Annotated in this window: 39 protein-coding genes and 1 tRNA gene; 25 read left to right on the top strand and 15 right to left on the bottom strand. The window is 64.3% G+C overall.

The features are described 5' to 3' along the window. Window positions 1-82 precede the first annotated feature (82 nt). Window positions 83-2,191 (bottom strand): hybrid sensor histidine kinase/response regulator, encoded by a 2,109-nt coding sequence (locus FJW06_RS27680; RefSeq protein WP_181178625.1) that lies wholly within the window; start codon window positions 2,189-2,191, stop codon window positions 83-85. A 134-nt stretch (window positions 2,192-2,325) separates the two neighbouring features. Continuing rightward, window positions 2,326-3,054, bottom strand: a complete 729-nt coding sequence (locus tag FJW06_RS27675; protein ID WP_181178623.1) for a response regulator transcription factor — start codon at window positions 3,052-3,054, stop codon at window positions 2,326-2,328. 93 nt (window positions 3,055-3,147) lie between these two features. Here FJW06_RS27675 and FJW06_RS27670 point away from each other — a divergent pair, with 93 nt between their 5' ends. Further along, the gene (locus tag FJW06_RS27670; protein ID WP_140756510.1) at window positions 3,148-3,849 is read left to right on the top strand and encodes a response regulator transcription factor; all 702 of its coding nucleotides are present in this window, start codon (window positions 3,148-3,150) and stop codon (window positions 3,847-3,849) included. An 86-nt stretch (window positions 3,850-3,935) separates the two neighbouring features. On the opposite strand, the gene FJW06_RS30320 is transcribed toward FJW06_RS27670, so the two are convergent. After that, window positions 3,936-4,100 (bottom strand): hypothetical protein, encoded by a 165-nt coding sequence (locus FJW06_RS30320; protein WP_181178622.1) that lies wholly within the window; start codon window positions 4,098-4,100, stop codon window positions 3,936-3,938. Window positions 4,101-4,320: 220 nt separating this feature from the next. Between FJW06_RS30320 and FJW06_RS30315 the strand changes: the two genes are divergently transcribed. Continuing rightward, entirely contained in the window at window positions 4,321-4,758 is a 438-nt protein-coding gene (locus FJW06_RS30315; protein ID WP_210239000.1) for a hypothetical protein, read from the top strand. Window positions 4,759-4,810: 52 nt separating this feature from the next. Then, on the top strand, window positions 4,811-5,266 hold the full coding sequence (locus tag FJW06_RS27660; RefSeq protein WP_140756508.1) for a L,D-transpeptidase: 456 nt from the start codon (window positions 4,811-4,813) through the stop codon (window positions 5,264-5,266). A 176-nt stretch (window positions 5,267-5,442) separates the two neighbouring features. Here FJW06_RS27660 and FJW06_RS27655 read toward each other — a convergent pair whose 3' ends face one another. Next, window positions 5,443-8,526 carry an efflux RND transporter permease subunit gene (locus tag FJW06_RS27655; protein ID WP_140756506.1) on the bottom strand — a complete coding sequence of 1,028 codons (3,084 nt, stop codon included), beginning with the start codon at window positions 8,524-8,526 and terminating at the stop codon, window positions 5,443-5,445. Continuing rightward, on the bottom strand, window positions 8,523-9,833 hold the full coding sequence (locus tag FJW06_RS27650) for an efflux RND transporter periplasmic adaptor subunit (protein WP_246674882.1): 1,311 nt from the start codon (window positions 9,831-9,833) through the stop codon (window positions 8,523-8,525). Before FJW06_RS27650 ends, FJW06_RS27655 begins: the two co-directional genes overlap by 4 nt. A gap of 146 nt (window positions 9,834-9,979) precedes the next feature. Here FJW06_RS27650 and FJW06_RS27645 point away from each other — a divergent pair, with 146 nt between their 5' ends. Then, window positions 9,980-10,513, top strand: coding sequence for a TetR family transcriptional regulator (locus FJW06_RS27645; RefSeq protein ID WP_140756504.1), 534 nt, complete (start codon window positions 9,980-9,982; stop codon window positions 10,511-10,513). A gap of 127 nt (window positions 10,514-10,640) precedes the next feature. Beyond that, complete coding sequence (locus FJW06_RS27640; RefSeq protein WP_140756502.1) at window positions 10,641-12,251, top strand: inorganic phosphate transporter; 1,611 nt, start codon at window positions 10,641-10,643, stop codon at window positions 12,249-12,251. Window positions 12,252-12,298: 47 nt separating this feature from the next. Here the strand turns inward: FJW06_RS27640 and FJW06_RS27635 are convergent, their stop codons facing one another. The 3 genes from FJW06_RS27635 to FJW06_RS27625 form a co-directional block, all read right to left on the bottom strand. After that, the gene (locus tag FJW06_RS27635) at window positions 12,299-13,141 is read right to left on the bottom strand and encodes an MFS transporter (RefSeq protein ID WP_140756501.1); all 843 of its coding nucleotides are present in this window, start codon (window positions 13,139-13,141) and stop codon (window positions 12,299-12,301) included. Window positions 13,142-13,311: 170 nt separating this feature from the next. Then, window positions 13,312-14,472 carry a patatin-like phospholipase family protein gene (locus tag FJW06_RS27630; RefSeq protein ID WP_140756500.1) on the bottom strand — a complete coding sequence of 387 codons (1,161 nt, stop codon included), beginning with the start codon at window positions 14,470-14,472 and terminating at the stop codon, window positions 13,312-13,314. Further along, window positions 14,465-15,253 (bottom strand): acetoacetate decarboxylase, encoded by a 789-nt coding sequence (locus tag FJW06_RS27625; protein WP_140756499.1) that lies wholly within the window; start codon window positions 15,251-15,253, stop codon window positions 14,465-14,467. Before FJW06_RS27625 ends, FJW06_RS27630 begins: the two co-directional genes overlap by 8 nt. Before the next feature lie 252 nt (window positions 15,254-15,505). Between FJW06_RS27625 and FJW06_RS27620 the strand changes: the two genes are divergently transcribed. After that, window positions 15,506-16,294 carry a 3-hydroxybutyrate dehydrogenase gene (locus FJW06_RS27620; protein WP_140756497.1) on the top strand — a complete coding sequence of 263 codons (789 nt, stop codon included), beginning with the start codon at window positions 15,506-15,508 and terminating at the stop codon, window positions 16,292-16,294. A gap of 21 nt (window positions 16,295-16,315) precedes the next feature. On the opposite strand, the gene FJW06_RS27615 is transcribed toward FJW06_RS27620, so the two are convergent. Next, window positions 16,316-17,512 (bottom strand): ROK family transcriptional regulator, encoded by a 1,197-nt coding sequence (locus FJW06_RS27615; protein WP_140756495.1) that lies wholly within the window; start codon window positions 17,510-17,512, stop codon window positions 16,316-16,318. A gap of 134 nt (window positions 17,513-17,646) precedes the next feature. Between FJW06_RS27615 and FJW06_RS27610 the strand changes: the two genes are divergently transcribed. From FJW06_RS27610 to msuE, 16 genes are all read left to right on the top strand, one after another. Further along, window positions 17,647-18,912 (top strand): ABC transporter substrate-binding protein, encoded by a 1,266-nt coding sequence (locus tag FJW06_RS27610; protein WP_140756493.1) that lies wholly within the window; start codon window positions 17,647-17,649, stop codon window positions 18,910-18,912. 57 nt (window positions 18,913-18,969) lie between these two features. After that, a complete protein-coding gene (locus FJW06_RS27605) occupies window positions 18,970-19,905 on the top strand; it encodes a sugar ABC transporter permease (RefSeq protein WP_140756491.1) in 936 nt (311 codons plus the stop codon). Beyond that, window positions 19,898-20,794 (top strand): carbohydrate ABC transporter permease, encoded by an 897-nt coding sequence (locus FJW06_RS27600; protein ID WP_140756489.1) that lies wholly within the window; start codon window positions 19,898-19,900, stop codon window positions 20,792-20,794. Before FJW06_RS27605 ends, FJW06_RS27600 begins: the two co-directional genes overlap by 8 nt. Further along, window positions 20,791-21,912 (top strand): ABC transporter ATP-binding protein, encoded by a 1,122-nt coding sequence (locus FJW06_RS27595; RefSeq protein ID WP_140756487.1) that lies wholly within the window; start codon window positions 20,791-20,793, stop codon window positions 21,910-21,912. Before FJW06_RS27600 ends, FJW06_RS27595 begins: the two co-directional genes overlap by 4 nt. 27 nt (window positions 21,913-21,939) lie before the next feature. After that, entirely contained in the window at window positions 21,940-22,707 is a 768-nt protein-coding gene (locus FJW06_RS27590; protein WP_140756485.1) for an SDR family NAD(P)-dependent oxidoreductase, read from the top strand. A gap of 40 nt (window positions 22,708-22,747) precedes the next feature. Continuing rightward, window positions 22,748-23,749, top strand: a complete 1,002-nt coding sequence (locus tag FJW06_RS27585) for a sugar phosphate isomerase/epimerase family protein (RefSeq protein ID WP_140756483.1) — start codon at window positions 22,748-22,750, stop codon at window positions 23,747-23,749. Continuing rightward, a complete protein-coding gene (locus tag FJW06_RS27580) occupies window positions 23,746-24,558 on the top strand; it encodes an SDR family oxidoreductase (RefSeq protein WP_140756481.1) in 813 nt (270 codons plus the stop codon). The genes FJW06_RS27585 and FJW06_RS27580 overlap by 4 nt, the downstream gene beginning before the upstream one ends. Window positions 24,559-24,569: 11 nt before the next feature. Further along, a complete protein-coding gene (locus tag FJW06_RS27575; protein WP_140756514.1) occupies window positions 24,570-25,346 on the top strand; it encodes an SDR family oxidoreductase in 777 nt (258 codons plus the stop codon). Window positions 25,347-25,485: 139 nt separating this feature from the next. Continuing rightward, window positions 25,486-26,304, top strand: a complete 819-nt coding sequence (locus FJW06_RS27570; RefSeq protein ID WP_140756479.1) for a sulfurtransferase/chromate resistance protein — start codon at window positions 25,486-25,488, stop codon at window positions 26,302-26,304. Then, a complete protein-coding gene (chrA, locus tag FJW06_RS27565) occupies window positions 26,301-27,686 on the top strand; it encodes a chromate efflux transporter (RefSeq protein WP_140756477.1) in 1,386 nt (461 codons plus the stop codon). The genes FJW06_RS27570 and chrA overlap by 4 nt, the downstream gene beginning before the upstream one ends. 247 nt (window positions 27,687-27,933) lie before the next feature. Continuing rightward, a complete protein-coding gene (locus FJW06_RS27560; RefSeq protein ID WP_140756475.1) occupies window positions 27,934-28,143 on the top strand; it encodes a hypothetical protein in 210 nt (69 codons plus the stop codon). Window positions 28,144-28,159: 16 nt separating this feature from the next. Continuing rightward, window positions 28,160-28,732 carry a sigma-70 family RNA polymerase sigma factor gene (locus tag FJW06_RS27555; RefSeq protein WP_140756473.1) on the top strand — a complete coding sequence of 191 codons (573 nt, stop codon included), beginning with the start codon at window positions 28,160-28,162 and terminating at the stop codon, window positions 28,730-28,732. 52 nt (window positions 28,733-28,784) lie between these two features. Continuing rightward, complete coding sequence (locus FJW06_RS27550; protein ID WP_246674881.1) at window positions 28,785-29,633, top strand: anti-sigma factor; 849 nt, start codon at window positions 28,785-28,787, stop codon at window positions 29,631-29,633. Between the two features lie 182 nt (window positions 29,634-29,815). Continuing rightward, the gene (locus FJW06_RS27545) at window positions 29,816-30,706 is read left to right on the top strand and encodes an adenylate/guanylate cyclase domain-containing protein (RefSeq protein WP_210238999.1); all 891 of its coding nucleotides are present in this window, start codon (window positions 29,816-29,818) and stop codon (window positions 30,704-30,706) included. A gap of 93 nt (window positions 30,707-30,799) precedes the next feature. Continuing rightward, window positions 30,800-31,207: a hypothetical protein gene (locus FJW06_RS30745; protein WP_246674880.1), complete on the top strand. Its 408-nt coding sequence runs from the start codon at window positions 30,800-30,802 to the stop codon at window positions 31,205-31,207. Window positions 31,208-31,320: 113 nt separating this feature from the next. After that, window positions 31,321-31,884, top strand: coding sequence for an FMN reductase (gene msuE / locus FJW06_RS27535; protein ID WP_140756467.1), 564 nt, complete (start codon window positions 31,321-31,323; stop codon window positions 31,882-31,884). Between the two features lie 24 nt (window positions 31,885-31,908). On the opposite strand, the gene FJW06_RS30740 is transcribed toward msuE, so the two are convergent. Next, entirely contained in the window at window positions 31,909-32,247 is a 339-nt protein-coding gene (locus tag FJW06_RS30740) for an aldehyde dehydrogenase family protein (protein ID WP_246674879.1), read from the bottom strand. Between FJW06_RS30740 and FJW06_RS27525 the strand changes: the two genes are divergently transcribed. After that, on the top strand, window positions 32,234-33,640 hold the full coding sequence (locus tag FJW06_RS27525) for an NAD(P)-dependent oxidoreductase (protein ID WP_140756465.1): 1,407 nt from the start codon (window positions 32,234-32,236) through the stop codon (window positions 33,638-33,640). The genes FJW06_RS30740 and FJW06_RS27525 overlap by 14 nt on opposite strands. Window positions 33,641-33,680: 40 nt before the next feature. Here the strand turns inward: FJW06_RS27525 and FJW06_RS27520 are convergent. Together FJW06_RS27520 and FJW06_RS27515 are read right to left on the bottom strand one after the other, a co-directional pair. After that, window positions 33,681-33,757 (bottom strand) — tRNA-Arg (locus FJW06_RS27520). Window positions 33,758-33,997: 240 nt separating this feature from the next. Further along, window positions 33,998-35,161, bottom strand: a complete 1,164-nt coding sequence (locus FJW06_RS27515; RefSeq protein ID WP_140756463.1) for a M20 aminoacylase family protein — start codon at window positions 35,159-35,161, stop codon at window positions 33,998-34,000. A gap of 231 nt (window positions 35,162-35,392) precedes the next feature. Between FJW06_RS27515 and FJW06_RS27510 the strand changes: the two genes are divergently transcribed. Then, on the top strand, window positions 35,393-36,556 hold the full coding sequence (locus FJW06_RS27510) for a D-alanyl-D-alanine carboxypeptidase family protein (protein ID WP_140756461.1): 1,164 nt from the start codon (window positions 35,393-35,395) through the stop codon (window positions 36,554-36,556). Window positions 36,557-36,564: 8 nt separating this feature from the next. Then, window positions 36,565-37,683 carry a GTP-binding protein gene (locus FJW06_RS27505; RefSeq protein WP_140756459.1) on the top strand — a complete coding sequence of 373 codons (1,119 nt, stop codon included), beginning with the start codon at window positions 36,565-36,567 and terminating at the stop codon, window positions 37,681-37,683. A gap of 18 nt (window positions 37,684-37,701) precedes the next feature. On the opposite strand, the gene FJW06_RS27500 is transcribed toward FJW06_RS27505, so the two are convergent. The 3 genes from FJW06_RS27500 to FJW06_RS27490 form a co-directional block, all read right to left on the bottom strand. Next, window positions 37,702-37,953 carry a sulfurtransferase TusA family protein gene (locus FJW06_RS27500; RefSeq protein ID WP_140756456.1) on the bottom strand — a complete coding sequence of 84 codons (252 nt, stop codon included), beginning with the start codon at window positions 37,951-37,953 and terminating at the stop codon, window positions 37,702-37,704. A gap of 18 nt (window positions 37,954-37,971) precedes the next feature. Beyond that, the gene (locus FJW06_RS27495) at window positions 37,972-39,261 is read right to left on the bottom strand and encodes a murein L,D-transpeptidase family protein (RefSeq protein ID WP_140756512.1); all 1,290 of its coding nucleotides are present in this window, start codon (window positions 39,259-39,261) and stop codon (window positions 37,972-37,974) included. 210 nt (window positions 39,262-39,471) lie between these two features. Next, the gene (locus FJW06_RS27490) at window positions 39,472-40,422 is read right to left on the bottom strand and encodes an acetyl-CoA carboxylase carboxyltransferase subunit alpha (protein WP_140756454.1); all 951 of its coding nucleotides are present in this window, start codon (window positions 40,420-40,422) and stop codon (window positions 39,472-39,474) included. Between the last annotated feature and the right edge of the window lie 178 nt (window positions 40,423-40,600).

Genomic DNA, 40,600 nt, shown 5'->3' with positions numbered 1-40,600 from the left:
CGAGCCGTCCACTTCCTCGGCTTCCTACAACTCGCCGCAGCTTTGCTCTGGATGCGTTGAATGTCGATTCAGCCTAGTCTGATCAGATGTGAGCGCCGTTGTCGGCTGTGGCGGCGGCTTCGTCGGCGATGGCCGAGAGGATGCTGCGGACGTCGAGCGTCGAGAAAGGTTTTTCCAGTATATGCGGGCGCTGCTGCGGCGGCAGTGCTTCGATCTCGGCTTTGGCGCCGATCATGTCGCCGGTCACCAGCACGAAGCGCTTGGCGAGCGGCGGCTGTTGCGCGAGCAACTCGCGGTAGATCGCAATGCCGCTGATGCCCGGCATGCGCAGATCGGAAAAGACGATGTCCGGCGGCATGTGACCGTTCAACACGTCGGCCGCCGATGTCCAGCTTGCCACGACGCGCGACTTCACGCCCATCAGCTCGAGTATGTCGGACAAGGAGGCGGCGACGTCCGGCTCGTCGTCGATCACCAGCGCACGGCGCAGCCCGCTCGAACGCGTGGGGCCTTCGCCGGGCTTGGCGCCGCCGACCGCGATCGCCGGCAATTGCACGACGAAGCGCGCGCCATTCGGTTGCACTTCCTCGAACCGGATGCTGCCGTGATGGCGCTCGACGATCGATTTCGAGATCGACAGGCCGATGCCGGTGCCGACACCGACCGGCTTGGTGGTGAAATAGGACTCGAAGATGCGCGCGCGGATTGCTTCCGGAATGCCCGGGCCGTTGTCCTCGACGGAGAAGCCAGGGTTGCCGTGCTCGTTGCGGAAGGTCCGCACCTTGATGCGCCGCTCGCCGGCGACGCCGGCCAGCGCATGCTGGCTGTTGATGAGGAAGTTGGCCACCACCTGCGTGATATGGTCGGCGTCGGCCATCGCAAGCAGCGGCCCGTCGGCAAAGTCGGTGTCGATGATGATGCCGCTGGAGCGTGCGCCATAGGCGGTGACTTCGAGCGCCGAGCGCATCACCTGGTTGAGATCCGTCTCGGCCTGTTCGGTCGGGTGCAGCCGCACCATCGACAGGAAGCTCTTGACGATGCGGCCGCATCGCTCGGCGGCGGCGCGCACCTTCTCGGCGCGCACCTTGGTCTGCGGGTCTCCGGCGAACTCATGCAGCAACGTCGACTGCGCCACCACCACCGCCAGCGGGTTGTTGAGCTCATGCGAGACGCCGGCAAGCAGCGAGCCCATCGCCGCCATCTTCTCGTTCTGGTGCAGCTTCTCGCGCTGTCGGTTGATCTCCTCCTCGGCCTGCAGCTTTTCTCGCAGGTCGCGGATCGAGCCGAAGATCAGGCTGCGGTCGGCGACGCGCATCTCGGTCGCGGTCAGCTCGATCGGGAAAATCTCGCCCGCGGCGTTCTGGGTGACCGTCTCCAGCCGCTGGCCGACCATCGGCGCGCCGCGACCGGCCATGTATTCGGCGCCCGAGGCATAGCCCTTGCGGTAGTACACCGGAACGATGGTATCGAGCAGGTCCTTGCCGAGGATGGCGCTGCGCTCGAAGCCGAACATCTTCTCGGCGGCGGGATTGAACTCGATGATCGAACCCGTCTCGTCGATGACGATGATGGCGTCCAGCGAGGCCTGCAGCATGGTGCGGCGGATCACCTCGCTGGCGTGCGCCTCGGATGGCGAGCGCTCGATGGCGTCGCCGATGGCCAAGGCGATAATGTGCAGCGCCGCCTCTTCCTCATCCGTCCATTCGCGCTCGGCGACGCAGTCGTTGACGGCCAGCGTGCCCCAAAGGTGGCCATGCGCGAAAACAGAGACGGACAGGAACGACTTGATGCTCTGCTTCTCGAAGTCGGCCCGCAGGAAGCCCTCGAGGTCGCGCGTGTGGCCGGAGAAGATCTTGCCTTGCCGCTCATCTTCCTGCAGCCGCTCCAGCAAGGAATCCGAGTTGATGATCGACTGCACGATCACGGTGGGCGAGGCCAGCTCGCCGCCGAAGTCGGGGTCAATCCAATAGGCGGCGACGGACTGGGCAAAGCCTTGGCCCGGCAATTCACGCAGGCGGAAGAGGATGCCGCGCTGACAATCCATCTTGCGGCACACCGTCCCCAATATGTCGTCCATCTCGCGCTGCCAGTCGCCTGCCTCGCGCAGGCGGCGCACGACATGGACAGCGGCCATGGCGGCGCCGCCGGGACGCGAGCCATGCATATCGGTGCGTGCTGCATCAGCAGTCATGGTCATTCCTGGCGGGGACCGGTCGTTCAGAGCGTCCCTCCGTTTCACGGGAACCGCTCTATCCTTTTGTTTTGACGCAATTCCGGACGGAAGGCTACGGCCAAGGCGCCGAGCCTGGCCGTTTCACGCCATTTCTAATTGGCGTCGCCACTCGGCAGCGAGAAGATGTAGCCTTCGCCGCGCACCGTGCGCAGGAATTTCGGATTTGCGGGGTCGGCCTCGATCTTCTTTCGCAACCGCATGATGCGGATGTCGACCGCGCGCGAGGATTCCGGGTCCTCGACGAAGCCGATCGCTTCCGAGATCGCTGCTCGCGTCAGAAGCCGGTTGGCGCGGGTGAGGAAAACCTCGAGCACGTCGAACTCGCTCTTGGCCATCTCGATCACCGCGCCGTTGGCGGCGGTGACCAGGCGGCCGTCGAAATCGGCCTGGAAACCGCCGAAATTCATGAAACGGCGATTGCCGGTTTCGGCCTTCTGCGCCTGCAGCTCGGCCGGTTGTGGCACGCGCCGCAAAACGCTGCGTACCCGCGCCAGCACCTCGCGCAATTCGTAGGGCTTGACGATGTAATCGTCGGCGCCGAGCTCCAGCCCGACGATGCGGTCGAGCGCGGTGCCGGCAGCGGTGGCGTAGATGATGCCGATCTGGGTCTTGGAGCGCAGCCAACGGCCGAGCGACAGCCCGTCCTCGCCGGGCATGGCGATGTCTAGGATGGCCAGGTGAAAGGGCTGCGCTTCGAACAGCGCGCGTGCCGCAACGGCATTCTCTGCCGTCACGACGTCGTAGCCGCTGGCGCCGAGATACTCGGCCACGGCCTCCCTCAGATCCGGTTCGTCCTCGACGACGATGATGCGTGCCTTCACGACGCGCTCGCTCCCGCTTTCAGCGGAAAGTAGATTGGGTATAAACGTGATGTCCAGCACTCATCTCGAGTTGTCTGTGGCGGGGTGGAGAAAATGGTCGCACGATCCGTCATTGCGCTTGTGTCCGTCGCCGAGGTGGTGGCCGGCGATCTCGCCGACCATCTCAAGCGGCGCGGGCACGACGTGCGCCAGGCGCGTCAGCCCTGGGAGGCTGAGACGCTGCTTTCGGCCGGCGGCATTGATGTCGTGGTGGTCGGCGACGAGGTCACCCAGGCCGAGGGGCGCGAACTGCTCAGGCGTTACAGCAGCCAGGGCGGGGGCGGCGAAGGCGGCCCCGATTTCATCCTGATCTGCCGGCCACGCGACCTTGTCGACAAGGTGCTGGCGCTCGAGCTCGGTGCTGCCGACGTCATCGAAAGCCCACTCAACGTGCGCGAGCTTGCCGCGCGCATCGGCGGCCTGCTGATGAGACGCGGCCGGGCGGCAGGGGAACTGATCGTGCTGGAAAACGCCACCGTCGATCTGCGGTCGGCCATGGTGATGCATCGCTCGGGCACCGAGGAGCTGCTTTCTCCCGGCCAGGTGGCGCTGCTCAAGCTGTTCCTGGCCAGCCCGCGCAAGGTGCTGACGCGCGACGACATCATTGCCGCGGCACCCGCCGAGAATGCCGACGCTTTCGACCGTTCGATCGATTCGCGGATCGTGCGGCTGCGCCGCAAGCTCGACACCGAGACCATCACCACCATCCGCGGCGCCGGCTATCGTTTCGATCCGCCGCTCTCGCGCAACGAGTGAGTTCAGGTCGGCGGGGCCGTCGAGCATCGGATTCCCGAAAGCGGTGATCATTTGGGCGATGGTTATTATGGTCCAATGTCCGGCGCTCAGCGCACCACGACGATCGAGGGTCCGGTTGGAACGTTGGCGCTGACGGTCATCTCCACCGGGGTGCGCTCCTTCAGCAACACCGTCGCCAGCGCGGCGAAGCCGAGCAGGCCCTGCGCGTAGAGAAGCGCGGAAAGCACCGAGGCGGCAAGGTTCGTCTTCATATCCTATCCCTAATCTCGATCGTCAGTGCTTCAGGAAACTCCCGAAGCGCCCGCGCCGCTGACGGAGCCCCCCGCTGCGGCGCGGGCCTTCGGTCCTCTCGGCAGCAAGTAGCCGGAGGGGCCGCGCGTCCTCATCAGCCGACGGCCGACCCGCCAGAGGGCCTTCAGCCGGTGGACGCGCAGTCTGGAAACAATCCAGACCGTGGCGATGAACAGAATCATGTGCAGCGTCGAACCCTCGCCGGTATTCATCGCCGAGAGCGTCCCCGCCGGGTTGCCGGCTGCCGAGCCGGGGCCGCCGAGCACGATCGCCGCGACGCTGATCCCGAGGCCAGGAGCGGAGTTTCGATTTGCCTGCCCGTTTTCGTTTGCAGATGTCTGTTCCCGTTGCGTCAAATCTGCCGCCGGCCTGTATCCAGATCATGCCGCCGTGGCTGCACTTTGTTGCAGATTGGTTTCGAAACCGGCTTTTCTTCTTTCATATATGGGCGAAATGAACTTTCGTTTCCGGCCCAAGCTCATTGTACGGCATCTGGCCGCTTTATCCCGAAAAGAGCGCGTGACGCTGTTCAGCCGGCTTTATCGTCGATTTATGGAAACAAATTCGAAACATAAACGAACATCAAGCGAAATAAGTCTGAAACGGACAAACCGATAAGAGCCCATCGAATTGAAGCCGGCGCGACCGGCAAAAAAACAGAGGGATCGTCATGCACACCGCTATTTCCGCCAAGCTCATCAATATCACCGCCGCCGCGCTCACCGGCGCGGCGCTGCTGTTCGGCGCCGGCACCGCCGCCCATGCCAACCAGATCGTCGCCAAGGTTTCGCTGTCGCAGCAGATCATGGAGGTCACGGTCGATGGCCGCCCGACCTACACATGGAAGGTGTCGACCGGGGCCAGGGGACACATCACCCCGACCGGCTCGTTCAAGCCGACTCGCATGCATGAGATGTGGTATTCGAAAAAATACGACAACGCGCCGATGCCGCATTCGGTGTTCTTCAGCGGCGGCTACGCCGTCCACGCCACCTACGCCATCAGCCGTCTCGGCCGTCCCGCCTCGCATGGTTGCGTACGGCTGCATCCGGATGCGGCGGCCGATTTCTATCAGTTGGTCGAGGCGTTCGGCCCCGGCAACACCAGCATCCTCATCGTGAAGTGACACGCCGGGATAAAGTAGCTGGCCGGTTGCCGCCTTCCGCGTGGTTGTGAGACGCAATTCCTGACGGAAACCGTTATTAACTTTTCCTGGAATTGCTCAGCGCCGAAGCCGCGAGGCAACCGCCAAAAAAGAGGCCGGAAATTTCCGGCCTCTTTTGCTTTCGGTTCGTCGCCTTCTCAGCTCGGCAGCGCCGGCATCAGCTTCGGATCAGGCTTCTCGGCGAGATGCGGCAGGTCCTTGCTGGCGATGAAGGTGTAGAACATCGGCACGACGAAGAGCGTGAACATCGTGCCGACCAGGATGCCGGTGAAGATGACCAGGCCCATCGAATAGCGCGCGGCCGCGCCCGCGCCGCTCGAGACGATCAGCGGCACGACGCCGAGCGCCATGGCCGCCGTGGTCATCAGGATGGGCCGCAGGCGCACCTTGGCCGAAGCGATGATGGCGTCGCGGCGGCGCATGCCGTGGATCTCCCGCTGCTGGTTGGCGAATTCCACCAGCAGAATACCGTGCTTGGTGATCAGCCCGATCAGCGTGATCAGGCCGACCTGAGTGTAGATGTTGAGCGTCCCCAGCCCGATGTTGAGCGGCACGATCGCGCCGAAGATCGACAGCGGCACCGCCATCATGATGATCAGCGGGTCGCGGAAGCTCTCGAACTGGGCCGCCAGCACCAGGTAGATGACGACGACGGCCGCGGCGAAGGCGATCAGGATGGTGTTGCCCTGCTCCTTCTCCTGCCGCGACTGGCCGGAATAGTCGACGAAGAAGGTGTCGGGAAGGGTCTCCCTGGCGAGATCCTCCAGCACCTTCAGGCCGTCCCCGGTGGTCACGCCGGGCAGCGGCAAGGCCGAGATCGTCGAGGAGTTCAGCTGGTTGAACTGCTCGATGGCCGCCGGCGAGGCGTTGGTCGAAATCTTCACGACCGCCGACAGCGGCACCATCTTGCCGTCGACGCTGCGAACGAAATACTCGCCGAGCTTCTCGGGATTGTCGCGGAACTCCTGCGGCACCTGCGGGATGATGTCGTAGCTGTTGGAATCTCGATCGAACTGCGCCACCTCGGCGCCGCCGACCAGCAGCGTCAACGTGTTGCCGATATCGGCAATCGGCAGGTTCAACGCCGCCGCGCGCTCACGGTCGATGGTGACGGTTACTTGCGGCGCATCGTAGGCCATCGAGTTCTGCACGACGATGAAGCGGCCCGAGGCCTGCGCCTTGTTCTTGATCTTCTCCGCCTGTTCGAAGACTTCCGAGGGGTCGCCGGTGGAGCGAACGACCATGGAAATCGGCAGGCCGCCGCCGGAACCGGGCAGCGTCGGCGGCGCGAAGACGAAGGCCTGAACGCCGGCGACCTTGGCGAGCCGTGCGGTGATGTCGGCCTGCAGTTCCTTCGAATTGCGCTTGCGGTCCGCCCAATCCTTGAAGGCGAAACCGACGAAGGCGCTGTTGGTGGCGCCGCCGAAGGCAACGGCAGAGAACTGCGCCCGGGTCTCCGGGATGTCCTTCACGAGCCCCAGGATCTGGTTGACGTAGGTCTCGGTGTAATCCGACGTCGCATAGCGCGGCGCGGTCACCAGCGACAGCAGGAAGCCCTGATCTTCCTCGGGCGCCAGCTCGGTCGAGGTCTTGGTGAACATGAAGCCGGTAAGGGCGACCAGCGCGATGACGATGATCAGCGTCACCGGCCGGTTCCTAAGCGAGGCGGTGACCGCTCGCTCATAGACATGCTCGACGCGGGTGAACGTGCCGTCGACGATACGCTGGAAGCGGCCGTGCTGGCCCGGCTTCAGCAACCGCGCCGACATCATCGGCGTGATGGTAATGGCGATAAGGCCCGACAGCACGACGGAACCCGCCAGGGTGACTGCGAATTCGCGGAACAGCGCGCCGGTCAGGCCGCCGGTGAAGGCGAGCGGCGCGAAAACGGCGGCCAGCGTCAGGGTCATGGCGACGATGGCGGTCGCGATCTCGCGCATGCCGTTGAAGGCCGCCTGCATCGGCGACATGCCGTCTTCCTCCATATGCCGATGGATGTTCTCCACCACCACGATGGCGTCGTCGACGACAAGGCCGATTGCCAGCACCATGGCCAGCAGCGACAGAAGGTTGATCGAGTAGCCGACCGCAAACAAAAGGAAGCAGACGCCGATCAGCGACAGCGGGATGGTGACGATCGGCATCATCACCGAGCGGAACGAGCCGAGGAAGAGAAGGATCACCACGATGACGATGGCGACCGCTTCGCCGATGGTCTTGAACACCTCCTCGATCGAGGCGCTGATCTGGCCGGTGGCGTCGTAGACGATCGCGATCGTCATGCCTTTCGGCAGCGTGTCCTGGATCTGCGGGACAAGCTTGGTCAGCGCCGCCGCCGTCGTCAGCGGGTTCGCCGCCGGGGTCGGGAAAATGGCGAGGAAGGTGCCGGGCTTGCCGTTGAAGCTCACCCTGGTGTCGGTGTTCTTCGCGCCGAGCTCGACACGCGCGACATCGCGCAGCCGAACAACCTCGCCGTTCGTCGAGCGGATCGGGAGCTGGGCGAAGGCCTCGGGCGTCTGCAGGGTCGAATGCACCGTGATCGAGGAGACCACGTATTCGTTCTCGGTGTTGCCAGGCGCCGACAGGAAATTGGAGTTGTTGATCGCGGTCAGCACATCTACCGCCGTGGCGCCGCGCGCGGCAAGCCGGATCGGGTCGATCCAGATGCGCATGGAATATTCCTGGGCGCCGAAGATCTGGACGTCGGCGACACCTTCCACGGTCGAGATGCGAGGCCGGATGACGCGCTCGATATATTCGGTGAGCTGCTCCTTCGACATGTTCGGGTTCTGCATCGAGATGTACATCATCGCGAACTGCTGCCCGGTGCCCTTGACGATCACCGGGTCCTTGGTGGCTTGCGGCAGGGTGCCGCGCACGCCCTGGACCTTGGACAACACTTCGGCGAGCGCGACGTCCGGATTGGAGCCGAGCTTCATCTGCACCGTCACCGTGCTCGAGGACGGACGGCTGGACGAGGTGACGTAGTCGATGTTTTCGGTCGAGGCGACGGCGCGCGCGATCGGCGCCGATATGAAGCCCTGGATCAGGTCGGCGCTGGCGCCCGGATAGGCCGTGGTGATGGTGATCGCCGTCTCGTCAACCTTCGGATACTGGCGGATCGACAGACCGAAAATGCCCTGGAAGCCCAGAAGCAGGATCATGCATGCCAGCACCGTCGAGAGCACCGGCCGACGGATGAAGAGGTCGGAAAAGCTCATTGCTGAACCTGCTTGTTCGCCGATTTGCTGGGGTCGATAGTGTTGTCGACGGCAACCGACATGCCGTTGAAAAGCCGGTTCTGGCCGGCGGTGACGACCTGGTCGCCATCCTTCAGGCCCTCGACGATCTCGACCATGCCGTCGTTGCGGCGGCCGAGCTTCACGAAGACCTGCGAGATGGTGAGCGGCTGCTGCGCGCCCTCCGTCGGCTTGGCGGCGTCGCCAGCCGCCGCCTTGTCGGCAGGCTTCGCGTCAGCCGGTTTTGCCGCATTGTCGGCGGCAGGCCTGGAAGCGTCGGCCTGCGGCTTGGCGGCATCGCCGGCCGCCTTGTCGGCGCCGGCCTTCTGCTCATCCGGTTTTGCCGGCGCGGCGACGGCACCCTGGGCGGGCTTTGCCGGCTGGACGACGAAGACATAGTCGCCATAGAGGCTGGTCGTCACCGCCGTCTGCGGCACGGAGATGACGTTGTTCTCCTGCGGCAGCTCGACACGGATCTGGACGAACTGGCCGGGCGTCAGCTTGCCTTCCGGATTGGCGACCTCGCCGCGGACCGAGACCAGTCGGCTGGCGGGGTCGATCTTGGGATCGATGCCGCGAATGGAGCCGGCAAAGGACATGTCGGCGAGACTGCCGCCAAGCTTGATGGTCTGGCCGATCTTGAGCAGCGGCAGTTGCTGTTCGGGAACCGTGAAGTCGACCCGCATCGTGTCGAGGTCCTGGATCGTCACGACGGAGTTGCCGGGGGCCAGATACTGGCCGATATCGATCTTCGGAATACCGACCGTGCCGCCGAAGGGCGCGGACAATTGCTTCTGGTCGAGCACCGCCTGCAGCTTGTTGACCTGCGCGGCCGAGGCATCCGCCGCGGCGCGCGCGGCGTCGAGCGTCGCGTCGGTGCCGACGCCGCGCCGCTGCAGTTCGATCGCGCGGGTCAGTGCCGCCTGGTCCGAGGCGGCTTGCGCTTTCTGCGCCACCAGATCAGCCTTCTCGACCGCGTCGTCCAGTTGCAGGAGCACCGCGTCGGCGGCTACTTTCTGGTTGGCGTGGAAGAGGATGTCCTTGACGATGCCGCTGGTTTCGACAGTAAGGTCGACACCGCGCACGGCATTGACGGTACCGATCGCCTCGATGCCGGGCGTCCAATCAGCCGGTTTGACGGTCACTGTCGAAACCGTTGCGGCCGGCGGCTTCATGGTGGCGAAATACTGCTTGATGCCGGCGTCGCGCATGAAGTTGAAGCCAACGATGCCGACGCACACCAAGGCGAGCAGCAGCAAGAATCCGGCGATGATGAAAAAGCGCTTCACGGATGGGTCCCCTCAGCCGGCAACCGGCAAATCAATCGATGCCGGGACACATATCGACGACGGGTCCCGATTTCAAATGGCGCGCTTTACTGTACCGGCTGGACGGTCTTGTCAATTCCGCCTAGGCTAATGTAGGGGGACGCGCGATGAGAGTACCCAGGGCGAACTCACGCGAAAAGATACTTGCCGCCGCCGCCGACGTTGCGCGCGAGGCAGGTCCGGGAAGCCTGTCGCTCGAGGCGGTCGCCAGCCGCGCCGGCGTGTCGAAAGGCGGGCTGCTCTACAATTTCCCGACCAAGGCCAAGCTTATGCAGGGGCTGGTCGAAAACTATCTCAGCGATTTCCGGAAGGCGCTGGAGGCACGCGCCGCCGAGGCCAGCCGCGAAAGCGTGCTCTCGGCCTACATCAAGCTGTCGGCCGACGACTGCGAGCGGCCGAAACCGTCGGCGTCCTGGATGTTCTCGGCAATCGCGGAGGATCCCGATTTTCTGACGCCGATAAAAGCCTTCAAGCACCAGCTGTTCGAACGGCTGAAGGGGGAGACGGAGGACCTCGGCTCGTTGCTGGTCTGCTTTCTCGCCATCGAGGGGATGCGCAGCATGAACCTGTTCGATTCAGACGTGCTTTCCGAAGACGAGCGCAAGCTGCTGGTGTCCTCGCTCCTGAAGATAGCCGGATAGTGACCAAACAGTTGGTAGTGACCAAACGGTTGGTGGTGACCAAACGGTTAAGGGCGTCACACCAGCTTCATCCTAGCGACATAGCGTCCTTCCCGGTTCTTTGCTGCAATGCAAATGGAGTGGGACAATGGTGGACGTAGTTTCCAGTGAGGCGGGGATCCCGAGACCGGATCATCCCCTAGAACAATCGGGCGGGGCCAAATGGTTCCTGCCGGCTTTCGGCGTGCTGGTGCTCGTCGGCATCATCTATGTCGGCTATGCGCTCAGCCAGGATCTGGCCATCGCCAAGACGGTGCCGTGGATCCTGCTGGGCATCGCGCTCCTGATTGCGCTTGGCTTCGAGTTCGTCAACGGCTTCCACGACACCGCCAACGCGGTGGCGACCGTCATCTACACGCGCTCGCTGCCGGCCGAATTCGCCGTCATGTGGTCGGGCGTCTTCAATTTCCTCGGCGTGCTGACCTCGAGCGGCGCGGTGGCGTTCGGCATCCTGTCGCTGCTGCCGGTCGAGCTCATCCTGCAGGTCGGCTCGTCGTCCGGCTTCGCCATGGTGTTCGCGCTTCTGGTCGCCGCTATCCTGTGGAACCTCGGCACCTGGTTTCTCGGCCTGCCGGCCTCGAGCTCGCACACGATGGTCGGCTCGATCATCGGCGTTGGCCTCGCCAACCAGTTCATGGCCCCGGCCGGAAGCGCCACCAGCGGCGTCGACTGGGGGCAGGCGACCAATGTCGGCACCACCTTGCTGGTCTCGCCGATCGTCGGTTTCTTCGCCGCGGCCATCCTGCTCTATGCCATGAAGCTCCTGGTGCGCAATCCGGCGCTCTACGAGGCGCCGAAGGGCAACGCGCCGCCGCCATGGTGGATTCGCGCGCTGCTGATCTTCACCTGCACCGGCGTCAGCTTCGCGCACGGCTCCAATGACGGTCAGAAGGGCATGGGCCTGATCATGCTGATCCTGATCGGCGTCGTGCCGACCGCCTATGCGCTCAACCGCACGCCCGACATCAACTATCTTGAAGCCTACAAGTCGGCCTCCGCCAGCGTCGAGACGGCGCTGGGCAAATATGCCAAGTCCGGCGTCACCGTTGCCGATGCCAATGCCGCAAAGGCAACCGTGCAGGAGGCCGTGCGCAGCAAGACATGGAACGATCAGACGACCGTTGCGCTGCAGACCTATATCCACAACACGACTGCCGGGCTGCAGCCCTACGCTTCCGTCGACAACGTGCCGACCGACCTGGTCAGCAACGCGCGTAACGACATCTACCTGATCGGCGAAGCGCTGAAGCTGATCGACAAGAAGAAGCTGTTGCCGATGCAGGACGCCGATCTGAAGTCGGTGACCGACTACCATAAGGCGGTCGACAACGCGACGAAGTTCATCCCGCTGTGGGTGAAGATCGCCGTGGCGCTGGCGCTCGGCCTCGGCACCATGGTCGGCTGGAAGCGCATCGTCGTCACCGTCGGCGAGAAGATCGGCAAGAGCCACCTGACCTATGGCCAGGGCGCCGCCGCCGAGCTGGTCGCGATGGTGACGATCGGCATGGCCGACCGTTTCGGCTTGCCGGTGTCGACGACGCACGTGCTGTCGTCCGGCGTTGCCGGCACTATGGCGGCCAATGGCTCCGGCCTGCAGTGGTCGACCGTGCGCAACCTTCTGCTGGCCTGGGTACTCACGCTGCCCTGCTCGATCGCGCTGGCCTTCGTGCTGTTCGTGATCCTGCGCCAGGTTTTCTGAGCCGGAAGGCCCTCAGGGAAACGGCGCCGCTGGCGGCGCCGTTCCTTCTACCGCCGCTCAACGTCCGCCCTGCTAAGGCGGCGTAGCTGGCGCAGCGATAAAACGTGCAGCAGTATTGAGCTTGGCACCACGAAAGCAGGGGTCAGCACACCCGGATAATTCCCAGCGCCGACGCTCAGCACATCCGGAACGATCAATTGCCACGGGCCGGGCGAGGTGATTATACCCATGGTGCTCGCGACAGCGAAATCGGCAAGGCCGAGAATGTTCCAGAGGGTTGCTGACCTCCGGCCTCCGGCGGTGCTGGTCGCCACCGCGATGGCCGCCGGCAACGCGAACAACCCTGTCAGCACGTCGCCGATGCCCGCGGGCACTGCGAACACGGCGGGCAGCGCGCCGTGCAGCCACGCCGCGAGCGCCCAACTGCCGAATACCCGGTAGAGCTGAAGCGCGACGAGCCAGCTCGCCGGCGTCGCATCGAGCACCTGCCCGATCCGCCTGGAGAGCAGCAACAGCGGCGCACCAATGATCACCGGCAGGAATATGGCCAACGGCAACGTCGGTAAAGATGTGGCGTCCGGGTGGAAGCTGCCATTGATCGCGGCGCTCCAAGCGACGGCGAACCACAGCGTATCCGTGATCATGATCGCCAACCAAGTCGCGCGGCGTTGGCCCGGTGTCAGGCTCGTATGTTCGAGGCCGAGCCACAGTCCCAGAGCGATTAGCCCGTGGGCCGCGAGCTGGTGGAATGTGGTCGGAACGCCGCTGTCCGGGATCGCCGGCCAACGATAGATCAAAAGTAGCCACAGCGTTGTGAGCGGCACGAACCACAGCAGGCCTCGCCAGGCATCACGCAATGGGACGGCAGGGGAAACAGCTTCGGCGGTCACCGGCGGCACTCCATTGAGCCCAGCGCATTTTGCTGGCGCTCAGATGTAAGTCCGCTCGCCGCGAGCGGCTATCCGCGACAATGTTGATGGCCTATGAAGCAGAGCTTCACAGTTATATGGGCTTCAAGCGAGCGACCGCTGTGGCTTTTTCCCGGGATTGCTCCCCAATATCAGGTCGGGTCTTCGCGGTGCAGGTCGTGGATGGTGACGCCATCGGCGTTCTCGGGCAGCATCAGCCACTTCTTGTGACGCAGCGTGCGTTCGGTGTCTTCCAAGCCCATCTCCCAGTGCTCGCGCATCGAGGTGCCGGAGAACTCGTAGTCCTTGGCGTGGCCTTCATAGCCTTTGTGCTGATAGATCAGGTGCACGATGTTGACCACGCCGGCGTCGGAATAGTCGGCCATCAATTCCTTCTCGCCATCCTTGAGCTGCTCCGGCGGCACGCGCTTAAGCGCGTCGAGCAGCTTCATCTTGAGTGCATGGATGCGCTGGAAGTTGTCGGTGTTCTGGCGCGTGCGGCTGGAATACATGATGTCCTTATGGCGCGACAGGACGTCGGCCATGCCGCGCGGCAGCACGCCACGGGCGCTGAACAGATCGACCTGGAACACCAGCGAGGAGCGGTCCTCTTCCTGGTCGAGCAGATATTGCAGCGGCGTGTTGGAAACGATCCCGCCGTCCCAGTAATACTCGCCCTCGATGCGGATCGAGGGAAAGGCCGGCGGCAGCGCGCCGCTCGCCATGATGTGCTCCGGCCCGATGCGCACCTTGTCGGTGTCGAAATAGACGAAATTGCCGGTCCGGACATTGACCGCGCCAACGCTCAACCGCTTCTTGCCGTCGTTCAGCACGTCGAAGTCGATCAGGCTTTCCAGCGTGTCCTTGAGCTCGGCGGTGTCGTAGAAGCTGGTGGCGCCTTCCGCGCCCGAGAGCTGGAACCAGGGGTTGGGGCTGCGCGGCTTGAAGAAGCCGGGCTGGCCCATGGTCATGGTCATGAAGGACGAGGTCTGGTTGCGGATATCGCGATAGATGTCGCCTTCGGGCGTATAGGCCCAGATCTTGCGGCCCGAGATGGTCTGCCAGAATTGCTCCAGCCGTTGCAGACGGCGGCTCGGCTCGTTGCCGGCGATGATCGAAGCGTTGATGGCGCCGATCGAGACGCCCGACAGCCAGGTCGGCTCGCAGCCGGCGTCGGCAAGCGCCTGATAGACTCCCGCTTGATAGGCGCCGAGCGCGCCGCCGCCCTGGAAGACCAGGGCGATGCGGTCGTACTGCGCGGTGATTTCCGCGATGGTAGCGGCAGTCGCCTTGCTGCGGTTACGCTCAAGCACCGGCTTTCTCCAGCTCCTTCGCGCCGGCAGCCGATCGGGCGTGGTCGGCGAGATAATCATGCACGACCTCGCCGAGGCCGAGCGTCAGGTCGGCGGTGAAGTGAACGGCCGAGACGATGTCGAGCACAGGCAGCTTGGCGACATCGGCCATGACATGCGGGCGCAGGTCGAGCGCGGCCGGCGCCGTCCAGGCCTCCTTCAGCGTGACGTCGGTGAGATAGTAACGGACCAGCTCGCAGATGCGCGGGCTGCCGTCGACATGCGGGATGATCTTGATCAGGAAATTGGGCGCGGCGAGCGAGGCCAGCACCTGGTCGTGATCGGCCTCGCGATGCTTGTAGCCCATGGTGCCGGTGGCGCACAGAACGCTGCCATAATGGAGAGTGCCGACCACCACCTCGCCCTCATGCACGATCTTGGGGCTGGCGAGCTTCTTCGGGAAACCCCAGAGCTCGCGGCCGCCGGCGATCGGCGCGTCGTCGTCGAGATACATCGAATGCACATAGCCGCCGTGCTGGCCCTTGTAGCGCACCGGAATGACCTGGCCGGTCTCGGTGTAATCGCCGAAGCCGGTCGAGTCCGGCATGCGGATGAACTCATACTTGACCAAAGGCTCGTCGATCTCGAGCGGCGCCGGCACGATCGCCTCCAGCGCCTCGCGCGTCGTGCGGTAGGTGATGATGATGTATTCGCGGTCGAAGAAACGATAAGGGCCGGGCGGGAAGGACGGGTTGGTGAGCGGCATGGCGTAGGCGCGCTTCACGACGTCGGCGATTTCCATGGCTGGTGCCCCAAAACAGGTTTGAAATGACCCCGCGCGAATGCGCTGGCAAACATGTTGCACGGCAGCATGACAGTGCCGTGTCAATGCCAAGGCGGCGCTGCTGCAAAGCCGGCAATGCCGTCGCGAAGCTGTAACAGCGCCGACATATGGGTGTGGCATTGTGATGCTGCGGCGCACAAATCGTGTGCCTTCCGGGTTGTCTGCCTTCATACTCTTTCCTCCTGTCCTCTTCCTGTCGCGAGATCTCCCATGGGTTCCCTGTCTTCGAAGAATGCGCTCGTCACCGGCTCGACCAGCGGCATCGGCCTTGCAATCGCCCGCGCCTTCGCCGCCGAGGGCGCCAACGTCACCATCAACGGCCTGGGCGACGCCGCGGCGATCGAGCAGGAGCGGGCCGGCATCGAAAAGGATTTCGGCGTCAAATGCCGCTATTCGGGCGCCAACATGATGGACGGCGCCGCCGTCACCGCCATGGTCCACGAGGCCGAGCAGGCGTTCGGCAGCCTCGACATCCTGGTCAACAATGCCGGCATTCAGCATGTCGCGCCGATCGAGGAATTTCCCGACGACAAATGGGAAGCCATTATCCGCATCAACCTTCTCGCCGCATTCTACGCCATCAAGGCGGCGGTGCCTGGCATGAAGAGCCGCAAATGGGGCCGCATCATCAACACGGCTTCCGCCCATGCGCTGGTCGCCTCGCCGTTCAAATCGGCCTATGTCTCGGCCAAGCACGGCATTGCCGGCCTGACCAAGACGGTGGCGCTGGAAGTCGCGCAGGACGGCATCACCGTGAACGCGATCGCGCCCGGCTATGTCTGGACGCCTCTGGTCGAAAAGCAGATTCCCGACACGATGAAGGCGCGTGGCATGACCGAGGAACAGGTCAAGCACGACGTGCTGCTCGCGGCGCAGCCGACCAAGGAGTTCGTCACCGTCGAGGAGCTTGCCGCGCTGACGCTCTTCCTGTGCTCGGATGCCGCCAAGCAGATGACCGGCACGACCCTGCCGATGGATGGCGGCTGGACGGCGCAGTAGGGGCGCCTCTGGTCCCCATGGCTATTGAAGTCGCCCGTAATGGCTCAGGACGAGGCCGACGGCTCCGAGCAACGAGTCGTTCTCGGTGTGCTTGCCGATGATTATTCGCGTGCGCCTGTCGGGGGCGACATCCCGCGCCTTGATTAGGGTGTGCCGTTCATAGGCTGCAATGAGTGGCGTAAGCAGGATGTCGCCGGCGAGCGCCATGCGTCCTCCGATGATGATGAGGGGCGGGTTCAGAACGGATCCGATCATGCCCAGGCCGCGGCCTGCCATTTCTGCCGTATCCTCGATCATGCGCAATGCTCCGACATCGCCCTGTTCGGCCATGCGGATCACGTCGTCCATCGTCACGCGCCGGCCCGTCACGCGCGCGATCTGCTCCAACGGCTGGTTGAAGCTGGCGTAGAGTTCCAGGCAGCCTCGATTGCCGCAGCGGCAAAGGTCGCCGGATGGATCGATGCTCATGTGACCGAATTCGCCCGCACCGCCGGCAATTCCGGTTACGACGCGTCCGTGCTGGACGATCGCGCCGCCGACCCCGAGGTCGATCTTGAACAGGACAAAGTCCTCGTAACCGACGGCGGCGCCCCACATCATCTCGGCAATGGCGGCGCAGTTGCTTTCATTTGCTGCGAAGATCGGCTGCTCCAGCACCGGCCCAAAGACATGTCGGATGTTGACGCCAGCCCAAGTGGGAACGATGCTGGCCCGCTGGACGAAGCCTTCGGGGCTGACTGGTCCCGACACAGAAACCCCGACACCCAGGAGGCCGGACGCAGACAGGCTGTTCTCCTCGTAGCATTGTGCGATCGCCGCCTTGGTGAGCTTTGCCGCCCGGTCCGGAGGATAATCCAGGCCGAGGGGGATAATTTTTTCAGAAATGAATGAATGCGAGACGTCGGCTACAGCGACCCGAATCTCGTCGAGACTAAGATGAACGCCAACGCAGGTGCCGGCTTCAGGATTGAGCGTCAGCGTCGCCGGCGGCCGGCCGACGCTTTTGGCCGCTTCGTCAACCGCCACCAGTTCCGCCACGATCCCCGACTTCTTCAGGCCAGTCAAAGCCGTGGAGACGGTCGAGCGGGCCAATCCGGTGAGCCGGGCGATCTGCGCGGCGGAAATGGCGCCGCGCTGGCTGAGACAGCGCACTATCAGACTTTCAGGCGTGCCCGGAGGTTGACCGTCCAGTAGCGATCTGAGCAGGCTTTTGGTCATTTTCGTCTTAAAACTCCTTGACTGTCGATCTTATTTGATCATTCTAGAAAAAACTAGAGGCCTTCTGCGGTACGTGGGCGGCCTCGGCGAAACGGTCGTGATGAACCGTGCTGAAATCAAATGGGAGTGAGACGATGAGATATCTGAGGGCGACCCTCGTCGCTACGGCGGCATTTGCCTTTCTTGCCAACGCAGCACTCGCCGAGCCGAAGACAAATCTGCTCCATCAATGGGCGACCGGATCGGATGCGCAGGCCATCGCCAAGCTTGGCGAGATGTTCGAGGCGAAGGGCGGCAAATGGCAGCAGACCTCGATCGCCGGCCATACCGCCAACACGCTCGCCAAACTGCGCGCCGACGTGATCGCAGGCAATGCTCCGCCGGCGGTTCAGCTCAAGGGTCCGGAGATCGCTGAATGGAACAAGACCGGCATGACTGCCGATCTGGATGATCTCGCGGAGGCGGAGAATTGGGAGAAGGTGGTGGCGCCAGAATTGCTGCCGGTGATGAAACCGAGCGGCAAGTGGGTGGCGGCGCCGATGAACATCCACCGCATCAACTGGATATGGGCATCGCCGAAGGTCATGCAGGCAGCCGGCGTGACCGAAATTCCCAAGACCTGGGCGGAATTCAACGCAGCCTGCGACAAGATCGTGGCTACCGGCAAGATCTGCATCTCGCACTCGACCGCCGACTGGACCGATTCCACCGTCTTTGAAGTCGTCGTCTACGGCCAGGACCTCGACCTCTATCGCAAGGCCTTCGTCGAAGGCAATGTAGACGCCATGCGCAGCGACGGCATGGTCAAGGCCTTCGAGCAATTCCGCATCATGACGTCCAAGTATATGGACCCCGGCATGAACGGCCGCGACTGGGATTCGATGTCGGCTCTGGTCGGCCGCGGCGAGGCGGCGTTCCACATCATGGGCGACTGGACGATCGGCCTGCTTACCGCCGCCGGCTTCAAGGAGGGAACGGACTATGTCTGCGCCCAGGCGCCGACCGACTGGGGCAAGCCCGGCTTCATCCTGAACTCCGATTCCGTCGTGTTCTTCCAGCAGAAGGATCCCGACTATGTGGAGGGCCAGAAGCTGCTCGCCAGCACCATCCTGTCGCCGGAGTTCCAGACCGTCTTCAACCAGGCCAAGGGCTCGATCCCGGCGCGCCTCGACGTCGATCTGTCGAAGGGCTTCAATCCCTGCCAGCAGAAGTCCCAGAAGGACCTGCAGGCCTCGATCGAGGCGGGCACGCTGGTCCGCTCAATGGCCCACAACATGACCGTCCCGCAAAAGGTCCGCGGCGCCATGATGGACACGATCACAGAATTCGTCGCGACGCCGGACATGTCCGCCAAGGATGCGGCCAACGCCATGGCCGACGCCGCCGAAGCGCAGGAATGACGTGCGGAGAGCGCCGGCGCGACATCGCGCCGGCGCGCACGGCCGGCAGGAAGCCCAATGTCCATCCACGACCTTTCCGTTCCGATAGCCGTGCCCGCCCGCTCGTGGCGGGATCGTCTGGGATCGATCGTGCCCATCCTCGTGCTCGCCCCTTCGCTCGCGGCGAGCTTCATCTATGTCTTCGTGTTCACGGGCTGGACGCTCTATCTGTCGCTGTCAGACTCGACACTTTTGCCGAGCTACGGCTTTGCGGGCCTCGACAACTACGTATCGCTCTGGTCCAACCGGCGCTGGAACATCGCCTACACCAACCTTTTCCTCTTCAGCGGCTTCTATATCGTGGGCTCGATGGCGGTCGGGCTGCTGCTGGCCATCCTGATCGACCAGCGCGTGCGCGGCGAGGCGGTATGGCGGACGATCTTCCTCTACCCGCTGGCGGTTTCCTTCATCGTCACCGGCACCGTCTGGAGCTGGCTCTACAATCCGGCCGACGGCATCCAGGCGCTGGTGCGCGGGCTAGGCTGGAGCGACTTCAGCTTCGCGCTCACCAGCGATCGCAACCACGCGATCTACGCGGTGATCATCACCGGCGTCTGGCAGTCTTCCGGTTTCGCCATGGCGCTCTTTCTGGCTGGCCTGCGCTCGGTCGATCCGGATCTGGTGAAGGCGGCGCAGATCGACGGCGCATCGGTCGTGCGCACCTACAGGAAGGTCATTCTGCCAACCATCGCGCCGATTTTCCTTGCGGTCGCCGTCATCCAGATCCAGTTCGCCATCAAGACGTTCGACCTCGTCGCCGCCCTGACCCGCGGTGGGCCGGGCATCTCGACCACGTTCCCAGCCATCTACGTCTACGATCTGATGTTCCAGCGTGGTGAGATCGGGGAGGGCGCGGCCGCAGCGGTCATGATGCTGGCCGCGCTTGCCGTGGTGCTGGTGCCCTATTCGTTGTGGGTGGTGTGGCGCCGCCGGGCGGAGGCGGGAAATGGCTGAACTGGCCCTCGCCATCGACCTGGAAGCGGCTGCTGCGAGCCGCAGGCACTTCTGGAGCCGGTTCGCGATCTATGGCCTGCTCACGGTCTTCGCCGCAATCTATCTGATCCCGCTGCTCGTGGTCGTCTTCAATTCCTTCCGCGAGCAGGCGGAGATCGCGCGTAACGGACTTATCTCGCTACCAAAGACCTTCCGGCTGGAGGCATGGGCGCAGGCCTGGAGCACCTATTGCATCGCGGGCACCTGCCAGGGGATGCAACGGAACTTCCTGAACTCGCTGTGGATGACCATTCCGGCGACGATCATTTCCACGCTGCTCGGCGCCGTGAACGGCTACGTGCTGTCCAAATGGCGCTTCAAGGGCTCGGAGGTCCTGTTCACCCTGATGCTGCTCGGTGTCTTCATGCCGGGGCAGATCGCGTTGATGCCCTGGGCATTCGTTCTTGGAAAGCTCGGCCTGACCAACTCGACCTACGGCCTGATCCTGGTGCATGTCGTCCAGGGAATTTCCTTCACCACCCTGTTCTGCCGCAACTACTATGTCGGCATCCCCGACGACCTGATCAAAGCGGCGCGCATCGACGGCGCCGGTTTCTGGCGGATCTTCTGGAAGATCATAATGCCGCTGTCGCCGCCCATCCTGATCGTGACCGTCATCTGGCAGTTCACCGGCATCTGGAACGAGTATCTGTTCGGCGTAGTCTTCACGTCCGGCCAGGCGCAGCCGATCACAGCCGCGCTCGTCGCACTGACGGCGAGCGGCACGACCGCCCGCAGCTACGACGTGATGAGCGCCGCCGTGCTGATCGGGGCGCTGCCGCCACTCCTGATCTATCTCTTTGGGGGCAAATACTTCGTTCGCGGCCTGACGCAGGGCGCAATCAAATGACGAGCCAATCCCTATCCGCCCTGACCATTCGCAATCTCCACAAGAGCTACGGCGCCGTGGACGTCTTGAAGGGCATCAACCTCGAAGCGCAGCCGGGAGAGTTCATCGCTCTCGTCGGACCTTCCGGTTGCGGCAAGTCCACCCTGCTTGCCATGATCGCCGGACTTGAAAGCGTGACGTCGGGCGAAATCCGCATCGGCAACCGGCTCGTCAATTCCGTGCCGCCAAAGGACCGCGACATCGCCATGGTGTTCCAGTCCTATGCGCTCTACCCGACCATGACCGTGCGCCAGAACATCACCTTCGGCATGGAGAGCCGCGGCGTGCCGAAGGCCCATCAGGCCGAAGCCGTCAAGCACGTCGCGGCGCTGCTGCAGATCGAGGCGCTGCTTGGCCGCAAGCCCGGGCAACTCTCCGGCGGCCAACGCCAGCGGGTCGCCATGGGTCGGGCGCTGGTGCGGGACCCGAAGCTTTTCCTGTTCGACGAGCCGCTTTCCAACCTCGATGCCAAGCTGCGCGTCGACATGCGCACCGAGATCAAGAAGCTGCACAACCGTGTCGGCAAGACCACGGTCTATGTCACCCACGACCAGGTGGAGGCGATGACGCTCGCTTCGCGCATTGCCGTCATGCATCAGGGGTCGGTGCAGCAGTTCGACGCCGCCCAGATGATCTACAGCCGCCCCGCCAATATGTTCGTCGCGGGCTTCATGGGCTCGCCGACGATGAATTTCATTCCCGCCGAGCTCGGCGACGGGGCGGGCCGGCCCTGCGTTACGATTCGGACCGTGGATGGCGGCACGGCAGCGTTGGAACTTGCCCAGCCGGTGCCGGCCGGCGCGCCGAGGAACGTCGTGCTTGGCGTGCGGCCGGAACATATCTACCGCTTTTCGGACGACTTGAAGCACCGCAAGCGCGCCATTGCGACGGTGAAGGCACCGGTCGAACTGGTCGAGCCCACGGGTGCCGAGACGTTGGCGGTGCTTCGCTTCGGCGATCTCGAAGTCACCGGCCGTTTCGACCCGGACAGTGCGCCAGGCACGGGCGAGACAATGACCCTCGGCATCGACATGGCGCGGGCTTGCCTCTTCGACCCGACGACCCAATCCCTTCTTTGAAAGCTCAGCCCCTAGAAAGCTCAACCTTTGACATTCGCCACCTATCCAAGCCTCGCGGATCGTGTCGTGCTGATCACCGGAGGAGCCTCCGGCATCGGCGCCGAAATGGTTCGCGCCTTCTCTGCCAACGCGGCGCGCGTGGCCTTTCTCGACATTCAGGAAGCGGTCGGCCGAAAACTGAAGGCGGAGCTTGCGGGCGCTACGCGCCACGCGCCTCTGTTCCTGCCCTGCGATGTGACCGACATCGCGGCCCTGCGCGCAGCGATCGAGAATGTGCGGGAAAAGGCCGGGCCGGTTGCTGTCCTGGTGAACAACGCCGCCAATGATGACCGGCACGCAGTCGCCGACGTGACGCCGGACTACTGGGATCATGCCCAGAACGTCAATCTGAAGCATCAGTTCTTCGCCGCCCAGGCCGTCCATCCGCAGATGAAGTCGCTGGGCTTTGGCTCCATCATCAACCTTTCCTCGACCTCCTGGCGCTTCGGCGCCGACCAGATGACCGCCTACGCCACAGCCAAGGCCGCGATCATCGGCATGACGCGGTCGTTGGCCCGCGCCTTCGGGCCCGACAATATCCGCGTCAACGCCATCGAGCCGGGCGCCGTGATCACCGAGCGGCAGCGCCGTCTTTGGTACACAACGCAGGAGTCCGTCGACCAGATGGTCGGGCGCCAGTTGATCAGGCAGGTTCTGCTGGCGGACGAGATCGCCCGCACGGCGCTTTTTCTCGCCGCCGACGACAGCCGCATGATCACCAAGCAATCCATCACCGTCGATGCGGGCCTGTGCTGATGCAGGTTCTCCGTCTTCCCTGGTTCGATTGGCTGGCCTGATGCTGCGCGTTGGTTTGAACCCCTATGGGCTTACCTATTATCTTGGGCTGCAGGGCCGTGGCACGCAGCGCGCAAACCCCAAGGGCGTGGGGCTCGAAGGTTTCATCGCCCTGGCCGAAGAGCTCGGCGCACGCACGCTGGAGATCTATGATCCGTGGCTGGCGGAAATGTCCGATTCCGGACTAGCCGCGCTGAAGGAACGGCTCGATGGGCTTGGGATGACGCCCGTCGTCAGCGCCGGGCTCAACATGATGGGGCCGCTGGAGAGCGCGTTCCGTTCCGCCCGCTTCCTCGGCGCGAAGACCATCCGGCTCGGCCTGACACCGGTTCTGTGCGGTGACCGCAATGCCTGGGGCGAGAAATGGGACGAGCTCAACGCCTCGATCAGGTCAGCACTTCGGCAATGGGGGCCGCGGGCCGAAGCCGAAGGCCGTGTGCTCGCGATCGAGAACCATCAGGATTTCGGCAGCGCCGAGCTGGTGGCGTTCTGCGAGACCGGCGGGCGAGGGGTCGGCATCACGTTCGACACCGGCAATACGTTTCCCGTTGCCGAGGCGCCGCTCGACTTCACCCGCCGCGTCGCGCCTTATGTGCGGCATGTCCACCTGAAGGACTACCGCGTCCAGTTCACGGGCGAAGGATACCGGCTCGTGCGCTGCGCCATCGGCGACGGCGCCGTGCCCTTCCGCGCTCTCGCGGCCCTGCTCGGCGACTTCCACGACGAACTCACCGCGGTGCTCGAGCCGGGTGCGCTCGAGGCGCGCCATGTTCGCTTTCTTCTCGACGACTGGTGGAACGGCTATCCGCCGAAAACCGCCCGCGAATTCGCCGGCTGCCTTGCGGCCGCGCAAGAGAATCGCCTGGCCGGCGATGCCGATTTCCGCACTCCCTGGGAGCGCGGCGACGACGGCGCCCTGGTTTCCTACGAGCTCGACATGATCCGGCGCAGCGCTGCCAACATGAAGGAGCTCGGCCTCATGACCTTGGAGAACCCCTCATGACAACTCGCGAACTCAGCGGCCTCACCGCCTTCGTCACCGGTTCCGGACGCGGCCTCGGCCACGTCATGGCCGACCGGCTGGCGGAACTCGGGGCGGACGTAGCAATCCACGACCTGGACTGGACCCAACCGGCGAAGTATGGCGAGTTCGCAGACCTCGGTGAATCGGCAAGGCACCTGGGACGACACGGCACCCGGGTGACCGCGGTCACCGGCAATATCGGCGACCGTGCCGCCGTAGCCGAGATGAAGCGCAAGATCGAGGCGGAACTCGGCGATGTTCATGTGCTCGTCAACTGCGCAGGTGGGGACATCGGCGCCAAGGGAACCAAGCCCAACCACAACAATGCCCTCGATATCGATTACGAGGACATAAAGGTGCTCACCGAAAACAACCTGGTCGGGACCATGCTGGTTTGCCAGGCCTTCGTGCCGCCGATGGTGAAGCGAGGGTCAGGTTCGGTGATCAATATCGCCTCGGCGGCCGCTCACCTCGGCTGCTCGCCGGAGGTCGTCTATTCCACGCTCAAGGCCGCTGTCGTCCACTATACCCGTTGCCTTGCCAAGGAGCTGATCGACGAGGGCGTGCGGGTCAATGCAGTCAGCCCGGGGGCGACGAAAACCGCCCGGTTCCAAGCGACGCGCGTCGTCGATCCGGCCAGGATGGATTCGTCGAAGCGCTCGCTCAACCGCTATGCCGAGCCTGAAGAGGTTGCCGAGGCTGTCGCCTTCCTCGCCGGATCGCGCGCCCGCTTCATCAACGGCCAGGTGATCCGCGTCGACGGCGGCTTCACGATTTTTCCGGGGTGACGCACGTGACGATGAGGGAAACTGCCATCAAGCGCTTCGACCTTTCCGGCCGGATCGCCCTGGTAACCGGATCCTCGAAGGGGATAGGCTTCGCGATCGCCCGCGGCCTGGCCGAAGCAGGCGCGGAGCTGGTGCTCAACGCGCGCAACGAAAGCGTGCTGGAGGAGGCTCGGGCAAGGCTCGCCGCCGAAGGCCATAAGGTTCACGTTCGCGCCTTCGACGTGACCGACGCGGCCGCCGTGGCGGCAGCCGTCGACGCCATCGAGAGCGAAATCGGTCCGATCGAGATCCTCTTCAACAACGCCGGCACGCAATTTCGCGCGCCGCTCGAGGAATTTCCGCTGGAGGCCTGGGAAAGGCTCAAGGCGACCAACATCGACAGCGTATTCCATGTCGGCCAGGCCGTGGCACGCCGTATGATCCCGCGCGGACACGGCAAGATCGTCAACATCGCCTCCGTGCAGAGCGAGCTGGCACGCACGAGCATCGCGCCCTATACGGCGACCAAGGGTGCCGTGAAGATGCTGACCAAGGGCATGGCGACCGACTGGGCGCGATATGGCCTGCAGGTCAATGCGATCGGTCCAGGCTATTTCAACACCGAACTCAATGCCGCGTTGGTCGCCGACGCCGACTTCACCGCCTGGCTGGAGAAACGCACGCCCGCCGGCCGCTGGGCGGAAGTCGGGGAACTGATCGGAGCGGCGGTTTTCCTGGCATCGGATGCATCTAGCTTTGTCAACGGCCACATCCTCTATGTCGACGGCGGCATCACGGCATCGCTCTGACGGGACGAGCGTCGAAGCTCTTCCTTGACAATCGGCGGGGACCGTTCCAGCATCATTGCAAGGGGTTCCCCGCGACGACCCCGTGAGGCGTCAGCCCAACGATCGCGTCCAGGCTCTCTTTCTTCAGGAGGTGGACGCCATGCCGTCAACAACCCAAATCACCGTTCCGCAACTCACCCGTCTCGTCGGCCTGCCGGATGCGCCGGTTCTCATCGACGTGCGCATCGACGAGGACTATGAAGCCGATCCGCGGCTGCTGCCGGCGTCCTGCCGGCGCGATTTCAGGACCGTGTCGACCTGGGCGCCCGAATTCGCCGGGTCAAAGGCCGTCGTCATCTGTCAGCGGGGGGAGAAATTCTCGCAAGGCGTTGCCGCGTGGCTGCGCCACGAAGGCACTCCGGCGGAGTCGCTGGAAGGCGGCTTCGAGGCCTGGGTCGCCGCCAAGGCGCCACTGATCAGCGCCGGCGCGATCCTGCCGCGCGACGAAAAGGGGCGCACTGTATGGGTCACCCGTTCGCGGCCCAAGGTCGACCGCATCGCCTGTCCCTGGCTGATCCGCCGCTTCGTCGATCCCGAGGCGGTGTTCCTGTTCGTCGATCCGGCCGAGGTGCCTCTGGTCGCGGACCGCTTCGCAGCGGTTCCCTTCGACATTGAAGGCGTATTCTGGAGCCATCGCGGCGATCGCTGCACTTTCGACACGATGATCGAGGAATTCGGCCTGCGCGTCGAGGCGCTCGATCGCTTGGCGCTGATCGTGCGCGGTGCGGACACGGCGCGGCTAGACATCGTGCCGCAAGCGGCCGGGTTCCTCGCCGCCTCGCTCGGCCTGTCACGCATGTTCCGCGACGACCTCGAACAGCTCGAAGCCGGCATGCTCTTCTACGACGCCTTCTTCCGCTGGTGCCGCGACGCGACCGACGAGACGCATAACTGGCCGATCGGAGGCAAGGCCCCATGACTGTCCTTGCCAAAGGTGGGGCCGCACGGACGGTCGAGGCCCCGGCCATGCCGAGCTTCCGCGAGGCGACGCGGCTCTGGGCCAGGATCGGCCTGCTGTCCTTCGGCGGGCCGGCCGGGCAGATCGCGCTGATGCACAAGGAACTGGTCGAGGAGCACCGTTGGATCGGCGAGGAGCGTTTCCTGCACGCGCTCAACTACTGCATGCTCCTGCCCGGGCCCGAGGCGCAGCAGCTTGCCGTCTATATCGGCTGGCTGCTGCACCGAACGGCGGGCGGACTGGTCGCGGGCATCCTGTTCGTGCTGCCCGGCGCCCTGGTCATGCTTGGCCTGAGCAGCTTCTACATGCTCTACAACGACGCGCCGGTGGTCGAGGCGCTGTTCTTCGGCGTCAAGGCGGCGGTGCTCGCCGTCGTCGTCGAGGCGGTGATCCGCATCGGCAAGCGGGCGCTGAAGAACCGTGCGATGGTGGCGATCGCCGTGGCGGCCTTCCTCGCCATCTATGTCGTGAAGCTGCCGTTCCCGCTGATCGTGCTTGCCGCAGGCCTCATCGGCTGGATCGGCAATCGATTTGCGCCACGGCTGTTTTCCGGCTCGGCACATGGCAAGGGCAGCGTCGCCGACGACAAAGGCGTGGTCGACCTGATGTTCGAGCGCGGCGAGCTCGGCCACACCGTGCCGTCACGATGGCATGCGGTCCGGACCATCGGCATCTGGCTTCCGCTCTGGCTCGGGCCGGTGGCGCTGATCGCCTTGCTGGCGGGGCCGGGCAGCGTGTGGGCGCAGATCGGCGGCTTCTTCAGCCTGATGGCCGTCGTCACCTTCGGCGGCGCCTATGCGGTGCTCGCCTATGTGGCGCAAGCGGCGGTCACCTCGTTCGGCTGGCTTTCGCCTGGACAGATGGTCGACGGGCTGGGGCTCGCCGAAACGACGCCCGGACCGCTGATCCTGGTGCTGCAATTCGTCGGCTTTGCCGCCGCCTATCGTCATGCCGGCGCGATCAATCCCTTGCTTGCAGGGTCGCTGGGGTCGGCGCTGACGCTCTGGGTCACCTTCGTGCCCTGCTTCTTCTGGATATTTCTGGGCGCGCCCTACATCGAGCAATTGCGGCAGAACAAGGCGCTGGCGGCGGCGCTGGGCGCGATCACCGCGGCGGTGGTCGGCGTCATCATGAACCTTGCATTGTGGTTCGCACTGCATGTCGTCTTCGGCAAGGTCGCAAGCGTCGGCTGGGGCGTGGAGGTGCCGGTCCTGTCCTCGCTCGACTGGCGCGCCGCGCTGCTGTCGGTTGGGGCGATGGTCGCCATGTTCAGGCTGAAGCTCGGCATGCTGCCGACGCTGGCGGGGTCGGCTCTGGCCGGGCTTGGCTTGCTGGCGCTGTAGACCCGCGCGCCCTCGATCACGTTAGCGTGAAGGAAAAGGCTGACCGGCCGGGAATAAACGGCCCGGTCCGCCGGTCTCCTGGGCATGCCGCCTTTGCGCGCAACAGCAGGAGATCATCATGAAGCGGTACGAAGACAAACACGCGCGGGCAAAAGAGGGCGACGGCCTAAGCCGCCGTCGCCCCTTGGAGCGCTGGAGCTGGGCGCACCTGTTCTGGGCGATACCGCCCCGTCGGCGGCCCTGATCCGTGCCGATCGCAACCATCGAGATCCACGACCATGACGGCGAGCACCCCGTTGCAGCCAGCGATGCGCCGTCCCCTTCCGAGGCGCGCCTTGCTTCCGAGACACTTGACTCCGGTGACACCAATGCCTTCTCCTCCCTCGAAGCAGGCGCCATCGCCTGCGGTCGCGATCTTCACCCGCACGAGCAGGGACAGATCGTTGCCTCCCGCTGAGGGCGGCGGCAGACCCATGGCGGGAGCGCCCGACGGCGGAACGGTGTTGAGCGAAAAGATGCTGGCCGCGCGTTTTGCCGAGGTGGTGCTGCCGCATCTTGGCGATGCGCTGTCGCTCGCCCGCTGGCTGACCGGCAACACGGCCGATGCCGAGGATGTCGTGCAGGAGGCCTGCCTCAAGGCGCATGCGGGCATTGCCGGGTTCGCTGGGGGAAACTCCCGCGCGTGGCTGCTCACCATCGTGCGCAACGCCTCCTATACATGGATGGCGAAGAACCGTCCGCGCAGCGTGGTCGCCGTCGGCGACCTCGCCGATCTCGACGACGTGTCGCCGCCGCCCGACAATGATGCCGACAACCCGGAGGCGGCGCTGATCGCCAAGGCGAATTCGGTGGCGGTGGAAGCGGCGATCGTAAGGCTGCCGCAGGCCTTCCGCGAAACGCTGGTGCTGCGCGACATAAACGGTCTCAGCTACCGCGAGATCGCCGCGATGCTCGGCGTGCCGCAAGGCACGGTGATGTCGCGGCTGGCGCGAGCCCGCGGCCTCTTGATGACGGAACTTGGAGGGCGCCACCATGAGCCCGCATGAAGATCGCTCGCGTGAGGATGGATTGCCGCAAGACCCGCAGGATATGAAACTGATGATTCACGCCCTTGTCGATGGCGAGCTCGATGCCGCGGCCGCTTTGGCGGTCGAGCGCCGCATGGCCGCAGATCCGGAGCTGGCCGCCGAGCATGCGCGCCTGGTGGCGCTGCGCGGCGCTCTTGCCAACGTGCGGCGCCCCGTCGTGAGCGACGATTTCCTGGCGCGTATCGCGGCGATTGCCGAGGTGAAAGACACCGAAGACGCTGCCGAACCCACGACCGCGAAGGCTGAGCCGCCGCCACAACAGCAGCAGAGCAATGTCGTCGAGATGCGGCCGCGCGCGCCACGCTGGTTCAATTCTTTCGACTGGCGGCAGATGGCGGCCTCGATCGTGCTGACGGCGTTCCTCGCCAGCGGTGCGACGCAGTGGCTGGCCACGGCGGACAATGGCTCCGAGAGTTTTGCGGTCGCTGTCGCCAACGGCCATCGCCGCAGCCTGCTGGCGGCGACCCCGGTCGACATCGTCTCGTCCGACCGCCACACGGTGAAGCCATGGCTAGACGGTCGCATCGGCGTGTCGCCGGCGGCGCCCGACATGGCCAAGGACGGCTACGCGCTGCTCGGCGGACGCGTCGAGGTGATCGGCGACAGACCGATGCCGGCGCTGGTCTACCGCCACCACGAGCACCTGATCACGCTGGTGGCCGCGCCCCGGCAGAACGAGGCCAAATCGGTGCCGGTGGCGGACGACCTCTCGGCGGGGGGCTTCCTTCTGGTCCACTGGACCGACGATGCCTTCTCCTATTGGGCGATCTCGGATGCCGAACGCCCGGCGCTGGACGATTTCGTCGCCCGCTTCCGGGCGGCGATCATCGCCAATCCGGCGGCCGGCAGCCCGGGCTAGGGAGACGAAACGTCCTTATCGCCGCTATTGTCGAGGTCGGTTAACCGTTTGGCGGGAGGCAGATGCCTGTCCGTCGGCGATAATCGCGCCTCGGTTGCGCCGGCGCCTTGGCGCACAAGTGACAAGTCAAGGTCGACTTCGGTGTGTTATACACGCCGCGTTCTCGGGGCGGATACGAGTCGATGGATCAGGAAAGACTTCTGGCCGCGGTCCTCTTGGCCGATGTCGTGGGCAGCGTGCCGCTCTATGAGCGCATCGGCGACGATGCCGCCCTGCGGCAGGTCTCGGGTTGTCTCGACGCGATACGCCAGATCGTCGCCGAGCATGGCGGTGACTTCATCTACTCGAAGGGCGATGACGTGCTCAGCCTGTTCGAGACACCGGAGGCGGCGCTGAGGGCGGTCTGCCGGATCGGCGGCCAGCTGACGAAAGAGCCCTTGATCGCCCGGATCGGATTGCATTTCGGAGCGGTCATTCGCGCGCGGGGCGCGGTATTCGGCGACGTTGTCAACGTCACCGCAAGGTTGTCCGCCACGGCCAATCCCGGGGAGGTCCTGATCAGCCAGAGCTTCTTCGAAGCCCTTTCGGCGGACAGCCGTGGTACCTTGCGGCTCCTCGACAAAATGGCCTTCAAGGGAAAGCAAGAACTCTTCGATGTCTATACGCTGCGGACCGACGACGGCGCCCCCAGCACGCACGTCGCCAGCCGGGGCACCTTTGTCGACAGGCGCTCTGCGCCGCCGCCACCGATCAATCTGGTCATCCGCTACGAAGATCAATTGCGATCCTGCCGAAACAACGAACTGGTGACGATCGGCCGATCTCCGGAATGCGATATCGTCGTCCAGAGGCCCTGGGTCTCGAGGCACCACGCGACGTTCACCATTTCGAATGGCAAGGCGCGGCTTGTCGAGCGAAGCTCATCGGGCACATTTGTGTCGATGGGATCCGGCCAAGAAGTATTCGTGCGCCGAGAGGATATTCTCCTCTTCGGCTCCGGCGTCATCTCACCTGGACGCAGATCGACCCTCGGCGACGCCCAGATCCTTCGCTACGAAATTATCCCGGGCTGATCCGGCCGGTTGGGCGTGACGGCAATGCCCGGCATGGCCTGCTCGAGTTCTCGGCAGATCGCCTGGGGCGCGTAGGAGGACAGGACGATCGAGGTGATCGGAACGAACTGCTTCAGAGCCGCGATCGACGATTGCCCGACCAGCTCGCGCTGCCACGCGATCTCGGCCCCGCCGAATGACGGCCAGTCCGCGCCTCTTTCCCAGAGCTCGGATGTCTGCCTTCCTTATCTGGTGATCTCCTGTTCGAGCCGCAGCATGCCGGCATGGCCAAGCTCGTGGCCAGATCCTGACCAGCGCCGGGGGCGTCGGCACACCCTATCCGGCGCCGCAAGCGCTGGTGTCGCGTCCCCGCCGCTGACTCCGATGCCACATCCGTTCTTCCAGGGCATGTTCGCCGGCGGTCATGAGAAGACAGCGGCGCTCGCGGCCGAGTATCGTGCCATGGCCGCTGACGGTGCCGTGTTGGCCGACCAAGGAAACCATGAACCGGGCAATTCATGAAAAAAATGTTCGAGGCGGGGCCCTCGAAAGGCGGATCGTTCCTTCTAAGGTAGGCTAGAGTCTATAAAAATCATAGACATTAGACTTGGCGCCGGCGTCCCGAGGAAATGAACATGCCCAATCCAACCGTTGTCGGTTTCTCCGGAAATTTCACCCGGCCGTCGAAGACGCGCGGTCTCGTCGAGCAGGTGGTGAGGGACGTTGCGGCTCGCAACACTTTGTCGGCGAGCACCTTTGATATTGACGACGTCGGACCTTCGCTCGGCAGCGCCAAATGGGCGCGCGATCTCGATCCGCAGGCTCGCGATATTCTCGACAGGGTCGTCAACGCCGACGTGCTGGTGGTCGGATCGCCGACCTACAAGGGCAGCTACACCGGGCTTTTCAAACACTTCTTCGACCTGCTCGATCCGGCCTCGCTGAGGGGCAAACCGGTGCTGCTGCTCGCAACGGGCGGCGGCGAGCGGCATGCGCTGATCGTCGAGCATCAATTGCGGCCGCTGTTCGGCTTTTTCGAGGCGCTTGCCTTGCCCACCGGGGTCTATGCGACGGACAGGGATTTCGCCGACGGCGTCCTGGTCTCCGAAGCGATCCGCAAGCGCGTCGCGCAGGCCGTCGACGAGGCGGGCCATGCGCTCTCCCGCCGCGCCGCCGACCAGCGGATCGCGGCGGAATAGCCGAGGCAACCCGCTCGGAGATGCTTACGTCTCCGTGACGAATTTGGTCCGCAGATGGGCGTCCAGGCCCTCGATTCCGGATTCCGATCCATAACCGGACTCGTTCACGCCACCGCCAGGGGTTTCCGGCGTAGACACCATCATATGGTTGACGCCGACCAGGCCGGCGTCGAGCGCGAGCTCGCTCTTCTGCGCAAGCGCCATGTCGCGGCTGCTGTCGCCATTCAGGGCCGACAGGTTCCAGTTTCCTGGGACATCTCTCGCTTGCGACCCGGATATGCCGTTTCGCGATGGTCCATCGGATACCGGATTGGAGTAGCTGGAGACAGCTGCAGGGAAACGACGCTCCATGACATCAGCCAATATTCTGATCTGCGATTTTGTCGGGCTGCGCTTTGGCGCGGACGGCAATCCCGACCACAGCGAGGTCAAGGCCTATATCGAAGCCAAGGGTGGGGTGTTCCACCAGACAGGCCTCGCCGAGGCCGGCGCCCTTGATCCCGGCAGGCTGCATTTCTTCTACCTGCCGCAATTGAGCACGCGTGACGAATTGCTGGCAGAGGCCGGTGACGGCCGCTACGACGCCGTCATCGCCGCCGCGACCTTCATTCCGGCGGAGACCAGGTTCCGCCTCGGCGGCGTGCGCATCGGCGCCGGCACCGGCAATATGGGCTCGGCATCCTGGGGCGGAGGCAGCGGAGAAGGCGGCGAAGCGCCGTTGATGAACACGCCCGGCATCAACAGCCGCGCCACCGCGCAAATGGCCATGAAGGCGCTGCTGAAAGTCAGGCCGGATCTCCCGGTGGACAAGCTCAACACCCTGGTCGCCGGCGGGCAGTTCGATACGGGAAAAGATCTGCGCCATTACCCGACCGAGAAGCTCGAAGGCAAAAGACTTGCCGTGCTCGGCTATGGCAATATCGGTCGCGAATTCGCCAGGCTCGGCCAGGCCTTCGGCATGCAGGTCGCCGTCCATGCGCGGCCCCGTCACCAAAAATGGATCGAGGCGGAAGGCTTCGACTATGCCGAGACCATGGAAGACGCGGCGCGCGGCGCCGACGCGCTTTCGGTCCACCTAGGCCTCGGTCCCTTCGATGCCGGCCAGCAGCGATACGCCAATGCCGGACTGATCGGAGATGAAGTCCTCTCCCTCCTCAACCACGGCGCCGTGCTCATCAACTACGATCGCGGCGAGCTGGTCGATGTGGCAGCATTGGAGCGCGCGCTGGCGTCAGGACGCGTTTCTCATGCGGCGATCGATGCGGACCTGTTCAAGGACGGCAGCACGCTTTCGGGACCAATGCTGCCTTATCTCAGACTGGTCGAGGCCTATGGCCAGCGTCTGGAACTCCTCCCTCACGCCGCGGCCGACACCGACCACCCCTCCCGTGTCGCCGGCGCCAAGCAGGCCGTCGACCAGATCTACGCCGCCATCGTCGAGCATCGCGTTCACAATCTGAGAGGATCGCTGCCTCCGGGCTTTCTCGACATGGGAGCGAAAGTCCCGCCCGGCATCGGCGGCATCGATCTTCGGCATCTGGCGACGCTGGCCGCCGATCGGGCCGTTGCCGCCGACCTCGCGCGGTCGAGCGCACTCATAGCCGCTTTCTGGGAACGCGTTCTGGCCGCGTCCGAGCAGGAACGACCGGCGCTGATCGCTTCTGCAGGCGAAGCATTCGCCGAAGCGGCGAACCGCCTCTCCACGCTTATGCGCAGGCACCATCTTTCGGGGCCGTTCACTTCGGGATCACTTTGACCCAGCGTGCGGTGACCTGCTCGCAAGCCTTTGAAAAGTATGGTGATCCCGACAGGAATCGAACCTGTGACCTACAGATTAGGAATCTGCCGCTCTATCCTACTGAGCTACGGGACCACGCGGCCCGACACATAAACGCTTCGGGCCGGTTCGCCAAGGGGCATGCTGATCTCCCCTCAGGCTGCAATTCATCTCGGCAAGGCCGAGCCGACCAAGCCGGATGGCGGGCTGCTCGCCGCCTTCGCCCGCGGCCGTTTAGAGCGGTTCACCTTTCACGGAAACGGCAAACCACTCTATCCTTCTGTTTTTACGCAATTCCGGAACGGAAAACCGCTCACACCTTTTCCTGGAACTGCTCTAGGCTGCCAGCGCGGTCTCGGCCAGCTTCACCCAATAGCTCATGCCGTGCGGGATGACCTCGTCGTTGAAGTCATAGGCCGGGTGATGCAGGCCGGCCGAGTCGCCGTTGCCGATGAAGATGAAGGCGCCGGGGCGGGCTTCCAGCATATAGGAGAAATCCTCGCCGCCCATCACCGGCTGGATGGCGCGGTGGACATGGCTGTCGCCGGCGATGTCGGCCGCGATATCGCCAGCAAACGCGGTTTCCTCGGCATGGTTGAAGGTGACGGGGTAATTGGCGTCGTAATCGACCTCGATGGTGGCGCCGAAGGCCGCCGCGAGGCCGGCGCAGAGCGCGCGGATGCGCTCTTCCGATTTCTTGGCCACTTCCTTCTTCAGCGTGCGCACGGTGCCGGCGATCTCGGCGCTTTCCGGAATGACGTTGTAGGCGTCGCCGGCGTGGAACTTCGTCACCGACACCACCACGGCCTCGACCGGATCGGTGCTGCGCGAGGCGATGGTCTGCAGCGCGCCGACCAACTGGCTGGTGATGACGATCGGGTCGATCGTGCCGTGCGGCATCGCGGCATGGCCGCCGCGGCCCTTGACGGTGATGGTGAATTCGGCCGTCGCGGCCATGATCGGGCCGGGCTTGATGGCGAACTGGCCAACCGGCAGGCCCGGCATATTGTGCATGCCGAACACCTTCTCGATACCGAAGCGTTCCATCATGCCGTCCTTGACCATCTCGTTGCCGCCGCCGCCGCCTTCCTCGGCCGGCTGGAAGATCACCGCCACGGTGCCGGCGAAGTTGCGCGTCTCGGCAAGATATTTGGCCGCGCCCAAGAGCATCGCGGTATGGCCGTCATGGCCGCAGGCATGCATCTTGCCGCGCACGGTCGAGGCCCACGGCTTGCCGGTGATCTCGTCGATCGGCAGCGCGTCCATGTCGGCGCGCAGCCCGATGGCCGGGCCATCGCCCCTGCGGCCGCGGATGATGCCCACGACGCCAGTCTTGCCCAGCCCCGTCACCACCTCGTCGCAGCCGAAGGCCTTCAGCTTCTCAGTGACAAAGCCGGCGGTCTGGAAGACGTCGAAATTCAGCTCCGGTGTCTGGTGCAGATGCCGGCGCCAGCCGGCGACTTCTTCCTGCATTTGTGCGGCGCGGTTCAGAATCGGCATGATCGGTCCATCTCTTGGTTGATTGGCTGCAGTCGGTTCAGAGCCGCTGCTCAGCAATTGTGATACTCAATTGTGATGTCTTGCACTTTGCCATTTTGGCGACACATAGCGTAAATAGCACCGCAACAATGCGGTCTGGGGTGAGGGTCGGACCGCATTTTGCTGGCGATGAGTAACGAAATCTTACGGAGCCAGCGGCGATCACGGCAAGAGGCGATTTCGGATTTGATCATGCGGCAGAGGCATTTCCTCAACCTATTGCTGGCAGGCGCGCTGGCACTCCCGGCGCTTGCCGGCGTGGCGCGCGCCAACCCGGTCGTGCTTTTCGACCTCAAAAGCGGCTCCATCTTGGAGCACCAGGATGCGTTCAAGCGCTGGTATCCGGCCTCGCTCAGCAAGCTGATGACGGCCTATGTCGCGTTCCGCGCCATTCAGGCGGGCGAGGTGGCGCTCGATTCGCCGATCAAGGTGACGAAGCATTCGGCCGGCGAGCCGCCGAGCAAGATGGGCTTCAGGCCCGGCTCGGTGATGCGGCTCGACAATGCGCTGAAGATGATGCTGGTCAAGTCGGCCAACGACATCGCCATGGCCGTGGGCGAGAATATCGGCGGGTCGCAGGCCGCGTTTGCCGACCGCATGAACGCCGAGGCGGCCCGGCTCGGCATGACGGGCACGCATTTCGTCAATCCGAATGGGCTCTATTCACCGGAACAGTATACGACGGCGCGCGACCTCGCCGTCCTGGTGACGGCGTTGCGCAATGATTTTCCGCAATATGCGCCTTGGTTCTCGATCGAAGGCCTTGCCGTCGGCAAGAAGGCGCTCCCGAACTACAATCTGTTGATCGGCCGCTATCCGGGCGCCGACGGCATGAAGACGGGTTTTGTCTGCTCTTCCGGATTCAACATGATCGGTTCGGCGACGCGCAACGGGCGCACGCTGGTGGCCGTGGTGCTTGGCGAGAAATCGGCGATCAGCCGCGCCGAAGCGGCGGCAAGGCTGCTCGACCAGGGTTTCAACATGCCAGCGGCGGGTTCGACCACACTGGCCGCGCTCAAGCCCTATGGCGACACGCTGTCACCCAACGACATGCATGACGAGATCTGCAAGAAGAAGCCGAAGGAGGAGCAGTCCGAGGCGGCTCCCGAGGTTGCCGCCAAGGACAAGCCCAAGTCGCCGTACCAGGTGAAGCTCGAGCACCCGACGCTCGTCGCGGTCGGGCTCGGCGGCGCCACGGGACCGGCGCCCAAGGCATTCGTCGACCAGACCAATCAGAACTATGCCGATGTGCCGCTGCCGAACTGGCGGCCCGACAGGCCGGCGCCGGCCGGCGCCGAGCCGCTGGCGACCGCCGCAGCAGGGGCGCAGGGCGACCAATCCGCCAAGGCCAACTGAGCTGCGTCATGGGCGGCAGCTTTCCCATTCCCGTATCGGTGCTCACCGGCTTTCTCGGCGCCGGCAAGACGACGCTGCTCAACAGGCTGCTCAAGGATCCGGCGCTTGCCGACACGGCGGTGATCATCAACGAGTTCGGCGAGGTGGCGATCGACCATCTTTTGGTCGAGCAGGCGTCCGACGGCATCATCCAGCTTTCCGACGGCTGTCTCTGCTGCACGGTGCGCGGCGACCTCGTCGATACGCTCGCCGATCTCGTCGACCGGCTGCAGACCGGCCGTATCGCCAAACTGGCCCGTGTCGTCGTCGAGACGACGGGCCTGGCCGATCCGGCGCCGGTGCTGCAGTCGATCATGGCGCATCCGGCGCTGGTGCAGGCCTTCCGGCTCGACGGCGTCGTCACGCTGGTCGACGCCGTCAATGGCGAGGCGACGCTCGATGCCCATGTCGAGGCGGTGAAGCAGGCGGCGGTGGCCGACCGCGTGGTGCTGGCCAAGACCGACCTTGCCGACGCGGCCGAGGTCGAGGCGTTGCGGACAAGGCTGAAGCAGATCAATCCGGGTGCCGTCGTGCTCGACGTCAACGAGGCCGGCACGGGCGCCGCGGCGCTGTTCAATTGCGGGCTCTACGATCCCGAAACCAAGTCCGCCGACGTACGGCGCTGGCTTGGTGAAGAGGCGGCGCATGGTCATGATAATCACCATGGTCACGACCACCATGACGGCGACCATGATCACCGCCACCATGAGCATCGCCACGATGCGCGCGTGCGCACGCACTCGCTCGTCCATGACGGCCCGGTGTCGTTCTCGGCGATCGAGATGTTCCTCGATCTTCTGCGCTCGACGCATGGCGAGAAACTTCTGCGCATGAAGGGCGTCATCGAGCTTGCCGAGGATCCGTCGCGGCCGCTGGTCATTCACGGCGTGCAGAAGATCCTGCATCCGCCGGCAAGGCTGCCGGCCTGGCCCGACGGCCAGCGCGGCACCAGGCTGGTGCTGATCACGCTCGACATGCCGCAGGATTATATCCAGCGGCTGTTCGCCGCCTTCACCAACAAGCCTTCGGTCGACACGCCGGACCGGGCGGCGCTCGAAGCCAATCCGCTGGCGATTGCAGGACTATAAACCGAAAACGACGCCGGCTCAGGCGGCGTTGCCGCGCTCGACCAGAAAGCGGTGGCCGCCGGTCACCGCGGCCGTCTCGACCAATTGGTGGCCGGCATCGGCGCAGAAGGCCGGGATATCGATGACCGCGAGCGGATCGGTGGTTTCCAGCCAAAGCCGGCTGCCAGGTTGCATGGCCGCCAGCCGCTTGCGCGCCTTCAGCACCGGCAGCGGGCAGTTCAGCCCCTTGAGATCGTAGGTGGCGGGCAGCTTCGGCTTTTGTTCATGCATGTCGTTGTGCATGAGGTCTCAGCCGCCGAACATGCCGAGCAGCTTCTTCTTCAGCTTCGACACGGTGCCTGGGTCGGTATCGGCGGCCTGCTGCGTTTCCTGCGCGGGTGCGGCTTCCACGCCTGCGGTGACGACCGGCTGCTGCGCTGCCTGCTTGGCGGCTTCCTTCTCGGCCAAAGCCTGCTGCTTGGCCGCTTCCTTGGCGGCCTTGGCCGCCTCGATCGCGGCCAGGCGCTGCTCTTCTGCCTTGCGCTTGGCTTCCTTTTCCGCGTCGGCTGCTGCCATCTTGCGCCCGAGCGGGGAATCGATGCGGCCCATGCGGGTGGTTTCCGTCACTGAGCCGTCGGCATTCAGCGACGGCGGCTCGATCGGCACGCGCTCGCCGCGGGCGCGGCGCTTCGACCAGTCGGAAACGATGCTGGCTTCCTTGATGCCGGCAATGGTCGGTTTCGGCGGCGGCGCGCTGGATCTCACGGCCGAATTGAAGGCCGCATCGTAGCTCTTCTCGTAGTTGGCGTAGGCCACTTTCAGCGAATCCGGCTGCGTCGTCGCGGGGCAGGGGCCGGTCGGGTCGAAAGTGGTGCCTTCGGGCGCCACCTGGTTGAAGACGTAACGCTTCTCGCAGACGTCGACCTTCGGCGGTACCTTGGTGATCTCGAAATTATCGTAGCCGACCTTCAGCATCTTCCAGAACTCGTAGTTCGGGTCGTTGCGGTAGCGCGCCATGTTGGCGGCGGTCATGCGGAACGGGAAAGCCTGGATCTGGAACTCGGTCTGGCCGCCCTCGAAGGCGTCGCGGCCGAAGGCATAGATCTGCTCGATCTGCGCGTCGGTCATCGAATAGCAGCCGGACGACGAGCAGGCGCCGTGCACCATCAGGTTCTGGCCGGTGCGGCCATTGGCGCGGTCATAGGCGTTGGGAAAGCCGATGTTGAAGGACAAATGGTAGTGCGAGCGCGGGTTCATCTGCGAGGGACGCACCGTGTAGAAGCCTTCCGGCGCCTGGCGGTCGCCCTCGGTGTATTTGGGACCGAGTTTGCCCGACCATTTACAGATGTCGTAGGTGGCGACGAGATCGTAGCGGCCGTTGGTCTTGGCCTTCCAGATCTCGAGCTTGCCTTCCTCCTTGAAGATGCGCGCCATTACCGAGGAGGTGCGCACCATGCCCTTGGCCTTCATGTCGGCGAGGATCTTGTCCGGCAACGGCTTGTTGGCCTCGGGCGCAAAATCCTTCATCGACGAATCATTGCAGCCGGCGACGCCGATGGCGGCAATCAGGACTCCGGTGCGGGCAAGCTTGGCAAACATCGACACGGCTACGTCTTTTCTCTCGGGCCAACGGATCTCGGCATTGCCGGGCCCGCAGGCTGAACACCAGTGGACCGTAAGCCCGTTAACCTTGAAAATTCCTTACCGCAAGCCTTGGCAAACCCCTCACGGCAAATCCCATTGAGCCGGATCCGGCGGCATTTTTGTGGCAAAAATGCTCATCTTGGCCACGGTCGAACCATTGGCGGGTCAGAGACTGCGGCCCATCGCCAGGTACTTCTCGCGGCGCTGCTCGCGGAAATCGGTGTTGGCGCCGGCAAAATCCTTCATCGTCCTCGCGATGAGGTCGCCGGTCGATGCGATCACCGTTTCCGGCGCACGCTGGGCGCCGCCGATCGGCTCGGGAATGATGGCGTCGATGATCTTCATCTCGAGAAGATCCTGCGCGGTGATCTTCATGTTGGTCGCCGCGTCCTTGGAGCGGGTCGTGTCGCGCCAAAGGATCGAGGCCGCGCCCTCAGGCGAGATCACCGAATAGATGGCGTGCTCCAGCATGTAGACGCGATTGGCGGTGGCGATCGCGATGGCGCCGCCGGAGCCGCCTTCGCCGATGACCACCGAGATCGACGGCACTTTCAGCGAAAGGCAGGCCGAGGTCGAACGCGCGATCGCTTCGGCCTGGCCGCGCTCTTCGGCGCCGACGCCGGGATAGGCGCCGGCGGTGTCGACCAGCGTCAGAAGCGGGATCTTGAAGCGGTCGGCCAGTTCCATCAGGCGCACCGCCTTGCGGTAACCCTCCGGGCGCACCGAACCGAAATTGTGCTTGATGCGGCTTGCCGTGTCGGAACCCTTCTCCTGGCCGATGACCGCCACCGGCTCGCCGCGGAAGCGCGCGAAGCCGCCGACGATCGCCTGGTCGTCGCCGAAATTGCGGTCGCCGGCCAAGGGCGTGAAATCGGTGAACAGCCCTTTGATGTAGTCGACGCAATGCGGGCGGTCGGGATGGCGCGCGACCTGCACCTTCTGCCAGGGCGTGAGCGCCTTGTAGAGGTCGCGCAACGCGTCGCGCGAGCGCTTTTCCAGCCGGCTTATCTCTTCGGCGACATCGACCGCCTCGCCGTTCTCGGCAAGCTTCTTCAGCTCAAGGATCTTGAGCTCCAGATCCTGCACCGGCTTTTCAAAGTCGAGGTAGTTGTACATGCTTGAGCGGACCGATCCGTCGGAAGGCAAATGGCTGGCGGAACCGCTGAAATGCTGGCTCCGGGCGGTGGAACGTCGCCCTCACATAGCGATATGAGGCCTAGTCGGCAAGCGGATGATGATCGTTGACCAGCCGCACCAGCCGCTCCTCCAGCACATGGGTGTAGATCTGCGTGGT

Source organism: Mesorhizobium sp. B4-1-3 (assembly GCF_006439355.1).
GTDB lineage: Bacteria > Pseudomonadota > Alphaproteobacteria > Rhizobiales > Rhizobiaceae > Mesorhizobium.
This window is presented reverse-complemented; position numbering and strand designations above follow the sequence as displayed.

Excerpts from the sequence above, each read along its gene's own strand:
- FJW06_RS27680 (WP_181178625.1), bottom strand. The coding sequence starts at position 2,191 with ATGACTGCTGATGCAGCACGCACCGATATGCATGGCTCGCGTCCCGGC.
- FJW06_RS27670 (WP_140756510.1), top strand. The coding sequence starts at position 3,148 with ATGGTCGCACGATCCGTCATTGCGCTTGTGTCCGTCGCCGAGGTGGTG.
- FJW06_RS30320 (WP_181178622.1), bottom strand. The coding sequence starts at position 4,100 with ATGAAGACGAACCTTGCCGCCTCGGTGCTTTCCGCGCTTCTCTACGCG.
- FJW06_RS30315 (WP_210239000.1), top strand. The coding sequence starts at position 4,321 with ATGTGCAGCGTCGAACCCTCGCCGGTATTCATCGCCGAGAGCGTCCCC.
- FJW06_RS27660 (WP_140756508.1), top strand. The coding sequence starts at position 4,811 with ATGCACACCGCTATTTCCGCCAAGCTCATCAATATCACCGCCGCCGCG.
- FJW06_RS27655 (WP_140756506.1), bottom strand. The coding sequence starts at position 8,526 with ATGAGCTTTTCCGACCTCTTCATCCGTCGGCCGGTGCTCTCGACGGTG.
- FJW06_RS27645 (WP_140756504.1), top strand. The coding sequence starts at position 9,980 with ATGAGAGTACCCAGGGCGAACTCACGCGAAAAGATACTTGCCGCCGCC.
- FJW06_RS27640 (WP_140756502.1), top strand. The coding sequence starts at position 10,641 with ATGGTGGACGTAGTTTCCAGTGAGGCGGGGATCCCGAGACCGGATCAT.
- FJW06_RS27625 (WP_140756499.1), bottom strand. The coding sequence starts at position 15,253 with ATGGAAATCGCCGACGTCGTGAAGCGCGCCTACGCCATGCCGCTCACC.
- FJW06_RS27620 (WP_140756497.1), top strand. The coding sequence starts at position 15,506 with ATGGGTTCCCTGTCTTCGAAGAATGCGCTCGTCACCGGCTCGACCAGC.
- FJW06_RS27615 (WP_140756495.1), bottom strand. The coding sequence starts at position 17,512 with ATGACCAAAAGCCTGCTCAGATCGCTACTGGACGGTCAACCTCCGGGC.
- FJW06_RS27610 (WP_140756493.1), top strand. The coding sequence starts at position 17,647 with ATGAGATATCTGAGGGCGACCCTCGTCGCTACGGCGGCATTTGCCTTT.
- FJW06_RS27605 (WP_140756491.1), top strand. The coding sequence starts at position 18,970 with ATGTCCATCCACGACCTTTCCGTTCCGATAGCCGTGCCCGCCCGCTCG.
- FJW06_RS27600 (WP_140756489.1), top strand. The coding sequence starts at position 19,898 with ATGGCTGAACTGGCCCTCGCCATCGACCTGGAAGCGGCTGCTGCGAGC.
- FJW06_RS27595 (WP_140756487.1), top strand. The coding sequence starts at position 20,791 with ATGACGAGCCAATCCCTATCCGCCCTGACCATTCGCAATCTCCACAAG.
- FJW06_RS27585 (WP_140756483.1), top strand. The coding sequence starts at position 22,748 with ATGCTGCGCGTTGGTTTGAACCCCTATGGGCTTACCTATTATCTTGGG.
- FJW06_RS27580 (WP_140756481.1), top strand. The coding sequence starts at position 23,746 with ATGACAACTCGCGAACTCAGCGGCCTCACCGCCTTCGTCACCGGTTCC.
- FJW06_RS27575 (WP_140756514.1), top strand. The coding sequence starts at position 24,570 with ATGAGGGAAACTGCCATCAAGCGCTTCGACCTTTCCGGCCGGATCGCC.
- FJW06_RS27570 (WP_140756479.1), top strand. The coding sequence starts at position 25,486 with ATGCCGTCAACAACCCAAATCACCGTTCCGCAACTCACCCGTCTCGTC.
- chrA (WP_140756477.1), top strand. The coding sequence starts at position 26,301 with ATGACTGTCCTTGCCAAAGGTGGGGCCGCACGGACGGTCGAGGCCCCG.
- FJW06_RS27555 (WP_140756473.1), top strand. The coding sequence starts at position 28,160 with ATGGCGGGAGCGCCCGACGGCGGAACGGTGTTGAGCGAAAAGATGCTG.
- FJW06_RS27550 (WP_246674881.1), top strand. The coding sequence starts at position 28,785 with ATGATTCACGCCCTTGTCGATGGCGAGCTCGATGCCGCGGCCGCTTTG.
- FJW06_RS27545 (WP_210238999.1), top strand. The coding sequence starts at position 29,816 with ATGGATCAGGAAAGACTTCTGGCCGCGGTCCTCTTGGCCGATGTCGTG.
- msuE (WP_140756467.1), top strand. The coding sequence starts at position 31,321 with ATGCCCAATCCAACCGTTGTCGGTTTCTCCGGAAATTTCACCCGGCCG.
- FJW06_RS27525 (WP_140756465.1), top strand. The coding sequence starts at position 32,234 with ATGACATCAGCCAATATTCTGATCTGCGATTTTGTCGGGCTGCGCTTT.
- FJW06_RS27515 (WP_140756463.1), bottom strand. The coding sequence starts at position 35,161 with ATGCCGATTCTGAACCGCGCCGCACAAATGCAGGAAGAAGTCGCCGGC.
- FJW06_RS27510 (WP_140756461.1), top strand. The coding sequence starts at position 35,393 with ATGCGGCAGAGGCATTTCCTCAACCTATTGCTGGCAGGCGCGCTGGCA.
- FJW06_RS27505 (WP_140756459.1), top strand. The coding sequence starts at position 36,565 with ATGGGCGGCAGCTTTCCCATTCCCGTATCGGTGCTCACCGGCTTTCTC.
- FJW06_RS27500 (WP_140756456.1), bottom strand. The coding sequence starts at position 37,953 with ATGCATGAACAAAAGCCGAAGCTGCCCGCCACCTACGATCTCAAGGGG.
- FJW06_RS27495 (WP_140756512.1), bottom strand. The coding sequence starts at position 39,261 with ATGTTTGCCAAGCTTGCCCGCACCGGAGTCCTGATTGCCGCCATCGGC.
- FJW06_RS27490 (WP_140756454.1), bottom strand. The coding sequence starts at position 40,422 with ATGTACAACTACCTCGACTTTGAAAAGCCGGTGCAGGATCTGGAGCTC.